This window comes from Pseudomonas sp. I8001 (assembly GCF_013385345.1).
Lineage (GTDB): Bacteria > Pseudomonadota > Gammaproteobacteria > Pseudomonadales > Pseudomonadaceae > Aquipseudomonas.
In genome coordinates this window covers 1-56,299 of the sequence record NZ_JACAQC010000013.1, presented here as the reverse complement: position 1 = coordinate 56,299, position 56,299 = coordinate 1, and the positions used below count along the sequence as shown (strand labels likewise).

Sequence of the window (56,299 nt, the reverse complement as noted above, 5' to 3'; positions counted from 1 at the left end):
GTCGCGCTCGGTGTTTGCGATGTACCTGCGCACCAACACCCGGACCCTGGAAAATTGGGAGCAAGGCCGGGCCACACCCAATGCTCAGGCGGCAACCTTGATTCGGCTGGTGTCGAAGTTTCCGGAGACGGTGGAACGTTTGGCGCTGTTGACCTGATCGATCAATCCAGCCAAGCCCGTCGGCAACGGGACGTTGCCGATGGCTCAAGCCTGCAATCAAATCCTGAACTGCCCCACCAACTGACCCAACCGCTGCCCCAGGTCCGCCAGGCTGCGGGAGGTCTGGGCACCCTGTTGGGTTTCATCGGCCACACTGTCAACCGCCACCGCGATCTGATGCACGCTGCGGTTGATCTCTTCGGCCACGGCGGTTTGTTCTTCCGCCGCGCTGGCGATCTGCGCGTTCATCGAGTTGATGGTGCCGATCAGCTGCGCCATGGTGTCCAGGGATGCTCCGGCTTCGTTGGCCTGGGCCGATGTGCCGTCACCGGCGTCACTGGAACGGCGCATGGACTCCACGGCGGCTTCGGTGCCTTTTTGCAGGCGGTCGATCATGCCCTGGATCTCCTGGGTGCTTTGCTGGGTGCGGCTGGCCAACGCCCGTACTTCGTCGGCGACCACGGCAAAACCACGACCGGCCTCCCCTGCCCGCGCGGCTTCAATGGCGGCGTTGAGGGCGAGCAAGTTGGTCTGTTCGGCAATCGAGCGGATCACGCCAAGCACGCTGACAATCGACGACACATCCTGCTGCAAGCTGTCCAGGGACACGCCGCTGCTGCGGATGTCGTTCACCAGCGCGTGAATCTGCGCGATGCTGCCATCCACGACTTTTTTCGCGGCCTGGCCTTCGGCGTCGGTTTGCTGCGCAGCGACGGCTGCGCCTTGGGCACTGCGCGCCACTTCATGGGCCGCGGAGGACATTTCGTTGATCGCGGTAGCCACTTGGTCGGTCTCGTGACGCTGGCGCTCCATGGCCTTTTCCGAGCGGTTGGCTTGCTCGGCGACCTGGCTCACCAGGCCGGTAAGCTGGGAGGTCATCTCGGTGATCTGGCGTACCAGGCTGTGGATCTTGTCGACAAAGCGGTTGAAAGAGCCTGCCAGTTCGCCAAGCTCGTCCTGGCTGGTGATGGCCAGGCGGCGGGTCAGGTCACCCTCACCGGCGGCGATGTCGTCGAGGTTGATCTTCATCAGGTGCAACGGCCGCAGGATGGTATTGGCCACCAGCATGCCCACGGCGGCAATCACCAACAGCACCACCACGGCAATGCCGATGATGCTCAGCAGCACACCTTCCATGCGTTTCTCCACCTTGGCCTGAACCTCGGCAACCTGGGCGTCGATGCCGTCCAGGTTCACCGAGGTACCGATCACCATGTCCCACTTGGGCAAGTATTCGGTGTAGCCAAGCTTGGGCACCAGCTCGGTCTGGCCGGGCTGCGTCGAGCTGTATTGCAAGTAGTGGGTGCCGTCCTTGCCGACTTTCACCAGGTCGCGGTTGACGTAGACGCCGTTCGGGTCGCGGTTGTCCTTGAAGCTTTTGCCGACGCCGTCCGGGCTGTTGCCCTTGAACAGGCGAATGGTCTCGGAGTCGTAGCCGAAGAAATAACCGTCCTTGCCATAGCTGATGTTGGACAGCAGCTTGACCACTTGCGCCCGTGCGGCCGTATCGCCTTGGGTGGCAGCGTCGTACAGCGGCTTGATGGTGGTCATCGCCACCTCGACGTAGCCGCGCAAGGTGGTCTTGGCGTCGTTGAGCAGGTTCTGACGGGTTTCTTCGACCTCGTTGCGGGCCTGCTCCCGAAGGATCCACACCGTGGTCAGGCTGATGATCACGGCAAACAACAACACGGGCAGGACAGCAAGGGACAGTACTTTGGCCTTTAGACTCAGACGCATGGCTCTTCTCTCTTGAGGGACAACTCAAGAGGTTAACGGCTAGTTACAATAAATCTGTAGGACAATCCCGTCAGAGCGTCATCGCGGCAAACCAGCCAAACGCCAGCAGCGGAATGTTGTAGTGCAGGAAGGTTGGTACCACGGTGTCCCAGATATGGTGGTGCTGGCCATCGATGTTCAAACCGGAAGTCGGGCCCAGGGTGGAGTCCGACGCAGGCGAGCCGGCATCACCCAATGCCCCGGCCGTGCCGACGATGCACACGATCGCCAGCGGGCTGAAGCCCAGCTGCACGCACAGCGGCACAAAGATCGCCGCCAGGATCGGCACCGTGGAAAACGACGAGCCGATGCCCATGGTCACCAGCAAGCCCACCAGCAGCATCAGCAGCGCGCCCACACCGCGGCTATGGCCGATAAACGCCGCGGAGGCTTGCACGAGTGTCTGCACTTCACCGGTGGCCTTGAGCACTTCGGCAAAGCCTGACGAGGCGATCATGATGAAGCCGATCATCGCCATCATCTTCATGCCTTCGGTGAACAGGTCATCGGTGTCGCGCCAGCGCACGATGCCCGACACCGAAAAGATCAGGAACCCGGCCAGGGCGCCAATGATCATCGAGTCCAGCCACAGCTGGATAATGAACGCCGCCGCAATGGCCAGGCCGGCCACCAGCAGGGTCAGCGGGTTGTAGTGCACCGCCACCTGCTCGACTCGCTCGATCTTCTCCAGGTCGTACACACGCTTCTTGCGGTAGCTGACAAACACCGCCACCAGCAAACCGACCACCATGCCCAGCGCCGGTAGGCCCATGGCATGGGTGACATTGACCTGGCTGATGTCGACACCGCTCTTGGCCACGTTGGCCAGCAGGATCTGATTCAGGAAGATGTTGCCGAAGCCCACCGGCAGAAACATGTAGGGCGTGATCAGGCCGAAGGTCATGACGCAGGCGATGAGACGGCGGTCCAGCTGCAGTTTGGTCAGCACATATAAAAGCGGCGGTACCAGCAGCGGTATAAACGCGATGTGGATCGGCAGGATGTTCTGCGAGGCGATGGCCACCACCCAGAGCAGACCGATCAGCAGCCATTTGACGTGACTGCCGCCCGTGGCTTCCTGCCGATCCACCAGCAGCAGGGCTTTATCGGCCAGCGCATGGGCCAGGCCGGATTTGGCAATCGCCACGGCGAACGCGCCGAGCAGCGCGTAGGACAACGCCACCGTCGCACCGCCACCCAGGCCGCTGTTGAACGCCTTGAGCGTCGCGTCGATACCCAGGCCGCCAGTCAGACCACCCACCAGGGCGCCGACAATGATCGCGATCACCACATGCACGCGGGACAAGCTAAGCACCAGCATGGTGCCGACTGCGGCGATTACTGCATTAATCATCGTTACCTCAAGACAGAAAACATGAAAAAAGCACGCACCTGCCCGGGCTGCTGTCGGGAACGGCTGCCGCAAACCAGGTTTTAAGGGAGTTTTATTAGAGGGCGCGCACTTTGCAGCACCCGGCCTGCCTTGTCAAAAAAGTGGGGAGAAGGTTTGTCAGTGGTTAGGGGATTTGTCTGTGGCGAGGGGCTTGTCCTGTGGCGAGGGGGCTTGTCCCCCGTTGGAGTGCGCAGCGCTCCCGCTTTTTTTAGGGCCGCTAAGCAGCCCAACGGGGGACAAGCCCCCTCGCCACACAAACAGCTTTAAATTGATCGTTTGAATAAAGAAAATTTCCGAGCCGCCGATACAGGCAGATCGTCTCTGTCGTATCGAAAGGTTAAGGAAGGCTCCATGTCGCTCAGACAGCTGTCCATTCAATGGAAAATTACCCTGCTGGCCGGTCTTTGCCTGCTGGGCATCGTGACCTTGCTGGTAGGTCTCTCGCTGTACCGCATGGCGCAGAGCTCCGACCTGGTCAAGGCTTCCAGTATGGAAATGCTCGACGAAGCCGCCCAGGCGCGCATCGAAGCCCAGGGTGAGGTCCAGGCCTTGGGCATTCGCCAGCAGTTCATGGACGCCTATCAATACGGCCACGGTTTTTCCCGGCAGGTGTTGTTCCTGCGCGAACAGGCCGAGAAACGCTTCCTGGATGCCTTCGACCTGCGCGAAGACCTGACCCGCCAGGTCAAGGCCGCGCTGCAGGCCAATCCGGAACTGCTGGGCCTGTCCCTGGTATTCGAGGCCAACGCACTGGATGGCAAGGACGAACTGTTCGCCAACCAGCAAGAACTGGGCAGCAACGACAAGGGCCGCTTTGCGCTGTACTGGTCCCAGCCGACTGCGGGCAAGCTGACTTCAATGTCGCTGCCCGAAAGCGACATGTCCGACACCAGCGTCGGACCCAGCGGCGAAAAAGCCAACGCCTGGTTCACCTGCCCGCGCACCACACTCAAGCCCTGCGTGATCGAGCCGTACTTCTATGTGATCGATGGGCAAAAGGTGCTGATGACCAGCATCGTCTTTCCGCTGATGGTCAACGGCAAAGTCATCGCCTCGCTGTCGGTGGACATCAACCTCAACAGCCTGCAAGCCGTCAGCCAGGGCGCCAGCCAGAAACTCTACGACGGCCAGACCAGCGTCAGCATCATCAGCCCGGTGGGCCTGCTGGCCGGCTACAGTCCGGACGCCGGCAAACTCAGCCAGCGCCTGGATGCCGTCGACACCGCCAACGGCGCGCAATTGATCAGTTCGCTTTCCACCAGCACCCAGACCCGCAGCGTGCGCACCGACCACCAACTCAAGGTGCTCGCGCCGTTCCAGCCGATCCCCGATGGCAAGCCGTGGGGCGTGTTGCTGGATGTTCCGGAAAAAGTCCTGGTGGCTCCGGCTGAAGCCCTGAAGTCTAAACTGGACGCCGATAACGCCAAGGGCACCCTGCTGGAACTGAGCCTGGGCCTGCTGGCAGCAATCGTCGGCCTGTTGCTGGTGTGGCTGATGGCCCGCAGCGTGACCCGGCCGATCCTCGGTGTGGCGCGCATGCTGGAAGACATTGCCAGTGGCGAAGGTGACCTGACCCGCCGCCTGGCCTACGACAAACACGACGAACTCGGCGAATTGGCCGGCTGGTTCAACCGCTTCCTCGACAAGCTGCAGCCGATCATTGCCCAGGTCAAACGCTCAGTGCAGGACGCCCGTGGCACCGCCGACCAGTCGGCCGCCATCGCCACTGAAACCAGTGCCGGCATGGAGCAGCAATACCGTCAGGTCGACCAGGTGGCCACCGCCTCCCACGAGATGAGCGCCACCGCCCAGGACGTCGCCCGCAGTGCCGCGCAAGCCGCCCAGGCTGCCCGCGATGCCGATCAGGCGACGCGTGAAGGTTTGACCGTGATCGACCGCACCACCACCAGCATCGGCCACCTGGCGGCGGATATGAGCACCGCGATGACCCAGGTTGAAGGACTGGCGGCCAACAGCGAGAAGATCGGTTCGGTACTGGAAGTGATTCGTGCAATCGCCGAGCAGACCAACCTGCTGGCACTGAACGCCGCTATCGAGGCCGCCCGCGCGGGTGAAGCCGGTCGTGGTTTTGCGGTGGTCGCCGATGAAGTGCGCAACCTGGCGCGACGTACCCAGGAGTCGGTGGAAGAAACCCGCCTGGTGATCGAGCAACTGCAAAGCGGTACCCAGGAAGTGGTCGGTTCCATGAGCAACAGCCATCGCCAGGCCCAGGGCAGCGTCGAACAAGTGGGCCAGGCCGTGACCGCCTTGCGCCAGATCGGCGATGCGGTAACGGTAATCAGCGACATGAACCTGCAGATCGCCAGCGCCGCCGAAGAGCAAAGTGCGGTGGCCGAGGAGATCAACAACAACGTGGCGACGATTCGAGATGTGACGGAGTCGTTGTCCGAGCAAGCGAATGAATCGGCGCGGGTCAGCCAGGCGTTGAACAGCCTGGCGAATCAGCAGCAGGGCCTGATGGATCAGTTCAGGGTTTGATGAGTTGCGGGATACTCCGGCAATCAGCCCGAGTATCCCGTAGCAGCTGTCGAGCCTTGGCGAGGCTCGACAGCTGCTACGTTTGTGTTCACTGGCGGCGTGGCAGGTCGATGATGACCTTTAACCCGCCCAGCTCGCTCTCCTGCAACAGAAGCACCCCGCCCCACACCTCGACAATATCCCGCACGATCCCCAGCCCCAGACCATGCCCGTCAGTCTGCTCATCCAACCGCGTGCCTCGGCTGAACACCTGATCACGCTGGCTCTCGGGAATCCCCGGCCCGTCATCTTCGACAGCCAACCGAAAGCCTTCCGGGGTTTCGCCGATGCTCAACACAATCTCCGCGTCCGCCCATTTACACGCGTTGTCCAGCAGGTTGCCCAACAGTTCCAGCAGGTCTTCGCGGTCCCACGGCAATTGCAAACCGGGCGGCACGCGGTAACTCAAATCCAGGTGTTCGCCATGGATCATGTTCAGGGTCGCAAGCAACCCCGGTAATTCGCCGTCGCAATCGAACAAGGCACCCGGCAGTGTCTCTCCGGCCAGGCGGGCACGATTGAGTTCACGATTAAGCCGTTGCTGCACCTGCTCCAACTGTTCCCGCAGCAGCTTGCTCAGTTGCGGATGGTCCTTGAGCTGTTCACTGGATGCCACGCTCAACAACACCGCCAACGGGGTTTTCAAGGCATGGCCGAGATTGCCCAGGGCATTGCGCGAGCGCTTGAGGCTGTCTTCGGTGTGGGCCAGCAGATGGTTGATCTGCGCCACCAGCGGCTCCAGCTCCACCGGCACTTGGGTATCCAGTTGCGAGCGCTGGCCCTGCTGCAGTTGGGCGATCTGGTTGCGTGCGGTCTCCAGCGGGCGCAAGGCGCGGCGCACGGTGACCCGTTGCAGAATCAGGATCAGCAACAGCGCCGCCAGCCCCAGCACCAGGCCGATCTGGCGCATCAGCCGAAAGCTTTCTCTGACGGGTGTGTAGTCCTGGGCCACGCTGATGGAAATCGACTGGCCAAACCGTTTGTAGTCCGAACGCAGTACCAGCAACTGCTGGCCTTCCGGCCCCAACTGCAGGTTGCCCTTGAGCCCGGCGTGGGGCAACTGCGGCAGTTCCTGGTCCCACAGCGAGCGGGAACGCCAATGGGTGTCGGCAAAGTCGATACGGAAATAGTGCCCGGAAAACGGACGCTGGTACGCGGGAGACAACCGCTGCTCATCCAGTTGCACCCCCGCCGGCCCGCGCACCAGCGCCACCAGCAGGTTCTCGCTGTCGTTGCGCAAGCCGGACTCCAGGTAACGTTGCAGGCCCATTTCGAACAGCCACAGGCTGGTCTGCGCCAGCACCAGGCCGACGATCACCATCACACTGATCAGCCCCAGGCTCAGGCGCCGCTGGATCGACTTCATGCCGGGCTGGCGCCAAACCGGTAACCCTGGCCGCGCCGGGTCTCGATCACGCTGCGGCCCAACTTGCGGCGCAGGTGGTTGACGTGGACCTCCAACACATTGGAGTCACGCTCGGTCTCGCCATCGTACAAATGTTCGGCCAGGTGACTTTTTGAAAGGATTTGCTCGGGGTGCAGCATGAAGTAACGCAGCAGCCGAAACTCGGCCGCGGTCAGCTGGATCTCCTCGCCATCACGCATCACACACTGGCGACCCTCATCCAGGTGCAAGCCGGCAGCCTGCAAGGTGGGCTGATTGGCGTGGCCATGGGAACGACGCAGCAAGGCCTGGATACGCAGGTGCAGCTCTTCGGGATGAAACGGCTTGCTGAGGTAGTCGTCGGCCCCGGCCTTGAGCCCTTCGATGCGCTCGGCCCAGGAGTCGCGGGCAGTGAGGATCAGCACCGGCGTGGCCAGGCCGGCGGCACGCCATTGCGTCAACACCTCAAGCCCGGGCAAACCCGGCAGGCCGAGGTCAAGGATGATCAGGTCGTAGGGTTCGCTGCGCCCCTGATACACCGCATCGCGCCCGTCCGCCAGCCAGTCGACGGCATAGCCCTGGCGATTGAGCCCGGCCATCAACTCATCGGCCAGGGGTACGTGGTCTTCCACCAGCAGCAGGCGCATCAGTCGTCTTCCTTGTCTTTGAGCAGTTGACCGGTGTTGGCATCGAGTTCGATCTCGCGCACTACGCCTTCCACCGTCAATAGTTCGATTTCATAGATATAGCGCACAGGGCGATCCTTGTGCTCTTCAAGCTCGGCGTCCAGCAGCTTGGCGCCCGGGTAGCGCTCGAAAGCCGGGCCCAGCAGATGCTCAAGCGGCGCGATCACACCCTCCTGGCGCAGGCGCAGCGCCTCGTCCTGGCCCAGGTCACGAGCGGCCAGGCCTGAGCAAAATGCCAGGAGCACCAGCGCCACTTGAACGCTGGTGCGTAGATTTACCTTCATTACGTATCCTGATGATCCTTGAGGACGGCGCCGGTGACAGCGTCCAATTCCAGGTCCCACTCGACGCCCTGGGCGTCGCGCAGTTCAACCTGATAAAGGTACTTGCCGTATTCCTCTTCAAGCTCGGTTTCATGCACGGTGGCGCCGGGATGTTTGGCCAACGCCGTGGCGTTGAGCTTCTCGAAAGACACAATGGTACCAGCGTCGCGCAACTTCAGTGCTTCGTCCGGCCCCAGGTCGCGAGCCTGGGCGACGCCTGCGGTGAGGGCGATGATACTGCTGGCGATCAAGGCTGTGAGGGTTTTCATGGTGAGTCTCCGTTTCGGGATATTTTGCCTACGGGGCTCACGGTACTGGATCCAACTTAACTGAAACTGAATTGCCACCATGGCAATTCTCTGCGAGACCTGTGCCTGCAACCGGCCAAGATTTTCTATACTGCCCTGCTCGCGGTAAATGAGACCGGTATGACTGCTATCCATATGAAGTTCCCCGCCTTGACCCTCAAGGCCGGTAAACGCGCTTTTGCACGCATTCGTGAGCAGGGGCTTGCGCCTGCGGACGTCGGCATCCTTCCCGGCGCTGCCGGCGGGCCCAAGGCGCTGGGCATCCAGGGTCTGGACCTGGCGCTGTTTGGTGACTGGCTGCCCCGGGCGACCCGCGAGCGTGCGCTGATCGGCGCCTCGATAGGCTCCTGGCGGTTTGCCAGTGCGTGCCTGCCCGACCCGGTGCAAGGCCTGCTCGACCTGGGCCGGCTGTACAACGCACAAAGCTTTGCCAAAGGCGTGACCATGGCCGAAGTCAGCCAGAGCTGCGTGCGCATGCTCGATGACTTGCTGGCCGGCCGCGATGCCCGCGTGCTCGACAACCCGCACTACCGGCTGAACATCATGGTGGTCAAAAGCCATGGCCTGCTCGCCGACGATCATCGCGGTCGGCTTGGTTTGGGGTTGTCCTCGGTGATCGCCGACAACCTGAGGGGCCGCGCGCGGTTGTCCCGGCACTTCGAACGGCTGATCGTCCACGACCCACGCCAGCCGCCACCGCTGCATGCGCTCAAGGATTTCCCGTCGCGCTTCCTTGATCTGGAACTGGGCAACCTGCGCCAGGCCTTGCTGGCGTCGGGCTCGATCCCCATGGTGATGCAAGGCGTACGCGACCTGCCGGGTGCAGGCCAAGGCACTTACCGCGATGGCGGCCTGCTGGACTATCACCTCGACCTGCCCTACCACGGCGATGACATCGTGCTGTACCCGCACTTCACCGACCGGGTCATTCCCGGCTGGTTCGACAAAGGCTTGCCGTGGCGCCGCGCCAATCAACAGGGTTTGCAGGATGTCCTGCTGCTGGCGCCGTCGAAGGAATACCTGGCGCGACTGCCCCACGGCAAACTGCCGGACCGCAGTGACTTCAAGCGCTTCATGGGGGATGACCCGGGCCGCAACAAGTACTGGCAAACCGCAATGAGCGAAAGCCAGCGGCTGGGGGATGAGTTTCTGCAACTGGCCGACAATGGCCAATTGGGCGAACGCCTGCTGGCTCTCTAGCGCCCTCTCCGTAGCAGCTGTCGAGCCCAAGCGAGGCTGCGTCGGCAGCACCTCGGTTTGCCAGACAAATCGCAAACGCAGCCTCGCCATGGCTCGACAGCTGCTACGCGGTATGCGCGCGGCCGCGACAAACTGTTAAACTCGCCGCCTGCCAGACACCTCACCGAGCTGAAAAACCCTGTGGAAATCTTCAAAGAGTTTACCTTCGAGTCCGCCCACCGCCTGCCCCATGTTCCGGAAGGCCACAAATGCGGGCGCCTGCATGGCCATTCGTTCAAGGTGGCGATCCACCTCAGCGGCGACCTCGACCCGCACATCGGCTGGATCCGTGACTTCTCGGAGATCAAGGCGATTTTCAAGCCGCTCTACGAACGCCTCGACCACAACTACCTCAACGACATCCCGGGCCTCGAAAACCCGACCAGCGAAGTGCTGGCCAAGTGGATCTGGAATGAACTGAAACCGCTGTTGCCGGAACTCAGCGCGATTCGCATCCATGAGACCTGCACCAGCGGCTGCATCTATCGCGGCGAATAAGCCGGCGATGTAAAAAACCACCCTTGCGGTGGTTTTTTTATGCCAGTGACTCCCTTACAGTCGTGGCCTCTTGTACAGGAAGCGCTGCGATGCCAACCCATATCCGCCCCGCTACCGTCGACGATATCGCCGCTATTGAAGCGATCGTCCACGCCGCCTACTCCCCTTACATCCAGCGAATCGGGCGCAAGCCAGGGCCGATGCTGGATGACTATCGCCAGCAGGTCGCTGCCGAACGGGTGCATGTGCTGGAGAGTGCGGGCCAGGTCCGCGGCTTTGTCGTACTGATTCATCACGATGAGTACCTGCTGCTGGATAACCTGGCCGTCGACCCCGGCGCCCAGGGCTTGGGTTACGGGCGCCTGTTGCTGGACTTCGCGGAACGCCAGGCCAGGCATGGCTCCATCCGTCTCTACACCAATGAAGCGATGACCGAAAACATCGCGCTGTACACCCGCAAAGGCTATGTGGAAACCCACCGGGCCGAGGAAAACGGCCAGCGTCGGGTCTACATGCAAAAAGACCTCACCGCCTCGCACTGAAGGAGCTCCCATGGAAAACACCTGGCTGGCCCAGGCCAAGCGCCTGCAAGCATTGGCCTCCACGGGGCTGCACTTCTGCACCGATGACTTCGAGCGCGAGCGCCTCGAGGAAATCGCCCAGATTGCCCACAGCATGCTGGCGCAATTGGGCGAAGTACCGCTGGAGCGCATCACCGGGCTGGTGCCGGATTTTGCCAAACGTTATTCGACGCCCATGATTGATGTGCGGGGCGCAGTGATTGACGGTGACCGGATCCTGTTGGTCCGCGAGCTCACGGATGGCTGCTGGGCATTGCCCGGCGGTTATGCGGATATTGGTTTGTCGGCGGCTGAAAACATCGTCAAGGAAATCCGCGAAGAGGCCGGGCTGACGGTCACGGCCAAGGCGCTGTACAGCGTCACCCACAAGGCCAAAGGCTTGTACCGGCCGGATATCCGGGACTTCTACAAACTCTACTTTCTGTGCGAACGGGTTGATCAACTGGCGCCGGCGGCCGGTTTCGAAACCACCGAAGTTGGCTTCTTCAGCCTGGACGATCTGCCGCCGCTGTCCCGTGGCCGCACCATTGAAAGCGACCTTGAGGCCGCTTTTGCCTTTCATCGCGGGCAGACCACTCACACCCTGTTCGATTGAATAACGGGTGATCCAATTTGTATCACCCTGCACCGCTTTCGCGCCTGAGTGGGCAGAAAGACCAATCCCGCCTGCGTGTTTCCCCTGTTTGGCTATAAATACTGTGCAACCTGCACAGTCCTGACCGTGCGCCCGTCACTGCCTCGCACTTGGCACGACGGGTGCAATAGGCCTGCGTCACTCATTCAGGGAGAACGGCACATGACGCAGAACGAACCGGGCAATGACTACCCTCTCAGCGAGGTGCCCATGCATGCCCGCAAAGGCCTGGCCTCCACCGCCATGGTGCTGCTGGGCTTTACCTTTTTTACCGCGACCATGTTCGCCGGCGGCAAGCTGGGGGTGGCCTTCAGCTTTACCCAGATGCTCGGCGTCGTGGCCCTGGGTAACCTGCTGTTGGGTATCTACGCCGCAGGCCTGGGTTACATCGCGTTCAAGAGCGGTTTGAATTCAGTATTGATGGGGCGTTTCTGCTTCGGTGAAGTGGGCAGCAAGCTGAGCGACTTGATTCTCGGTTTTACCCAGATCGGCTGGTACGCCTGGGGCACCGCCACCGCAGCCGTAGTACTGGGCAAGTATTTCGAGTTGAGCCAGGGCAGCGTACTCGGGCTGATGGTGCTGTTTGGCATGGTGTTCTGCGCGACGGCCTACGTGGGCTATCGCGGGTTGGAGATTCTGTCCTATATCGCCGTGCCGGCCATGGGTATTTTGTTGTTTCTGTCGATGTGGGTCGCCACCGTCAAGGTCGGCGGGCTCGATGGACTGCTGGCAGTGGTGCCGACCGGTGAGCTGGACATGTCCACGGCTATCACGCTGGTGTTCGGCACCTTTGTCAGCGGCGCGACCCAGGCTACCAACTGGACGCGGTTCTCACGCTCGGCCAGGGTCGCGGTGCTGGCCAGCCTGATCGGCTTCTTTATCGGCAACGGCTTGATGGTGTTGATCGGTGCCTATGGCGCCATCGTCTACCAGCAGCCCGACGTGGTCGAAGTGTTGCTGCTACAAGGCTTCGCCATGGCGGCCATGGCGATGCTGTTGCTGAATATCTGGAGCACCCAGGACAACACCATCTACAACTTCGCCGTCGCCGGCTGCAACCTGCTGCGCACCAAGCGCCGCAAAACGGTGACCCTGGCCGGTGCGGTGATCGGCACCCTGCTGGCGTTGCTGGGCATGTACGACATGCTGGTGCCCTACCTGATCCTGCTGGGCACGGTGATCCCACCGATTGGCGGGGTGATCATGGCGGATTTCTTCTATCGCTACCGCGGCCACTATCCGCGCCTGGCCGATACACGCCTGCCGGCCTTCAACTGGCCAGGGCTGATCGCCTATGCCGTGGGTACGGTGCTGGCCTTTCATTCACCCTGGGTGGCGCCGTTGGTGGGGATCGTGGCGGCGTCCCTGACCTACATCGTGCTGACCAGCGTATTGCGGGTGCGGGCACCTTTGGCTGACGTCCAGGCATGAGCCTGACAGTCGCCGATGTGCTGGCCTTGCCCGGCCTTGAATCGATGTGCCTGCGGGCCGGGGAAGCCGGCCTGGAGAACACGGTGCGCTGGCCCTATGTCGCAGAAAACAGCGGGATCGCCGAATGGGTGCTGGGGGGCGAACTGGTGTTCGTCACCGGCATCAATCATCCACGGGACGAGGCCAATCTGTTGGTGCTGCTGGACGAAGCCTGTCAGCGCCAGGTCGCCGGCCTGGTGATCCTCACGGGGCCGGACTATATCCAGGCGATTCCCCAGCGTTTGCTGGAAGCGGCGCAAGCGGCGGGCATGCCGCTGATCGAACAGCCTTACTCGTTGAAGATGGTACTGGTGACCCAGGCCATCGGTTCGGCGTTGATCCAGTCGCAGCAGTTGGGGCGCTCGCGACACGATGTGCTGGAGCGCCTGCTGGCCGGTGATTACCAATCCCTGGATTTGCTGCTGCACCGCGCTGCGCAGTTGGACATGCCGCTGGCCGGCCATTGGCAACTCGTCCAGTTGCAACTGGACGGCAGCGACGCGCTGTTTGCCCAAGGTGAGGCGCCAGTGGTCGAGGCGCAGCTTGCCCGACAACACGATGCGATTACCCGCCGTCTGCGCCAGTTTTCTGCGCAGCATCCGTCGCGCCCGCCCGTGCTGGGGCGTGCCGGACAATGGACGTTGCTGCTGCCTGCGATAGACGCGGGTGCGGCATTGGCCAACCGTCAGTTGTTGGCGGGTTGGTTGAAGGCACTGAATCTGCGCCTGGCACCGTTGAAACTGTTTATCGGCCTGAGTGCTGCCCCGCACCCACCCGCGCGCCTGGCCCAGGCCCTGGATGAGGCGCGCCAGGCATTGGCCGCTGCGCGACGGTTCAGTGAACGCGCCGGGCTGTGTGTCTACGATGAGTTGGGCGTGCTCAAGCTGCTCAGTGGCGTACGTGATCGCGCCCTGCTCGATCAGTTCCTCAACGAACGCCTGGGGCCGCTGCTGCGCCACGACCTGCACCATGGCCCAAGCCTGATGCCGACCCTGGAGGCCTGGTTCCACGAGAATGGTAACCTTGTGGCCGCAGCCCAACGGCTGGCGGTTCACCGCAACACCCTGACGCATCGCGTCCAGCGTATCGAAGCCCTGTGCGGGCTGACGCTGGACAATGCTTATGACCGCCTGGACATCGGCATCGCGCTGATGATCTGGCGGCTGTCTGCCTGACTGTTTTTTGCCAAGAGGAACTTGCCCATGCACATCATCAACGCCCGCCTGCGCAACCGTGAAGGCCTGCATGATCTGCACCTGGAACACGGCCGGATCGCCAGCATCACCCAACAAGGCGCTGCCCCCCTGGCAGGCCCCGACGACCTGGACGCCGCCGGCAACCTGGTGGTCCCGCCTTTCGTCGAGCCGCACATTCACCTCGATGCCACCCTGACCGCCGGCGAGCCGCGCTGGAACATGAGCGGCACCCTGTTTGAAGGCATCGAGTGCTGGGGCGAGCGCAAGGCCACCATCACCCTGGAAGACACCAAGACCCGCTCCAAAAAAACCATCCAGACCCTGGCCGCCCATGGCATCCAGCATGTGCGCACCCATGTCGACGTCACCGACCCGGACCTCACCGCGCTCAAGGCCATGCTTGAAGTACGCGAGGAAAGCGGCCACCTGATCGACCTGCAAATCGTCGCGTTCCCCCAGGAAGGCATCGAGTCCTACCGCAATGGCCGCGAGCTGATGGAAGAGGCCATTCGCCTGGGAGCCGACGTGATCGGCGGCATCCCGCACTTTGAATACACCCGTGACCAAGGGGTGAGTTCGGTGAAGTTCCTGATGGACCTGGCCGAACGCACCGGTTGCCTGGTCGATGTGCACTGCGACGAAACCGACGACCCACACTCGCGCTTTCTTGAAGTGCTGGCTGAAGAAGCCCGCAGCCGTGACATGGGCGCCCGCGTGACCGCCAGCCACACCACGGCCATGGGCTCCTACGACAATGCTTACTGCGCCAAACTCTTCCGCCTGCTGGGGCATTCGGGCATCAGCTTTGTCTCCTGCCCTACCGAAAGCATCCACTTGCAGGGCCGCTTCGACACCTTCCCCAAACGCCGCGGCGTGACCCGGGTCAACGAACTGCTGGAGGCTGGCATGAACGTCTGCTTCGGCCAGGACTCCATCGTCGACCCTTGGTATCCCTTGGGTAACGGCAACATTTTGCGGGTGCTGGAAGCCGGGTTGCATATCTGCCACATGCTTGGCTACCGCAACCTGCAAAGTGCCCTCGACCTGGTCACCGACAACAGCGCCCGGGCGATGGCCCTGGGGGATCGTTATGGCCTGGAACCGGGACGCCCGGCGAACCTGTTGATCCTGTCTGCAGACAGCGACTATGAAGTGATTCGCAGCCAGGGCTTGCCGTTGTATTCGATTCGCGCGGGCAAAGTGTTGATGAAACGCCGGCCGGCGCAGGTGGAGTTTTTGTAGGCTCATACGATTGAATCTATATCGAGGGTTTGTGGCTTTCCCCAGCCATCATCCGACTGTGGCGGGATGCTCGCCACTTGGGTGAGTACGCGATTTTGCGGGTGAGCGAACCAGCGTTTCAGGCTGGATTGCAGGGATGGGGATGAAGCGTGGCTGCCGTAGACGTCGCGGGCCTGGAGGCGGCGCCAGCGGAGGGTTGCCAGGCGGTCGCGACTACTTTGCAGACGATCAGCTTCGATGCTCAAGGCCTGGATATCTTCATAACCACGCTGATTGGTCGGTCGATAGCGGTCCAGTTCTCGTTTTTTCTCCCGCAGTTGTTGCCGCATGCTGATCAGCGCTTTTTCGATCAGCTCAAATTCACTCGCAGTCACCAGTGTTCCGTCGGCGTCCACGGTTTGCTGCCAGCGGCGTAACGTCGCCCAGGCTGCCGGGATGTAGCTTGCGGTCATAAAGTGCTGCTTGTATTGGACTAGCTGCTTGATCAGGTTGGCCCGGTCCGGCATATCACCGCTGAGTTGAATCGCGCGATTGCATGCAGCTTCTTCGATCGACTCACACCCGGGGTTCCACAATATTGAAGACTGTGTGCCGTCGGGCAAGGCAATCGGCATGAAATGCTGCTGGGAGCCGTGATGCTGATAGGCGTTCCCGCCCACCCGCACCAACCCAAGTGCGAACAGCAGGCCAGCAGGTGCAGGATTGCTGAACAGGGTAACAAGCCCGGGAATCCAGAGTTTGGCAGTTGTGTTCATCCAGGGTGCCGGGACGCTGGGTACCGGGTCGTTATGATTGACGATGCGGTGATGCACCAAAGATGAAGCACCGTCAGTGAACTCAGAGTCGGCAGCGCGGGGAGCGCCATAGGTGTAAAGAAGGATGTTGCGGTCGTAACCTGGAATTCGCCTAAGAGACTCTGCCAGCAGCAGTGCTATGGCGCCGCCGAGACTATGACCACAAATTATGATGCGCTGGCCTATGTAGAACCGGTCGAGGTAATGCAGCGCAAAATCACGCATCGCCCGATACGCGCCATAAAAGCCCTCATGAACCTTACCAACACCCTCGACAAAAGCGACCTGGTGAGCATTGGCATCCCTCAGCCCATCGGAACGGCTTGCAGTGCCCCGCACTGCGATCAGGATCACATGGTCGTGATGGCTGATAAACGCCTGAGTATCAGTGCCATTCTCCTCGTCATCAAAAAAATGCAGCTTCGCTGGGTGGGCCGGGGACTCTCCTTGCCCCGATCGATTTTGCTCATACAACTCAGGATCAAAAGGCAACACCTCGAATCGTTGCGAGTACGGCACGTCTTCATACACGGGATAAAAGTGTTCCACCTGGTTGGAATCGAACTTCCAAGCCTCCTGATAGCCCGACAGTTGTTCGGAAAAAAAATTGCCCACACTGGGCTCTATGGGAAAGCTGACCTGGTCCATCGGCGGAGTCGATGGTTCCTGCCCAAAATCGCAATAACTCAAGGTAGCCATAAGCGCCAACTGATAAAGGTTCAAGGCACAGAACTGGTCTTCAATCGACAACAACGGGCGTAACGCACGCAGCGGCCTTACCTCCAGCACAGTGTGCAGGTCAGGAAATAAAACCAGCCCTGTCAGCTTGGGCTGAGGGGGGCCAAACCCAAGTTCAGCCAGCATGCGGAGCGCATGCCGCGGTGGTCGATAGGTTCTGGGCGCCAAGGGAGGCAAGTGAGCAGTGTGCAAGACCAAGTCACTGACCTCGACTTGATAGAATTTGCCTGTTTCCCGCCGTGCCGGGTTTCGCTCGACGCGCTCCCCGTCTACACGTGAAAACCGCGTCTGTTCGGCTCGCACCTGAAGCTCGGTGATAGGCAGTGGGTAACAACCACGCGTTTGCAACGTTGCGTAGTAATCCCCGCTCATTTCATACGGCGCATCGAAGATCAGAACCACAGGCCCTCGATATGGGTTGTCCAACTTTGCGAAACCGTTTCCATCCAAACGACCTGCATATTGTTGACCTGTGCTGTCAAAAACCTTGTACGCAAGACCCCCATAAGCGTTTCCGTCACCTGATTCGTCCACCAGACAAAAACTCAGCCAACATCCACGCACTGCACAAGCCGGCATTTTCCCGCTGAAAAAGGGTTGTTTCCATTCTGTAAGCGCCATCGCTGAATATCCTTATTCAGTAAAAGTTAAAGATAAGTACGCTCCCCATCAGATTTCCCCAAACACGAGCCTCACCGTTTTACCGTTCAGCTCATCACGCTGCACACGGCCACCCGTTGCAGTCGTTGGCGGCAGTCCTCTTGCATCCACCAGGTTGCATTGAAATACGTTATCAGTCGCCTGCGTTGGCCCTGCCGGCCTGAGTAACCACTGACAGGCCCCCGGCACCTCCAAGGTACCTGCACCCGGCATTCGAGACATATGGGGTTCGACCCAATCATGCACACCGATAAACGCAAAATCCCCCCCACTGTCCGACAAGTGCTCAGCCGACTTCGCATAGACATCAAACGTCATGTAACGCAGCACTAACGGACACCCGTTCACCGTCTCCGTCAGAGGCAACTCGAAGCTCGCCCGATTCGCCACCGACTTCTCAAGAGCGTCGAATATCTTGATCTCTGGCAGATCACCTGGACGCCATCGTAAAGTGCAAGTCTCACCTGTTCCGGGGACGTAAGTTGCATCACCTCTGAGTCTGTAATTCGCCGGTAAATCGACCTCCAAAGTGAAACTATCAGCAGGCTTCATCACACAACCTGAAACACCCAGCACACTGCAAACGAACAGCCCTCGCCACACGCCCGACATAATTCCCCTACGCATCCTGCTGCTCCCGCTCCACCCGACGCCACTCCCCAACCACCCGCTGAAAATGATCCTCCGCCACTTCTCCCTGCATCGGTTGCCATCGAACAAGCACGTCCCCAGTGGCTTCCAACAGCCGCCGCACGACCAAAAACTCCAGCTGTTCCGGCCTGTCCCATTGCCAGGCCCGCGCTTGCTCCAGCACCTGCGCCAACCAGATTCTCGGGTCTTGAAATTCAACCAGTGCGCTCAACGCCTCGCTGTACTCGGCCAGCAGGTAACGCAGGATATTGGCTTGCAGAATCACTCCCGCCTGGGGATTCGGCACCTCCAGCCACGGCGCAGGATCGGGTACCGGATACGCCCCCGGAGCCGGGTTATCGACACAACTCCAACGCTCACCCTGCCAGTAACACACGCCGATCAGCGGCCCGAGAAAAACAGGCCAGTCCCGAGCAGGCAGGTGAACCAAGGCCCGCGCCAAGGTGCGGTTATCGTGGAAGCGGTACAGCGCCTGACTGCCCGCCGCTCCCACCACCAACCTGTCGCGCCAGTGCCGGGTAACACCCGACAAATCATCACCAGGCAGGCTGCCCAACCAGCCCCAATTACGCTGGGGGTTTTGCAGCAAACCCACCAATGCGGGCTCGCTGACATGGTCGAGCAACAGGAGCATCGGCCCATCCGCTGCCATTTCCGATGCGACGGTTTCACCATAGAGGCAGCGATACTCAGCGACCGTACGTGTCGCCAGCAGTACCCCACGCGCATCGCTTTCACCCTGTAGAACCAGGCACAGCCGGCGCCCTGCCTGCTGCTGTTCAGCCATCCACTGGCCAGGCGCGATCTCCATCAAGCCGCCCTCCCCGTGGATTCGCACAGGCCTTCACGGCAGCGCTCGCACACTGGACAGAAATCCGCATCCAGTCTTCTGGCCAGCTCCATGACTGCGCCTTGGATAACCGAAACCTTCGGCCCATCCGCTGCAAATGCGGACGAAGCAGCCACGTCACCCGGTCCAACTGGGTTGGCTGTGCGAATCACGGCAGGCGCACCTCCCAACGTGATCGGCCGACTGCTGAAAATCCCGCCGGCCTGAATCAGCAAATGCTCACCACCGGCCTTGAAGCTCAACTGCGCACCGGCATCGATAACCAGATTGGCCCCCGCCTTCAGATGGACCTGTTGCCCCGCTTCGATCACCAGGGTCTGGCCGACAAGGGTCTGGCTGTTGCCCTGCACGTGCAAGTGATCATCAGCCCCAAGCCGAACCTTGCGGTCGCCGGCGATGCTGCGGTGTTCCTCGTCTTCCAGGGTGGTGGCACTCAAGCCGTGGATGGTTTCCCAACGTTCGCCCACCACCTCCAGCCGACTGTCGTGGCCGACCTGCTGCTCCAGATCGCGTTGGGCGCGCAGGTAGATGAGTTCCTGGCCGCTGCGGTCCTCGAGGTGCAGCTCGTTGGCACCCGCCCCGCCCGGCGAACTGCGGCTGCGTAGCACACTGCGGGTCTTGTGTTGGGGCAACGGATAGGCAACAGGCTGCAAGGTATTGGGCAGGCAACCATTGATCACTGGCCGGTCTGGATCACCTTCCAGGAACGTCACCAGTACCTCCATGCCCACACGCGGGATCATCACCGCGCCATAGCTGTCACCCGCCCATCCGGACGCCACACGCACCCAGCAGCTGCTCTTGTCGTCGTGCTGGTCCAGGCGGTCCCAATGAAAGCGAATTTTCACCCGGCCGTGAGCGTCGCAATGCACGTCTTCACCCTCGGGCCCGGTGACGGTTGCGGTCTGGCTGCCGCTGATACGCGGTTTGACGTGCTTGAGCGGCGGGCGGTAAGCGGCGCGCCAGGGCGTTGCGGTAAATCGATTGCGATAGCCGTGGAATGCCTCGACATCCACCACCGCCTCCTCCAGCACCTGCGGTTGATAGCCTTCGTGACGCACGCCGGTGATCAGCCACAAGTCGTTACAGGTGCGGTCCGGATGGCCGCGCAGTTCCAGGAAATGCCCGCTGCGCAAAGCCGGCTGGTCACTGCGGCCCAGGGCCCGATGACGGTCGCGTTGATGACGTTCCAGGCCACGCCGGGCCAACTGCGAACCTCGCAGATGCCCCGTGAATCCCGCAGGGTATTGATAGTCTTCAAGTGCCGGGAAAGATCCGGCCTGCTCCTGTAAGCGCAGCGACGGATGTTCGAAGTCGTAGTCACGCAGAACAACCTGAGCACTGCGCGTGGCCAGGCGCACATCGAAACGCTGGATCACCAGCGTCTCGGCAGCCGGGCCTCCGGCCGGGCAGTAGCGTTGCGCCGGCAAACGACGAAACACCGTCTGGTCATCACCCAACACCAGTACATGGGCGTCTGCACTGTGGCGAAAGTGGTAGTGAATGCCCTCTTCCTCGCACAGCCGCTGGATAAAGTGCAGGTCGGTTTCCGCGTATTGCACACAGAACGTACGCGGTGGGTAAACCACCGGCCCCAGTTCGAAGGTATAGGCATCAGCAAGGATGCCGTGCTGCTCAAGCACTGCCGCGATAATTTGCGGCACGCTGCGCTGCTGGAAAATCCGCTGGTCGCAACGATGGGCCAGGTACGCCACGCGCGGCGCAAGGGTGAGGTGGTAGCGGGTCAGCCGCTGCCCCGGGCCTTCCCGGCCAATGCTGTAGATTTGCCCGTGCAGGCCTTCACCGGGCTCGCCAAAATCCAGATAGGCCGGTTGGTGAAGTAACTTCTCCAGATCCAGGCTGGGGTTTTCACTGACCCACTGCACTTCAATGAAAAAAGGCTGGTCAATCGTTTCGCTGCCTTTAAAAGCCAGCACCTGAAATGCCTGGTTCATTCCTGCAACGACCAGTTTGAAACGTGACGAAACAAGCGTATTGAACATCCGTTGTTACCCGCCATTCATTGTCGAGCTGAAATAACTTCTCCCGTAAAACGCAGATAAAGCCACTCAATTCGAAGCCGATAAAAAGTGCCTGAAGCCCAGGAATACTAGCGATTTCAGGCGAAATTCGGCCGCCTCAAAATAAAAAAGAAGAGTCGTACATTGATATTGGAAGGGTCTTTTATAAATACAGAAATGCAGTTAAACAGCCAGTACTGACCAACGGGAATACTCTTACACCACCATTCACCAGAGCTGCTTATTAATAGAGAAACAGCTGACAAAGATGATTAAGCCCGCCACTGCCTTTTTCAAACTTCCTGCAGCCGCGCAGTCCCGAACAGGCTAACGCTCGGCAACTCACCCGGCCCTGCTTGCAACCGTACGGGTGCGGTACCGCCCGGCATCACCACCGCCACCTGACCCGCCGTCACCCATCCTACAGACCAGGCGGCGCATGCCACCGCACTGGCGCTGGTCCCGGAGGACGCCGTGGGCCCCTCACCACGCTCAAACACCCGCGCGATCACGCGATTGCCTGAATCCCGGGCGACCCATTGCAGGTTGACCCCGGAAATACAAGGTTGGCCGGCCCCGGCAGGTGGTGCGAAAGCAATCGCCCTCAGCGGATCGAACCAGGCTGATCGATGCAGCTGGGCGTTGTCCGGCAACGCTGACGCGTCCTGTACCAGCGTCACACAATGCGGGTTGCCCACACGCACAAACTGGCTGTGATTCCACTCGGGGTTGAGCGCAGCCAGTGGCGAAACATGGCTCACCTCAGTTCCCTCAAGCGAGACCGCGCCCACACCAACAGCCCCTACCGTCAAAGGCCCGAACTCGGGACGCCCCAGCGCCAGCCAAAAGCCCTGCACCTGTTCGTACTCCGCCGGCTCAACCCGCGTAACCACCGGCGACAGTGCGTCTGTCTTGTCGTGATGCACCCGCAACTCACAGCCTTGCGCCATCAATCCCTGGTCGGTCAACGACTGGGCAAAGATCGTCAGGCCATTGCCACTGCGTTCGGCCAGGGAACCGTCGGTGTTGACGATCAACAGGTCAAAAGGCGGCGCGGCCTGGAACGGCCCCACCAACAAACCGTCACAACGATGCGCCTTGGCCTCGGCCGGGCGCGGCAACTCGTCCCAACCGCACTCGGCGGCAATCGCCGCCAATGCCCAAACACCTCGGGTGCCAGCGGCCAAGTCGGCACGGTCCGGCACGTCGATACCCTTGCTGCGTAACTGCGCCGGGCTTACCACCCCGTAGATATTCCCGCGGGCGTCGTAGAACAGGGTCATTGCGCAGTCCGCATAAAGATTCGTACCACCTCTTCCAGGTGCTTGCGCATCGCCTGTCGCGCACCCTCCACGTCTCGCTGTTCCAGTGCATCGAGGATCTTGCGATGCTCGTCTTCCGAGCGATGGGGCATGTCGTCCGAGGTGTAATGCGCCTGCAACCGCTGGAACATGCTGCCGTAACGATGCCCCAGCAAGTGCGCAATCATCAACGCATACGCCGGATTGCCCGAGGCCTGGGCGATGCGAATGTGAAACAGGCGATCGCCCGGATGGGTATGGGAGCCGTCGCGGTTGTCCTGCACATTACGCTCGAAGGCCTCGCGGATCCCCGCCAGCTCTTCGTCGGTGGCATGTTTGGCGGCCAGGGCGGCGGCTTCCGGCTCAATCAGGCGACGGGCCTGGAGCAGGGAAAACGGTGGAATCTCGGCATTGAAGTCGACGTGCAGGTTGAGTTCCGGATCGAACTCTTTCCATTGATCCCGGGTGGCCTGGGCCATCACCGGTTCCTGGCTGACTGTCGGTTGCACGGGTTCACATACCAGCACGCCGTTGCCCACCCGCACGTCTACCAGGCCGATCACCTCCAGGGCAATCATCGCCTCACGCACCGAAGCGCGACTCACGCCCAGCAGTTTGGCGAGTTCACGCTCAGCGGGAAGTCGACTGCCCGGCGGAAATTCTCCGCTGTCGATCAACGCTCGCAACTGGTCGGCAATCTGTCGATAAAGACGTTGGTTATCAATTACTTGAAATGGCATCTAGGCTCAGCTCGATTCATGCACAGCACGGTCAAAGCGATCAACCCGCAAAAAAGCCGCTTGTTGACCGGGATGACCCATGCTAAAAATTGGATCAATGGCCTGACCATTGGATCGTTTCCAGTGTGCTGATCATAGCAAACCCACCAGGGTTCGCTATGCCGCAGATGCAGGTGTTTCACGCCCTCAATGGCCTGACCATTGAGCCAATAACAATAATCAAGGGAGTCTGTCATGGACCTCACCGGTAAACGCGTGCTGATCACCGCCGCCGCCCAGGGCATTGGCCGCGCCAGCGTCGAAGCCTATCTGGCGGCAGGGGCCAAAGTGATTGCAGCCGACATCAATCAACAGGCGCTCGCCGGCTTGCCGGGTGCGCAAACGGTGGTGCTGGATGTCACCGACGCCAGCGCCATCCAACGCCTTGCCGCCGAGATCGGCCCTCTGGACGTGCTGTTCAACTGCGCAGGCGTGGTGCATGCCGGCAATATTCTCGAATGCCCGGAAAGCGACTGGACGTTTGCCCTGGACCTGAACGTCACCGCCATGTACCGCATGATCCGCGCGTTTCTGCCGGGGATGCTGGCGGCGGGCGGCGGCTCGATCATCAACATGTCGTCGGTGGCCTCCAGCCTCAAGGGCGTGCCCAACCGCTTTGCCTATTGCGCCAGCAAGGCGGCCGTCATCGGCCTGACCAAATCCGTCGCGGCCGACTTTGTCACCCAGCGCATCCGCTGCAACGCTATCTGCCCGGGCACCGTGGAGTCGCCTTCGCTGCAGCAACGCATCGTCGAACAAGCCCGCCATGAAGGCCGTCAACAGGACGAGGTATACGCCGCATTCACCGCCCGCCAGCCGATGGGACGCCTGGGCACGCCCCAGGAAATTGCCCAGCTGGCGCTGTACCTTGGCTCCGATGCCAGCGCGTTTACCACCGGCACCACCCAGATCATTGACGGCGGCTGGAGCAACTGACCGCCCACTTCCAATAAGAGGATTGCTCATGAAATTGCTGCGCTATGGTGAAAAAGGTCAGGAACGCCCGGCCCTGCTGGACGCTGATGGACGTCTGCGTGACTTGTCCGCTCACATCAGTGATATCGCCGGTGACGCCCTGCTCCCGCAAAACCTCGCTCGCCTGCAAGAACTCGACCCCGCGAGCCTGCCCCTGGTACCGGGCAATCCGCGTTTGGGCGCCTGTGTCGGCCAGGTAGGAAAATTCATCTGCATCGGCCTGAACTACGCCGATCACGCTGCCGAAACCGGCGCCCCCATCCCTGACGAACCGATCATCTTCAACAAGTGGACCAGCGCCATCGTCGGCCCCAACGACAACATCGAAATCCCCCGCCACTCCACCAAGACCGACTGGGAAGTGGAGTTGGGGGTGGTGATCGGCCAGGGTGGCCGCTACATCGAGGAAAGCCAGGCCATGCAGCACGTGGCCGGCTACTGCGTGATCAACGATGTCTCCGAGCGCGAGTTCCAGCTGGAACGCGGCGGCACCTGGGACAAGGGCAAGGGCTGCGACACCTTCGGCCCGCTCGGCCCCTGGCTGGTCAGCCGCGATGAGATCGCCGACCCGCACCAACTGTCGATCTGGCTGGAAGTCGACGGCCACCGCTACCAGAACGGCAACACCCGCACGATGATTTTCCAGATCCCCAAACTGATCAGCTACCTCAGCCAGTTCATGAGCCTGCAACCGGGGGATGTGATTTCCACCGGCACCCCGCCCGGTGTCGGCCTGGGGGTCAAGCCCACGCCGGTCTACCTCAAGCCCGGGCAAAAAATCCGCCTGGGTATCGAAGGCCTCGGCGAACAGAACCAGACCACGGTCGACGCCTGACAAGAGACTAGGAGCCGTTCATGACTACCATTACCGCGATTCGCGTCGAAGATATCCGCTTTCCTACGTCCCAGTCCCTGGACGGCTCCGACGCCATGAACCCGGACCCGGACTACTCGGCCGCCTATGTGATTTTGCAGACCGACAACCCGGCCCTTGAAGGCCATGGCCTGACCTTCACCATCGGCCGTGGCAACGAGATTTGCTGCGCGGCGATCCAGGCCATGCAGCCGCTGCTGGTGGGCTTGACCCTGGAATGGATCGCCGAAGACATGGGCCGCTTCTGGCGGCATGTCACCAGTGACAGCCAGTTGCGCTGGATCGGCCCGGACAAGGGCGCAATCCACCTGGCCACCGGCGCGATCGTCAATGCCGCGTGGGACTTGTGGGCCAAGGCCGAAGGCAAACCCCTGTGGCGCCTGGTCGCCGACATGAGCCCGGAACAGCTGGTGCGCTGCATCGATTTCCGCTACATCACCGACTGCATCACCTCCAGCGAAGCCCTGGCCTTGCTGCGCCAACGCGCCGAAGGCAAGGCTGAACGCCTGGCCGACCTGCAAGCCAATGGCTACCCCTGCTACACCACCTCCGCCGGTTGGCTCGGTTACGGCGACGAAAAGCTGCGCAGGCTGTGCCAGGAAGCGGTGGATGCCGGCTTCAACCACGTAAAGCTCAAGGTCGGCCACGACTTGCAGGATGACCTGCGGCGCGTACGCATCGCCCGCGAAGTATTGGGCCCGGACCGCCAATTGATGATTGACGCCAACCAGGTGTGGGAAGTCGACACCGCCATCGATTGGGTGCGCGAATTGGCGTTTGCCAAGCCGTGGTTCATCGAGGAACCCACCAGCCCCGACGATATCGAGGGCCATCGCAAGATTCGCCTGGGCGTGGCGCCGGTCAAGGTCGCCACCGGCGAGATGTGCCAGAACCGGATCATCTTCAAGCAATTGATCATGCGCGAAGCCATTGATGTGGTGCAGATTGACGCCTGCCGCCTGGGTGGGGTGAACGAGGTGCTGGCAGTGATGCTGATGGCGGCCAAATATGGCCTGCCCGTGTGCCCGCATGCCGGCGGTGTCGGGCTTTGCGAGTACGTGCAGCACCTGTCGATGATCGACTACCTGTGCATTGCCGGCACCCACGAAGGCCGGGTGATCGAGTATGTCGACCATTTGCACGAGCATTTCGAGGAACCTTGCGTGGTGCGCGGTGCGGCCTATCTGCCGCCGAAGGCGCCGGGCTTTTCGATCCAGATGAAAGCCGCGTCCCGGGAGCAATACCGCCACCGGCCGTGAGCTGAACCGCAATTTGAATGGACGGAGCACAATAACAATGTCGTCCCCATCACCTTTGAGGCTCGATGCGCACCAGCATTTCTGGCGCTACCGGGCCGCTGATTATCCGTGGATCGGTACGGCTGAGGCTGACCTGCGGCGGGACTTTCTCCCACAGGACTTGCGGCCGTTGCTCGACGCTGCCGACCTGGATGGCTGCATTGCCGTGCAAGCCCGCGCCGGTGAGCAGGAAACCGACGCGCTGCTGGAAATGGCGCGGCAGCACCCATGGATACTCGGCGTCGTCGGCTGGGTCGACCTGTGCGACCCACGCCTGGAACAGCACCTGGAACAGTGGCGCGACGCACCGGGACTCAAGGGCTTTCGGCATCAGATTCAGGATGAGCCTACGCCTGCCAGCTTTATGGCCGACGCCAGGTTCTCCCGTGGCCTGCAGCACCTGCAGCAACAAGGCTACGTCTACGAGGTGCTGATCCGCTGCGCCGACCTCGACGCCGCGACAGCCCTGTGCCAGCGCCACGACCGGCATCATCTGGTGCTGGACCACCTGGGCAAACCGGACATCGCCAACGGCCCCGTCGGTTGGGCCGAACACCTGGCGCCACTGGCCGCCCTGCCCCATGTCAGTTGCAAGCTGTCGGGCCTGCTCACCGAAGCCGGGCCCGAGCAACGCAACGCCCGAGCCCTGCGCCCCTACATCGAACTGGCGCTGGAATTGTTCGGCGCCGAGCGCCTGATGTTCGGTTCGGACTGGCCGGTGTGCCTGCTGGCCGGGGAATACCAGGGCACCTGCCAATTGCTGCAACAGACCCTCGGCCCACTGTCGCCCGATGAACAGCAGGCCATCTGGGGCGGCACGGCCCAGCGGGTCTATCACCTTGAAGGAAATTGCCCATGAATCTGCATTTGCAGGACCGCGTGATCATCGTCACCGGCGGCGGCTCGGGGATTGGCGCCGCCATTTCCCTGGGGTTGATTGCCGAAGGCGCAATCCCGGTGATTTTCGGTCATCAACCGTTGTCCGCGGCGTTCGCGGCCGAGCTTGAGCAGCACGGTCAAAGCCACTTCATCCGTGTCGAGTTGCGCGATGAGGACGCCTGCCGCGCAGCCGTCAACGAAGTGTTGCGACATTTCGGACGCATCGACGGCCTGGTGAACAACGCCGGGGTCAACGACGGCGTGGGCCTGGATGCGGGCCGTGCAGCCTTCGTCGAATCCCTGGAAAAGAACCTGATTCATTACTACCTGATGACCCACCTGTGCCTCGATGCCCTCAAGGCCAGCCGCGGGGCAATCGTGAATATCAGCTCCAAGACGGCCCTCACCGGCCAGGGCGGTACCAGCGGTTATACCGCCGCAAAAGGTGCGCAGCTGTCACTGACCCGGGAATGGGCCGCCTCCTTGCTGGAGTTCGGCATCCGGGTCAATGCCGTGGTGCCCGCCGAGGTGCTGACGCCGCTGTATCAACGCTGGATCGACGGCTTCGACAACCCCGAGGCCAAGCTCGCCGCCATCGTCGAAAAAATCCCCTTGGGCAAACGGATGACCACTCCCGAGGAAATTGCCGACAGCGTGCTGTTCCTGCTCTCACCCCGCGCCTCCCACACCACCGGACAGTGGCTGGTGGTGGATGGAGGCTACACCCACCTCGACCGGGCGCTGACATGAGCGGCCAACGTTACTGCCTGGCCCTGGACCTGATCGACGATGCGGCATTGATCGCCGAGTACCAGCAGCTGCATCGACGCATCTGGCCTGCCGTGGCAGAGCATCTGCGCAGCCAGCAAATCCTGGAAATGCAGATCTGGCGCCTGGGCACGCGGCTGTTCATGGTCATGGACACCGCGGCCGGGTTCAGCTTCGAAGGGCTGGACCACGCTGCACGCGCCAACCCCGACGTGCAAGCCTGGGAAACCCTGATGTGGCGCTTCCAGGCCCCCACGCCGTGGACTGACCCCGGCGGCAAATGGCAGCCCCTGGAGCAGATTTTCTGCCTTACCGACCAACCCTGATACCCGCTGCATCGCACGCCTTGATCCCATAAAAACAACAGGAGAAGCGTCATGTTAAGCAAAGATACACACCTGCCAGGCACCCGTGCCGTGCCGACCTATCGCTGGGCGCTGATGCTGGTGACCAGTCTGTTTTTCCTCTGGGGCTTGTCCTACGGTTTGCTCGACGTACTGAACAAGCACTTCCAGGAAGTCCTGCACGTCAGCAAGGCCCAGTCCGGGCTGTTGCAAAGCGCCTATTTCGGCGCGTACTTCCTGATCGCCTTGCCGGCCGGGTTGTTGATGGACCGCCACGGCTACAAGGCCGGGATCCTGCTGGGCCTGTGCCTGTATGCGACGGGCGCGCTGCTGTTCATGCCGGCGGCTGCGGCGGCGAGCTTTCCGTTTTTCCTGTTCGCGCTGTTTGTCATCGCCTGCGGCCTGGGCTGCCTGGAGACCGCTGCCAACCCCTATGCCACCGTGCTGGGCGAACCCCAGGGCGCCGAGCGGCGGTTGAACCTGGCGCAATCATTCAATGGCCTTGGCCAGTTCTTCGGCCCGCTGATTGGCGGCGCGATGTTCTTCAGCGCCGGCAGCACACCGGCCTCGGACATGAGTTCGTTGCAGACCACCTACGTGGTGATCGCGGTTCTGGTACTGCTGGTGGCGCTGCTGATCGCCCGCACGCCGCTGCCGGATTTGCGCGCCCAGGAACAGGCACTGCAACCGACGGCCGGCAAAGGTCTGTGGCAGCACCGGGAGTTTGTCGGTGGGGTGATCACGCAGTTTTTCTATGTGGCGGCCCAGGTCGGAGTCGGCGCATTTTTCATCAACTACGTCACCGAGCATTGGGCACAGATGGGCAATCAGCAAGCCGCCTACCTGCTGTCGATCGCAATGCTGGCCTTCATGTTCGGGCGCTTTTTCAGTACCTGGCTGATGGGCCGGGTCAGCGCGCGGAAGCTGCTGCTGATTTATGCGCTGATCAATATCGCGTTGTGCGGCCTGGTGGTGATCGGCCTGGAAGGTATCTCGGTGATCGCGCTGATCGCAGTGTTCTTCTTCATGTCGATCATGTTCCCGACGCTGTTCGCCATGGGCGTGAAGAACCTCGGGCCGCACACCAAGCGCGGCAGTTCGTTCATGATCATGGCGATCGTCGGCGGCGCCCTGATGCCTTACTTGATGGGCAAGGTGGCGGACAACAGCACGGTGGCGCTGGCTTACCTGTTGCCTATGGGGTGTTTCGTGATTGTGGCGGTGTATGCCCGTAGTCGCTTGCGCCATCCGTGAAGTACCGCCCCGGCGTCGTCCCGAACGTACGCCGGAACATCGCAATAAAGGCACTGACGTTTTCATAACCCAGGTCCAGCGCAACCCGGGTCACGGGTGCATGCGCCGCCAGCAACTCCAGGGCGCGCAACAATCGCGCGCGCTGGCGCCACTGGCTGAAGGTGAAACCGGTCTCGGCAACAAACCGCCGGGCCAGGGTGCGCGGCGAGACACCGGCCCACTGCGCCCAGTGTTCCAGCAGGCGGTTGTCGTCGGGACTGTCGGCCAGCGCCTGGGCGATGCGCAACAGGCGCGGGTCCCGGGGCAGCGGCAAGCCGAATGGCTCCTGGGGCAACCCGGCGATTTCATCAAGGATCACCTGGGCGATCCGTGACTGAGGCGGCTCGAGCAGCGCCTGGCTCCAGGTTGCCGCGCGCCTGACGGCTTCCAGCAACAAGGCCGACGTGGCGATAACGCACGTCTGTCGGGGCAGCCCTGCGCATGCCTGGGGTTCGACATACACGCTCCAGCCATCAAACGGCCCGTGGGAACGCAAGGCGTGGGAACAATCGGGGGCAATCCACACCGCGTGGGTGGCCGGTACTACCCAATGCTGGTGCGCCGCCTGCACCGACAACAACCCGCGCTGGGCTCCGAGCAATTGCCCGCGGGCATGCTGATGAAGGGCCGTGGTGCGTGCTACCGGACTGCTGCGCAACGTCGCCACCAGCAACGGACCGCCGGTCGCATTGGCGAGCTGGGCTGAAACGAGTGTTGACGGCATATGGCAGCTTTACCGTATTGAATGACCTGGATAAGGCAGTGTAGCCATTTGCGCACGCCCAGACTGCGGATTCATTCATTGAGGGCTCCGCCATGCGTGCAGAAGACGTGCTTCCCGACCATCTCGACCAAGGCCAATTCAATGGCGTGACCGTGCGCAAGGGCACGGTGGGCGCATTCCTCGCCAACGCCAGAACCTGGTGCGATCTGGCCACCCCGGACGAGCAGCGCTTGCTGGCCGAACAGGACATCCTGCAAGCCCTCCCCGCCCTGCAGGCCCTGGGCTTGTTTGAAGTGTTGCAGGTGCGGGATGCGAAACTGGCGCGGCTGCTGAAGTGAGAGGATCGGCCTGGAAGGTGGTAATCCGTCGCTGGAAGCCCGGGGTTCACCAGTTCTCGCGGGGATTACGCACCTTCCAGGCCACCTCGCACCTCAAGTGGTTACTTGTCCTACGAACTGATAGTGGTTGGAAAGGCCCGTCGCGTTCCATGATCCTGGAAAAAATGTTTGGCCCTGTGTTCAGGCATGCCAAGGGAACCCGGCTCGCTCGATACGGCCTGATGTGCAAGGATGTTGCGCTGCACATCGTTCGTTGAACGCAAAACCAAGGATTTTTCATGACCGCCATCAGCACCCCAGCGCCCGTGGTACCCGGGCGGCTGGAACAAATGTCGACCCGCATCGCGTTTTTCATCGCCGGCTTCGGCATCGCCGCCTGGGCACCACTGGTGCCTTATGCCAAGGTCCGCGCCCAACTCAATGAGGGCACCCTCGGCCTTTTGCTGTTGTGCCTGGGGGTGGGCTCGATGATCGCGATGCCGGTCGCCGGGGCCCTGGCGTCGCGCTACGGTATCCGGCGAGTGGCCACCGGCGGCACCCTCCTGATCTGCCTGGGCCTGCCGATGCTGGCCACCGTCACCTCGATTCCGTTGCTGATGGCCGCGCTGTTTGTGTTTGGTGCCGGCCTGGGCACGGTGGACTCCACGGTCAACCTGCAAGCGGTGATGGTCGAACGGGCCAGCGGCAAGACCATGATGTCGGGCTTCCACGGGCTGTTCAGCCTGGGCGGGATCGTCGGGGCGGCAGGTGTCAGCGGGCTGCTGGGGTTGGGCTGGTCGCCGTTGCAGGCCACCCTCGCCGTGATCGTCGTCATCGTAGTGGCCTTGCTCAAGGCCGGGCCACACCTGCTGCCTTACGGCAGTGAAAGCTCCGGGCCGGCCTTTGCCGTGCCCCACGGCGTGGTGCTGTTTATCGGCTGCCTGTGCTGCATCGTGTTTCTTGCCGAAGGCGCCGTGCTGGACTGGAGCGCGGTGTTCCTGAGCGCCGAGCGCGGCCTTGACGAAGCCTATGCGGGCCTTGGCTACGCAGCCTTTGCCTTGACCATGACCGTCGGGCGCCTTACCGGCGACAGGATAGTTCGCCGCCTGGGCGCAACCCGGGTGATTGTATTCGGTGGCGCGCTCGCCGCCGGCGGCATGCTGTTGGCGACGCTATTCCCTGCGTGGGAAACCGCCCTGCTGGGGTATGCTTTGGTCGGTGCCGGGTGTTCGAACATCGTACCGGTGCTGTACACCGCCGTCGGCAAGCAGACCGTCATGCCGGAACACATTGCGGTGCCCGCCATCACCACCCTGGGCTACACCGGCATTCTCGCCGGCCCTGCGGTGATCGGCTTCATCGCCCATGGCAGCAGCTTGAGCACTGCCTTTGTGCTGATTGCCGTACTGCTGATCGGTGTGGCGATCAGCGGGAAAATACTGCGGGTCTGACCACCCAGCCCCATCACGCCTCGTATATTGAGGCGTCAACCCGGGGTCATTTGGCTTTCTGGAGTTCCAGCCAGCGATCAAGGGTTTTGTTGCTGAGCCAGCCCGCCTGGTGATGACTGCCGAAAATTCGCCGACCGCTGTCGGCGGTGTTTTCCAGCGACCGCAACAAGCCCGGCCGGTCCACAAGGTTTTTCGCCATGTACACCTGCTGTTCGTCGTACTTCTTCTTCGGTAGCCCCGTGGCCGGGTCCAGTACAACTTGGCCATGGCTGTCGAGCTCATCCGGGTCTTTGCTCATCATCGCCAGCACCTCGATATTGACGTAGCAGATCTGCTCGAAAAACCCCATGCGGTCCCGCGACCGGTCCCGTAACTCGGTGAACATTTCCTTGAACAGGCGGACGAGATCGGCATTGTTTTTTGTGTGGAAAGGGTCCGGGCTGAAGGCACTGGGATCGCTGTTGCCGAACACGACGTTCTCGGCCTGTGCCAGGCTTTCGCGGGTGATGTAGCCGTCCTGGTCGAGGATCGCATCGATCAGGCGCGGACGCTGGATGATCGCCTTGGCAAGCAGGATAGCGCTGTCGGCCTCTCGGCTGGCACCGAGCTTTTTACTGGCGATTCGTTGCAGTGAAGACAGCTTCAGTCCGTCAGTTCTCATGGAGTTTTTTCAGCATGGCAAATTGGGCGTTCGCCGCGCTCACCAAATCGCTGTCCGGCAAACGAATGTAGGGATTGGGCCCGCGGAGGCGGCTGGCCACTTCGTTCTGAAGCCCCAGGTGTTGCAGCAGACTCCTGCAGTGACTCTCCCCCCGCAAAGGAGGCCGATAGCCTGATGAGCGGACAGGCGCCCCGCCGGATTGATGGCTGTGCTTTCGCGCAGCCTCACCGGGTTCACTTGAAGCGGCGTGAATTGCCCGTGTACCGCCGTCCAGTGCCGGGGCAATACAGGGTGTAGCACCGAGGTGCTGGCAGACCGACCCGCCGTTGATTGTCATGATTCATCTCCACCAATTTCCGGTTCCACATTGACCTGGTCATCATCCCGGCAATCGCCGTATCGCTCAGGTGAAAACAGGCCAAAGGTGTGTGGTGTGCCGGTGGCAATGGTTCCGAGATAGAGCAGCGCTCCAATGACAACATGTAAAAACCGAAGAATCAGTCGGCTTTTCGAGACCCTGGCGAGGTCGGTTTTGTCTCCTGCCAAAGGTCTTTGATCGCTGCGACCATAGCGCCCATCACCGCGCGCAACGGGCGTAACCCAGGCGCGTGGGAGGCAGGCAACTGCCCGTGCGGCAACATGCCTTTGATGAAGTCGTCAGCCGCCGGCGCCTGGAACGTGTGCTGCCCGGTGAAGTTCTTCACTCGCCGGGCTTCGGCGCCCTCTTCGCACCGTTTGCCCGGTGCGGCAACGGGGGGCGGTTGCAGGGTATCGCTGCCCGTCGGCGCAAGACAGGCTGGCTGATAGCCAGGATTGTGCGATCCACACGAAGGTGTAGCCATGTCTGAGCCCTGGCTGAGAGTTTGAAAGCAGCGGATTGATCAAGGCAGGTCATCACGCCGCGAGAGGGTCGCGGCGTGATCGAGCTAAAACAGGTTCAGAGAGAGGTGGCGCAGGGCGGCTCTGCCGATCTTGCCGTCATACCGGTCAAGAGAGTCCATCAGCGTTAACAGGCTTGAGCGCTGAGTGACTTCCTTGGCCAACTCGATGAGCCGCTGTTGCTTTGGGTCGCTCGACGACGATGCGGCCAATTTTTTCAAATCTTTGATACTGATGGAGCGGCTCCAGATACCCTTCAGGGCGTCGAAGTCCTTCAACATCTGTTCGGCGAGCTGTTTGTCGGTCTTGTACTTCAAGGCGTTGCCGGAGTCGAGCACGGCGTTGAGGTCCCGCCGGGAGATTCGACCATCCAGATCACCGGTCCTGCCGGCTCGGTCAAAGGCTTGTATTACGTCTGGGCGTCGCAGCAGTTCCCGGGCCAACAGAATGTTCTCATTACGGTCCTGGTCGTTGGTCAACCGTCTGCCCGCCATCTCCTCCAGGCTTTGTTTTGTGATGAAGGGCTGGCCCGGCACCGTGAACGCATCAAATTTGTTCTTGAGGAGGTTCCCCAGTTGATCGGGGGTTTGCCTCGAAAAGTGTGGGTCCGGGCGACCGTATCCCGGGTCAGGCTTGCAGGGGGTCGGACGGCAGTGTCCGGGAAGAGGCCTGAGTGGAATGGAAGGATCAGGACGACCATAACCGGGGTGAGGCCGGAACGGATTGAACAGCTTGTGCAGAAAGTCCTGAAGCTGTCCGATCAGCCCGCCCAGGAACGAGTTTGCATAGGACGCCCGGAATGAGTTGTTGGCGGCACCATGGCGATCCATCGTGCTCTGCGTCGTCGTCCAATTCGAATATCCCGGGCCGATCCCATTCTGTGGCAAGTTGAAGCTGATGTGGATCGACCCCTGCCCGGAGCGTGAGCGTGACTGCGTCGATGTGGCGGCATCAGTATGCGGCTGCGCGGCGTTATCAGAGGGGTTGGCAACAGTTGAGTTGGATAAGGTTACCGACATAGGCATCTCCAGTTCGGCGTATTGACACGATTCACTCCCGGCTCAAAGACACCTCGGCGATACAAGGTATCCCATGGAAAGTGGGCACCTCCTTGTGTGGTAGACCTGTCGGATTCAGTTCCTGCGGACGCAGAAAATCGTTAGAAAAAGAGTAGGAAGAAGGGCTATGGCGAGGGGGCTTGCGCCCCCTCGTCACTGTCGATACCTGGGATCAGGCACGCATCAGAAGCCGACGCTGGCCTGCACGAAGAACGTGCGCGGTTCACCCAGGTAGATCCCGGAGTTGTTGTCGCTGGAGCGGGTGTAGTGTTCCTGGTTGAACACGTTTTTTACCCCGACGCCCAGCTTCAGGTTCGACAGTTGCGCACCGAAGTCATAACCGCTGCGCACGTTGACCGAGACGTAGCCGGGAATATCCCCGTACTGGCCATCAGCAGTCGGCTGGGTGATGTAGGTGGTACCGGTGCCCGGCGCACGCTGGCCGGACTGGGCATAGACGTCCAGGTTGTGGGTCCAGTGGTTGATGTCGTAACGCAGCCCCAGGGTGGCCACTTCACGGGAGTACAGCGGCAAGTCGCGGCCCTTGAAGGCAACGTCGCCTTCGGAGGTGGCCCTGGTGTAGGTGAAGCCGGCGTTGGCGGTCAGGCCGTCCAGGCGCGGGTCGAGGTTCGACAGGTCGTAATGGGCCGACGCTTCGATGCCCTCGTGCTTGGTAGCGCCGAGGTTGGTCCAGCCCACATCGTTGCTGACGTATTGCAACTCGTCCGAGAAGTCGATGTAGAACAACGTCACTTCGCCGCCCCAGACGCTGTCGTTGTAGCGGGTACCGATTTCGTAGGTCTTGGCTTTTTCCGGGTTCAGGCCGTTCGCGGTCTGGTCGCCGTTACCGCCCTGGCCCAGCTGGAAGTATTGCAGGCTGCCGAAGGAGGTTTCGTAGTTGGCAAACAGCTTCCAGGCATCGGAGACGTGGTACATCACGCTCAAGGCCGGCAGCGGTTCGTTGTTGTGGATCTCGCGACGTTTCTCCTGAACCGTGGCGCCATTGAGGCCTACCACCGGACGGTCGTGCCATTCGGTGCGAATCTGCTCAAAGCGAATGCCCGGGGTGACGGTCCATTTGCCGATATCAATCTTGTTGTCGATATAGAACGAGTTGGCCTCGGTGCCACCGGTACGGTCCTGGTACACGTGGCCGTCACTCTGGCCCACGGGCGTCGGCACGTTGTTGACCAGCGCCAGGCTGGTGGCCTGCTCGTGCATGCCTTCCTTGAGGTAGCGATAACCGACGCTGACTTCCTGGGTGCTCGGCCCCAGGTCAAATACCTGGGACACACGCGGCTCGATGCCGAAGGTGTAGTAGGTGCGCGGGTAGGAACCCAGGGTCTTCAGGTCGCGGTTGGCGATGTTGCTGCCGCGGAAACTGTCGGAGTAGTAGGTCAGCACTTCAGCCTGGGTGCGGTCGTCGATCTGCCGGATGTACTTGAAGGACATATCCTTGCGCCGGCCATTGAAGTTGTCCCAGTCACGTACCGATTGATACGGGTTGGCGTCGTACTGCTTCTGGGTCAGGCCGCCGGGCATGTCGGCGCTGGCGTCGTAGTAGTGGAAATTCAGCGAGAAATCGTCTTGATCGGTCGGCGCCCAGTGCGTCTTGAAGATCACGTCGTCGATGTCGTTGGAGTTGTTGCGGTCGCGGTAACCATCGCCCTTGGTCCCGGAATACAGCAACGCAGCACCGATACCGTTGTCGGCGGTGCCGCCGATGAAGGCGTTTTCAATGTGTTTCCAGCCGCCGTGGGCCGCGGTTTCCAGGGTGGTGCCGACTTCGCCGGAGAATTTTTCCGGGATGGCCCGGGTGACGAAGTTGATCACGCCGCCGACGTTCTGTGGTCCATAACGTACGGAGCCTGCGCCACGCACCACGTCGATGCTGTCGAGGTTGCCGGAGGAAATCGGCGCCATCGACAACTGCGGCTGGCCGTAGGGTGCAAACGCTGCCGGTACGCCGTCGATCAATACCGTGGAGCGTGGCGACAGACGCGAGGTCAGGCCGCGTACCCCGACGTTGAGGGAAATATCACTGCCACCGGTGCCGTTGGCCTCCTGTACCTGCACCCCGGGAATGCGCCGCAGCACGTCACCGACGTTCATCGCGCCCTGCTCCACCATGGCTTCACGGCGCACCACGGTGCGCGCGCCCGGGTGGTTCTGCACCACTTCGGCATTCGCGTCGCCGAGCCAGTCGCCAACCACCTTGATGTCGGTGGCACCCAACTCCAGCGGCGAACCGGCTTCGCCGGTGCCCTTGCCCAGCGGGCGCAGGGTCACGGAGCCCGCATCGATCTGGTAATCCAGGCCGCTGCCCTGCAGCAACTGGCGCAGCGCTTGTTCGGGCGACAGGTTGCCGTCGACGGCCGGGGCTTGTTTGCCGGCCACCATGTCGGGGCTGAAGAACACTTGCAGCGACGTCTGCTGACCCAATTGGCTCAAGGCCGAACCCAGGGACTGGGCCTGGATATGAATGCCATCGTCAGCATAGGCCGCCGGCAGTGCGGCGCTGACGGCCAGCGCCAGGGCGAGGGGTGCCCAGCGGGATGATTTATTGTTTTTCATGGCGAGTTTTTTCACGTCGAACGTAGTCCTGTGATCGCAAGAGAGTGCGGCTGTTAATGCAAACCAGTTGCAGTTGCACAAGAAGACGAAGAACTCGAAAAAAACCTGAATCTATCGCGAAATTATTTCCTGGCTACCGTCCGGCAAGGTGCGCAAGGCCACCGGAAGAATGTGCGGCAAGGCCTTGAGCAAAGCGTCGGTGTCGGTGGATTTGAACACGCTGGTCAAGCGCAGGTTGCTCACCGCGGGCGCGCTGACCCGCAAAGGTTGCTCGCGGTAACGTGAGACCTCCCGAGCCACTTCGCCGAGAGTGGCGTTGTTGAACACCAGCTTGCCGGTGCGCCAGGCCGTGAGCTCTTCAGGGTTGACGGCGTAGGCAGCCGCCACCTGGCCCCGGGTATCCACATGGGTGCCCCGACCGGCCGTGAGCATCACGATGTCATCGGATGAGCGCCCTTGCACTTTGACCGTACCGGCCTCGACCACCACGCGGGTCTGGTCGTCATCGCGGCGCACGTCGAAACGCGTACCGGTGACCGTCACCTGCCCTGCCCCGGCGTCCACCACGAAGGGCCGGCTGGTGTCGTGCTCGACGCTGAACATGGCCTCGCCCTGCTTGAGCTCGATGCCGCGCTGGCCTTTTACATAGTGCACGGCCACCACGCTGCGGCTGTTCAAGTCCATCAGCGAGCCGTCGGGCAACGCCACCTGCCGGTGCTCCCCCAATGCAGTGCGGAACTCGGCGTTATACGTCGCCGGATGATCCAGGCCACTGAACAACCCCAGGCCCAGGGCCACCGCCAGCACACTTGCAGCCACTGCATAACGCAGCACGGGCCGGCGCTTCGCACGCGGCTGCGGGGCATCGCACAACGCCTGCAAGCGCGCCTTGGGCACCAGGTCGGTGGCACTCCACAAGCCTTGCAGCACATCAAATTCGTACTGGTGCTCGGCATGCTCTGCACGCCAGGCATCAAAACGCTCGCGTTCTTCTGCGCTCAATGGGCTGTCCTGCACACGCACAAACCATTGCGCCGCCTCGTCGCGGGCCGTCGCGCTGCCGCAGGCACACTCACGGGTATCCATCATGGAAGATCCTGTTTCATAGCGGGCATTGGTCATGGTGCCATCGCATCCAGGCGGTCACGTAGATGCCGCAGGGTGCGGATCATATACTTTTCCACCATGTTTTTAGACAGGCCCAGGCGTTCGGCGATTTCCTGCTGGGTCAGGCCCTCGATTTTCTGCCAGATAAAAATCTTGCGGCAATTGAGCGGCAGCTCGGCCAGGGCTTGCTCGATGGAATCCGCCAGCTGGATCGCGTGCATGAAATGCTCCGGGTCGCCACTGTGGGGCGAACTCTGGTCAAAGGCTTCCAGGGCCATCGCCTCCCGCCGGTCCTCGCGGCGATAGGCGTCAACGGCGATATTGCGCGCCGTTTGATGCAGATAGGCGCGAGGTTGCTCAACCTTGGTGGCGTTGGACTCAAGCACCCGCACAAAAGTGTCGTGGGCCAGGTCTTCGGCCTGCTGACGGTTTCTCAGGCGGCGCGTCCAGGTCCCGATCAACTCTTCGTAGTGCTCGAAAAAGCCTGTTCTGCGGGGCGGCTGAGGAGTCATCAAGGAAGCACTGGGGAGGCGGGGTGTGAATAGTAATGCTTCCTATTAAGTGGAGCAATGCTACCCGTCAGCTATCAATCACCCGCTGCAAATGAATCGCCAATTCCGTGGCAAACCGCCGTTCCGGCGTTTCCACATCAATCCCGAACAACTCCTGGATCCGCGCCAGCCGGTAGCGCAGCGTCGTCACATGCACTCCCATCGCGTCCGCGCATGCCTGGCTGCGGCAGCTCTCCCGCAGATACGCCGTCAGGGTTTCCAGGTACGGCGTCTGGTGCTTGCGGTCATGGGCGAGCATGGCGCCAACGCTGTCGTTGACGAAGGTGCGGATGTCTTCTCCGCCCACGGCCGCGACGAAGATCGGGATCGGCCCGAAATCCTGATCGGAGATCGGCCCGCTGCGGCCGAACGAGCGGGCAATCTCGATCAGCCGCCGGCAGCGCTCCCACGCGGCAGGATAATCCGCCAGCGCCCGGCACACCCCGCTGGCCAGCAGGATCGGCTCGGCACCCAGGTAGTGCGCCAGGTCATCGGTAATCTGCCGTTTGATTTTGCTCAAGCGCTCGCCTTCCGCCGGCACCAGGCACACCAAACCGTTGTCGACGATGATCACCGTGGCCTGCATCCCTGCACGCTGCAGGATGCGCGCGACGTTGTGGTGCAGGTTCTTCGCCTCCCGGGCCTTGGCGCCGTAGTCGACGATGATCATCTGCTGCGCGGTGCTGAAGCTGATGCCCAGCCGCTGGGCGCGCTGCTGGATGTCATCGGCATCGCGCCAGCGGCCCTCGAGCACTTCGAGCAGCAGCTCGGTCTGGGTCCGGGTTTCAAAACGAAAGCGGATAAAACTGCGCATCATCTGCACGCTCAAGGCGAACTTGGCGCTTTCCAGCATCAGCAGGTCCAGCTCGTTGACCGGCGCCGCCACCGGGAACAGCACCAGCGCGCCCACCAGTTCGTGGTCGACCATCAACGGTTCGATCTGCGCCCGCAGGGTGAACTGGCGCTGGCCATCGTCGAGGAACAGGTTGACCGTACTGCGCAGGGCGCTGCGCAAACTTTCCTGGGCGGCCTTGGTGATCTGCACGCTGAGCACCCCGGCGACTGCGGCCTGCCAGGAATTGTCGTCAAACAATGCGGGATCCGGCGAACGCCCCGCCACCACTTGGTTGGCGGTGAAGTCCACGGCGATCACCGGGTTGGGCAACTGGTCGCCGACCATCAGCGACAACGATGTCACCGAACCGCCGCCCAATACGTGTTCAAGCATCGTGGTATGCACATGCAACGCCTGCTGCAGGCGCTCGGCGGCGCGGCGTTCGGCTTCCAGCTGGCGCTGGCGCTCCACGGCAATGGCGCCCAGGTGGATGATCATGCCGAGGAACACCCGGTCTTCTTCCGAAACGTCCATCAGCGTGCGGGAAATCACACTGAGCACCATGGGCCGGCCGTCGAAGTCGGTGCAGTTCATCGGCATCACCATCACCGTGCGGTAATCGCGCTCCAGGGATTCGCGGCGGTAGCCGGGGTACTCGCATTCGCGCACGTCGCGGATGAACACCGCCTCGTTGCGTTGCAGGGCGGTCATCACCGGGCTGGAAGACAGCTCCCAGCAATCCACCAGCGGGCGCTGCACCAGGGTCGGGTCATGGCGGGCGATCACGTGGCCGAAGCCGGCGTCCATGTCGATGGCCATGATCGAACTCATGGTCCAGTGGGTGTGGCGGCAACTGGCGTACACCAACTGGTGCAGCATCGACTGCAGGTCACCGCCGGAGTTGATCTGACTGGCCACATCGCGCAACGACAGTATCTGCATTTCTCGATTCAAGGCGCTCACCCGAACATGGAGGTCACGGCAGCCACGTTGCCTGCCAGGCCCGCCTGATACTTGCTCCGGTTCAGAGCAATGTCCAGTGGATTTGCACTGCGTAACCACGGAAGACGCTGCTGCCCAACGCTCCTAGCCTAAGGCCACAACCAACAGCCAAAAGGGCGACGTGTGATCATGAATCTGGAAAATCTGGGCGTCAGGAAGTACTGCACCTTTATCGAAGAAACCTTTATCGAAGGCGGCAAGGACGCCGGCAAACCGATCACCCTGATCGTGGTGGCAGCCGTGTTGAAAAACCCTTGGGCCGGCCAGGGCTTCGTCGAAAACCTGCGTCCGGAAATCCTGCGCCTGGCCCCCGGCCTGGGCCATGAGATGACCCGTCGCCTGATCGCCCTGATGCCCGGGGGCAAGGTCGAAGCCTTCGGCAAGGCGGCGGCTGTCGGGGTCAACGGCGAAATCGAACACGCCTCGGGCCTGATCCACACCCTGCGCTTCGGCAACCTGTTCCGCGAAGCCGTGGAAGGCACCGCCTACTTGAGCTTCACCAACACCCGCAATGCACCGGGCGCCCTGCTTTCGCTGCCGATGGTGCACAAAAGCGAAACCGGCAAGCGCTCGCACTTTCTCACCGCCAACTTCCAGGTCGCCGATGCCCCGGGCCCCGACGAAGTGCTGATCGCCATCGGCGCCAGCGACGGCTCCCGTGCCCACCCACGGATTGCCGACCGCTACCAGGACATGGCCGAGATGGAAGCGGAACAACCCAAGGACTGACGTCTGGCTGAAGAACGACGCTCAATTGTGGCGAGGCAGCTTGCTCCCGCTGGGTCGCGGAGCGGCCCCATGAGCCTCGCCATGGTCCGCCTGAAAGAACCCGGTTGCCGTTGTGGGGCTGCTTCGCAGCCCTGCGGGAGCAAGCTCCCTCGCCACAGGGTTGATGTTTGCCACAGAAATGCCGGAGCACTGCGAAACGAAGCAAAACTTTCGTCTTCGCTACCATTTTTCGACGCAAGCCCACGGTTTCCCTTGCTCGTAGGCTTGCTTCACACCACAAGAACAAAGGAGTACCCCGATGCCGAGCACCGCGATCAGCGCCAACGTTGCAGCCGTCGATCCGGGCGCCTTGCGCCAGGCCTTCGGCACCTTCGTCACCGGCGTCACCGTCATCACCACCCATGACACCGATGGCAACCCGCGCGGCATGACCGCCAATTCGTTTACCTCGGTGTCCCTCGACCCGCCGCTGCTGCTGGTGTGCGTGGGCAAGTCGGCCGCCAGCTACACCGCGTTTGCCAGCACCGAACAGTTTGCCGTGAACCTGTTGCACGAAGGCCAGGTGGACGTCTCCGGGACCTTCGCCTCCAAGTCGCCAGACAAATTCCACACCGTCAACCACGACACCGTGCACACCGGCGCACCGATCCTCACCGACAGCCTGACCTGGTTCGACTGCAGCGTGCACCAGCGCATCGAAGCCGGCGACCACCTGGTGCTGATCGGCCAGGTCCGCGCCTTCGGCACCAGCCCCAAGCTGCCGCTGTGCTTCTGCCGGGGCCGCTACGCGAACATCCAGGACCCGCTGCCGGCCAGTTGGCTGGACTCCCACAAGATGATCATCGGCTACCTGATCGAAGCCGGCGACGCGATCCTGTTTCGCGCCGATGGCCAGGGCGGCTGGACGCTGCCGGTGGCCGGCAAGCGCAAGGGTTTTATCGACGCCGGCGACAGCTCGCTGCCGGTGGAACTGGAATCGACCTTCCTGTACTCGGCGTTCGATGTCGACGACACCGACCCCGGCTACCTGATCTACCGCGCCCAGCTCGGCCCGTTCGACGCCGAGCTGCCCGACACCCTGCGCTTCTTCCCGCTGGACGCGTTGCCCATCGAGCAGATGCCGGTCAACGAACTGCGCTCGGTGGTGCGCCGCTATGCCCGCGAGCGCCAGAACCAGCAGTTCGGCATCTATACCGGCTCTGCCGCCAGCGGCCGCATCGCGATGCTCGAAAACGCGCCCCTTTGACACGCACCTACAGGACTCCTGCATGAAAACCACGGTCAGCGCCCTTGAGGGCAACCGCCTCAACCTGTTTATCGACGGTCGCTTTGTCGCTCCCGACAGCGGCAGCTATGTCGACAGTTTCGACCCCACCACCGGCCAGTCCTGGTACCAGTTCGCCCAGGCCGATGCCGGCGACGTGGCCCGCGCCGTCGCTTCCGCCCACAAGACCTTCAACGACCCGCAGTGGCGCAACATGACGCCCACCGCACGCGGCAAATTGTTGTATCGCCTGGCCCAGCTGGTGGCCGAGCACGCCGAAGAACTGGCGTTGCTGGAAACCCGCGACAACGGCAAGCTGCTGCGGGAAATGCGCGCGCAAATGAGCGCCCTGCCCGATGCCTACGTGTACTTCGCCGGCATGGCCGACAAGCTGCAAGGCGAGGTGATCCCGGTCAACAAGCTCAACCAGCTCAACTACAGCAGCCGCGAGCCGTTGGGCGTGGTCGGCATGATCACCCCGTGGAACTCGCCGCTGATGCTGCTCACCGGCACCCTCGCACCGTGCCTGGCCATCGGCAACACGGTGGTGATCAAGCCCTCGGAACACGCCAGCGCCTCCACACTGGCGCTGGCCGAACTGATCATCGAAGCCGGCTTCCCGGCGGGTGTGGTCAACGTAGTCACCGGCAACGGCGCCGTCACCGGCGAGGCCCTGACCCGCCATCCCGACATCGCCAAATACGTGTTCACCGGCAGCACCGAAACCGGTCGGCGTATCGCTGGCAACGCCGCCAATAACCTGGTGCCGTGCCAGATGGAACTGGGCGGCAAATCGCCCCACGTGGTGTTTGCCGATGTGGATATCGAGAAGGCCGTGAACGGCGTGGTCTCCGGGATCTTCGCCGCCGCCGGGCAAAGTTGCGTGGCCGGTTCGCGCTGCTTTGTCGAAGCGCCGATCTACGACAAGTTCGTCGAGGCCCTGGTGGCCCGCACCCAACAGATCAGCGTCGGCCACCCGATGGAAGAACACACCGACATCGGCCCGCTGGCTCTGCAAGCCCAACTGCCAAAGCTCGAAGGCTACATCGCCAGCGGCGCCCAACAAGGCGCGCAGATCGCCGTCGGCGGCAAGCGCCCCAGCGCCGCGCACCTGTCCGAAGGCTGGTACTTCGAGCCCACGGTGATGGCCAACGCCACCAACGACATGCCGTTCATGCGCGACGAATTGTTCGGCCCGGTAGTGGGTGTGATGCCCTTCACCTCCGAAGAGCAAATGCTCAGCCTGGCCAACGACACCCACTACGGCCTGGCGTCCGGAATCTGGACCCAGAACATCGACCGCGCGATGCGCTTTGCCAACCGCATCGACGCCGGCACGGTGTGGATCAACACCTACCGCAGCTCGGCCTACATGTCCGCCAACGGCGGCTTCAAGCACAGCGGATATGGCCGTCGCGGCGGCTTTGACGTGATGCGCGAGTTTTCCCGGGCCAAGAACGTGGTCATCGATTACTCCGGCGAAATGCAGGACCCCTTCGTCATTCGCCTGCGCTGATTATTCAAGGAGCATCTTATGAAATTCGCCGTATCCCTGAGCATGGAACGCTTCTCGCCAGACGTGCCGATGCAGACCGTCATGGCCAACCTGCTGGAGTTGGCAAAGATCGCCGATGCCGGCGGCTTTGAAACCCTGTGGACCTCCGAACACCACACCCTGGAATGCACCATCGCGCCCAACCCGTTCCAGACCCTGACCTGGCTCGGCCAGCACACCGAGCGTATCCGCCTGGGCACCGCGACCCTCGCTGCCGCCTATTGGCATCCGATCCGCCTTGCCGGTGAAGCCGCGCTGTGTGATCACCTGACCCACGGCCGCCTGGAATTCGGCATCGCCCGCGGTTCCTACCAGTACGAGTTCGACCGCATGACCCCCGGCCTGCAACAGCAGGAAGGTGTGGGCTACATGAAGGAACTGGTGCCGGCGGTGCAAAAGCTCTGGACCGGCGACTACGCCCACGACGGCCACTACTGGAAATTCCCGCAGACCGCCGCCGTACCGAAGCCGCTGCAAAAAGGCCACCCGCCGATCTGGGTCGCCGCACGGGACCCGGGCACCTTCGACTGGGCAGTGAGCATTGGCGCCAACATCCTGTCCACCCCGCTCTCGCTGCCGGCGGCCGAAATCGCGGTGCTCGGCGAAAAATTCAACAAGGCCGTGGCCGACAACCCCCACGTGCCGCGCCCGCGCTTCATGATGCAGCGCCGCACCTGCGTGTACGCCAACGCCAACGACTGGGAACTGCCGGTCAAGCACAGCATGGATTTTGGCCGCGCCTTCGAGAACCTGATGCAGAACATCGGCACCGTGCACAACGGTTTCCCCGAGCCGGTGCCGTTTGAAAGCGTGCGCGGCAAAGACAACTACAACCCGGAAAACCTGCGACGCAACTTGATGTTCGGCACCCCGGAAGAAATCATCGAAAAGCTGCTCGACTACGAAGCCGCCGGTGTCGACCAGTATTGCCTGGGCCTGACCTTCAACCTGCCGTTCGAACTGCAGAAGCAGACCCTGCGCCTGTTCATCGATGAAGTGATGCCATTCTTCGCCGAGCGCGAACGCGCCAGACAACGCGACCAGGTCAGCGCGTGATGGGCCAGGCACAACGTTTCAGCGTGGCCAACGTCACGCTCAATTATCGCCTGGACGGGCATGGACCGCGCCCGCTGGTGTGCATCCATGGCGTGGGTTCCAGCCTTGAGGCGTGGGCTGAAACGGTGGCGGGTCTGCAGGAGCAATTCACCGTGCTGACCTTCGACCTGCGCGGCCACGGCCAGTCGTCCCGCACGCCCGGGCGTTATGAGATTGATCATTTGGTGGGTGAGGCGCTGGCCCTGGCGGATCACGTAGGTTTCAAGCAGTTCGACCTGGCCGGGTTCTCGTTGGGCGGGCTGATCGCCCAGCGCGTGGCCCTGACTCATCCGTCGCGGGTTCACCGGTTGGTGCTGCTGTCGACCGTCGCCGGGCGTAACGCCGAGGAGCGCGAGCGGGTACACGCGCGCCTCGCCGCCTTGCAGGCCGGGGAGCCGGTGGCTCACTACGAGGCATCGCTGTCGCGTTGGCTGACCGAGGATTTTCAGGCGCGCAATCCCGAGGCCGTTACCCGTCTGCGCCAACTGAATGCCGACAACGACCCGGGCTGTTATGCCGCGGCGTATCGCATCCTGGCCGAGTCGGATTTCGGCGAACAGCTGTCACGGATCCGCTGCCCCACGCTGATTGCCACCGGTGCCGAAGACGCCGGCTCCAACCCACGGATGGCGGCGTTCATGCACGATCGCATCGAGGGTTCGCAACTGCGGATTCTGCCTGGGCTGCGCCATTGCATCCTGATCGAGGCGCCGCAACAGGTGGCCGCCCTGATACGCGACTTTCTAACCGACTCGGAGACTCATCATGGATAAATCACTGCAGGCCCAAGGCGAAAGCGTTCGCCGCCAAGTCCTCGGGGATAGCTACGTCGACCAGGCCCTGGGCCGCGCCGACGACTTTTCCCGGCCCTTCCAGGCGGTGCTCAACGAGTATTGCTGGGGCATGGTCTGGACCGACGACAGCCTGGACCTCAAGCAACGCAGTCTGCTCAACCTGGGAATGCTCGCGGCGCTGGGGCGCATGGACGAATTCGGCACGCATTTCTGCGGCGCCCTGCGCAACGGACTGAGCGACGACGAACTGCGCGCCGCCCTGGTGCAGATCGCGGTGTACTGCGGCGTGCCGGCGGGTGTCGAGGCGTTTCGTGTGGCCCGCAAAGCCCGGGAAAGCATGGCTCCATCGGATTCAACGACCGGTTGACGCCCACCCCTTGCACTCGCCACACCGCTCATGCTGTAAGTGCCTTGGCACCACAACAAGAAATTTTTGCGACTGCGCCTTGCGTCGCCTTAGCTCGAAGATTTTTAACTGCCAGTAGCCCAAAAATTTCTATTGATGAAGTTTTCCGCAGATTGCAAAACAACAATTGGAGGCAATTGGTGAGCGAACGACTAAAGATTGAGAACCTCTACAAGGTCTTTTCCTCAACCCCGGACAGGGCCATGCAGCTCTTGACCGCCGGGGCCAGCAAAGACCGGATCCTGGCCGAGACCGCCACCGTGGTCGGCCTCAACAACGTATCGCTGTCGATCCCCAGCGGGGCGATCTACATGATCATGGGCCTCTCGGGCTCGGGCAAATCCACCCTGGCGCGCTGTATCAACCGCCTGAATGAACCGACCGCGGGCAAGATCCTGCTGGACGGCGAAGACCTGCTGAGCCTCGACGAAAACCAACTGCGGGAAGTGCGCCGCACGCGTATCTCCATGGTGTTCCAGCACTTCGCGCTGCTGCCGAATAAAACCGTGATCGAGAACACCGAGTTCGGCCTCAAGCTGCGCGGTGTCTCGGCGGCCGAGCGGCGCAAGCGGGCCCTGGAAGTACTGGCGATTGTCGGCCTGGCCAAGTGGGCCGACCACCATCCCCACGAGCTGTCCGGCGGCATGCGCCAGCGCGTCGGCCTGGCCCGCGCACTGGCCACCGACGCCGACGTGCTGATCATGGACGAGGCCTTCAGTGCCCTCGACCCATTGATCCGCACCGAGATGCAGGACGAGTTGCTGCGCCTGCAACGCACCCTGAAAAAAACCATCCTGTTCATCACCCACGACTTCCAGGAAGCCCTGAAGCTGGGCACACGCATCGCGATCATGGCCGACGGCCAAGTGGTGCGCGAGGGCACGCCCCAGGAAATCGTGATGGACCCGGGCAGCGATTACGTCGCGGCGTTCACCCGGGAGGTGGACCGTTCGCGGCTGTTCGATGCGCGCTCGATCATGGAAAAAGCCCACACGCTGCTGGTGCAGGGTGACACCCGGGTGGTGGGCAATGACGGCACGGCTGCATTCGTACTGAACACCAGCGGCAAGGCGGTCGGCGTGCTGGACTCGGCAGCGCTGCTGGCCGTGGGCGGCGGCGCCGACGCACTGCAACGGCTGTCGAGCCAGTTCGTTTGCGTGCCGGCCAGCGCCAAGCTGGTGGAAGCCGCGCGCCTGCTCAAACCGGGTTTGCCGGTGGCGGTGGTGGATGGCGACGGGCAGTTCGTCGGCACCCTCAACAGCGCGCACATTCTTGATTGCATAGCCAGCGTCCCGGCCCCGCGCCCTGCCGCTGCGGAGGTTGCACAGCATGCTTAGTTCAGAAGACCTCGCGGTTTTACCCGTAGACCAGTGGATCAGCCAGGGTGTGGAGTGGCTGGGGATTCACCTGCGGCCAATGTTCCAGGCGATTCGCTGGCCGGTGGAGCATTTGCTGGGGCTGAGTGACACGGTGATCCACGCGATCCCGTTCCCGGTCATGGTGTTGCTGATGTTCCTGATCGCCTACCGTGCGGCGAGCCTGGGGGTGGCGGTGTTCAGCGCCGTGGCCCTGGTGGTGATCGCCGCGTTGGGGGTGTGGGACGAGGCCATGACCACCTTGTCGCTGATCACCACGGCGATTGTGATCTGCATGGTGGTGGGCATTCCGGTGGGCATCTGGTGCGCCCGCAGCGAGCGGGTGTGGGGCGTGATGCGGCCGATCCTCGACATCATGCAAACCACCCCGACCTTCGTGTACCTGGTGCCGGTGGTGATGCTGTTTGGCGTCGGCACGGTGTCGGGTGAAGTGGCGGTGGTGATCTCCGCCTGCCCGCCGCTGATTCGCTTTACCTACCTGGGCATCCGCATGGTCGACACCGAACTGGTGGAAGCCGGCCACGCCTTTGGTGCGGACAAGCGCCAATTGCTCTGGGAAATCCAGCTGCCCCTGGCGATCCCGACGATCCTCGGCGGCCTCAACCAGACCGTGCTCACGGCCATGGTGATGTCGGTGGTGGTGGCGATGATCGGCGCCGAAGGCCTCGGCCTGGTGGTGCTGCAAGGCCTGGGCCGGATGGACGTGGGCCGCGCGGCGGTGGGCGGGATTGCCATTGTGCTGCTGGCGATGATGCTCGACCGGATCACCCAGAACCTGGCGCAACCGACCATGCGCAAGCGCAAGTCGCTGTTCAAGCGACTGCTCAATCCGAACCCGGTAAACGCATAACAAAAAGAACCTCATGAATGCCCGTTGTTGACTGCCAACCCTAACCATAACGAGAAAAAAAAGAGGAAATCATGATGCATCCATTCAAAGCCTTGCTTGGATTTGCAGCAGTGTTGTACCTGGCAAGTACGCAGGTGTGGGCCGAGGATTTGCCGGGCACCGGCAAGACCATCCGCTTCGTGCAATCGGAAAGCACCGGCGGCAACTACGTACTGACCAAAATCGCGATCGAGGCCACCAAGCGCCTGGGCTACGCGAGCAAGTTGAGCACCGTCAACACCACCCTGTTCTTCCCCGCCGCGGCCCAGGGCGACCTGGACCTGTCGATGGACGTGACCTTGCCGATGCTGCAACCGAGCTTTGACAAGGTGAAGGACCGTACCGAAGTGGTGGGCTCGGGCTTCATTACGGGCGCTGGCTATAACGGCTACATGATCGACAAGAAAACCGCCGACGCGTACGGCATCACCAGCCTGGAACAAATGAAGGACCCGAAAATCGCCGGGCTGTTCGGCAAGGACGGCAAGGCCAACCTGATCAGTTGTGATCCGGGCTGGGGCTGTGGCGATGTGGTGGATTACCAGCTCGACAAGTTCGGTCTCAAGGACACGGTTAACCCGGTACGCGGCAAATACGAAGCACTGATGTTCGAAAACGTCGCCCGGCTGAAACGTGGCGAGCCGGTGTTTTTCTATGCGTGGGCACCGTCGTGGATGACCAACACCATGGTGCCGGGCAAGGACGTGGTGTGGCTGCCGACGCCGTTTGATGCGTTGCCGGGCAATGTGCCGAGCACCACTTCGGCACTGACGCCCGGGGTTGCCGGGTGCGCCGGCGGGGCTGATCCATGCCGCATGGCGATGGCGGCGTGGAACTGGTATGCGATTGGCAACAAGCAATTCATCGCGGCGAATCCGGCGATCAAGAAGTTGGTGGAGCAGATGACGTTTTCCCAGGCAACCTGGAGTTATTGGGAAAAAACCATCAGCGCCGACGGCTCCAGCGAACGCAACATTCGCAAGCTGGCGGAGGACTGGATGAAGGAAAACAAAGCGACGTTTGACGGCTGGGTGGCCACCGCAAAAACCGCCAAGTAGCACCGATTCAATGTGGGAGCTGGCTTGCCTGCGATAGCGATGTTGAATTCACCGTCGCCATCGCAGGCAAGCCAGCTCCCACAGTCGATTTTCACCCGCCGCAAAAATAACTGTTTTGGCGGGCGCAATCAGAAAAAACCCACTGCCCCACCCCCACCAAACCACCAATCCCGCGCCTGCCCCTGCCCTAGCATTGCACCCACTCAGCCCATCCGGAGTGACCCCGATGACCTACAAACACCCGCTGCTGTTCAAAGCCCTGTGCTACGTCGACGGCCATTGGGTCCACAGCGCCAGTGCCAGCACCATCGCCGTACATGACCCGGCGAACCAACAGTTGATCGGCCACGTGCCGATGCTGGAAAAACCGCAAATTGTCGCCGCAATCGACGCCGCCCACCGCGCGTTTTCCGCCTGGCGTGAACAGAACCTCGATGCCCGCGCCACGATCCTGCGGCGCTGGGCGGCACTGATCCTCGAACACCAGGAGGACCTCGCCCGCATCCTCAGCCAGGAACAAGGCAAACCGCTGGCCGAAGCCCGCGGCGAAATCGCCTATGCCGCAAGCTTCATCCCGTGGTTCGCCGAAGAAGCCCGCCGCCTGTACGGCCAGAATATCCCCAGCCATATCCCCGGTGCACACCTGGGCACAGTCAAGGAACCCGTAGGCGTCTGCGCCCTGCTGACCCCATGGAACTTCCCCTCGGCCATGATCACCCGCAAGGCCGCCGCCGCCCTCGCCGCCGGGTGCACGGTGGTGGTCAAGCCGGCCCATGAAACGCCCTACTCGGCGTTGGCCCTCGCGCAACTGGCCGAAGAAGCCGGCTTCCCGCCGGGCGTGTTCAACGTGGTGCTGGGCGAGCCACAGATGGCCATGCAAACCCTGGTGCAGGACACCCGCGTGCGCTCGGTAAGCTTCACCGGCTCGACCCGGGTCGGCAAGCTGGTACTGCAGGCGGCGGCCCAGGACGTGAAGAAGGTCTCGCTGGAACTGGGCGGCAATGCGCCATTTATTGTCTGCGCCGACGCCAACCTTGAGCTGGCAGTGAGAGTCGCGGTCGAGGCCAAGTTCCAGACCTCCGGCCAGGACTGCTGCGCGGCCAACCGGATCATGGTCGACCGTTCGATCTACTCCGAATTCCTCAGCCGCTTCGCTGCCGCCGTGCGTGAGTTACGGGTCGGCCCGGCATTGGTCGACGGGCAAGAGCAAAGCGTCGACATCGGCCCGTTGATGCACCAGGCCGCCTTCGACGTCACCGCCGAACGCGTGGCCGACGCCCTGGAGCTGGGCGCGCAACGCCTGGTGGGCTGCGAAGGCCACGCCCTGGGCGGGCTGTTTTACCAGCCAACGGTACTCGCCGACGTGACCCCACAAATGCGCATCTACCGCGAAGAAAACTTCGCGCCGATTGCCGGGGTGCTGCCGTTCGACTCGATTGACCAGGCCATCGAAATGGCCAACGACACCGAGTACGGCCTGGCCGCCTACATTTGTTCCAACCGCCTGGACCTGATCTACCCGCTGATCCGCCGCCTCGACCACGCCATGATCGCGGTCAACGGGGTGAAATTCACCGGTCACCCGATTCCCTTCGGCGGCATGAAAGCCTCGGGCCTGGGCCGTGAAGGCGCCGCCGAGGGCTTCGAAGCCTTTGTCGAAACCAAATACTTTTGCCTGCATCACCAAGGCCAATTCCAAGGAGAGCAACCATGAGCCAAGCATTCAACAGCCTGTTCGAACAAGACCGCGCGCACTTCATGCACCCGTCCACCCACGCCCATGATCACGCCAGCGGCGCACTCAAGGGCCGCATCATCAAGAGCGCCTCGGGCATCCGCATTCGCGACCAGGAAGGCCGCGAATTCATCGATGCGTTTGCCGGCCTGTACTGTGTAAACATCGGCTATGGCCGCACCGAAGTTGCCGACGCCATCTATAAGCAAGCCAAGGAGCTGGCCTACTACCACACCTATGTCGGTCACTCGACCGAGGCAATCATCGAGCTGTCGAGCCGCATCATGGACTGGGCGCCCAAAGGCATGAAAAAGGTCTACTACGGCCTGTCCGGCTCAGACGCCAACGAAACCCAGATCAAGCTGGTGCGTTACTACAACAACGTACTGGGCCGTCCGCAGAAGAAGAAAATCATCTCCCGCGATCGCGGCTATCACGGCTCAGGCATCATGACCGGCAGCCTCACGGGCCTCGCCGCCTTCCATCAGCATTTCGACCTGCCGGAAAAAGGCATCCAGCACACCATTTGCCCGCACTGGTACCGCAAGGCACCGGCGGGCATGGACGAGGCTGCGTTCGTGCGTTACTGCGCCGATGAGCTGGAAAAAATGATCCTCGCCGAAGGCCCGGACACGGTCGCGGCGTTCATTGGCGAACCGGTGATGGGCACCGGTGGCATCGTGGTGCCCCCGGCCGGTTACTGGGCGGCGATCCAGGCGGTACTGAACAAGTACGATGTGTTGTTGATCGCTGACGAAGTGGTCTGCGCGTTCGGCCGGCTGGGCTCGAAAATGGGCAGCCAGCGCTACGGCATGCGCCCGGACCTGATCACCACGGCCAAGGGCCTGACCAGCGCCTATGCCCCGCTGTCAGCGGTGATCATCGGTGAGAAGGTGTGGGACGTGATTGAAAAGGCCTCGACCCACGAAGGCGCCATGGGCCACGGCTGGACCTACTCCGGGCACCCGATCTGCGCCGCGGCGGCGCTGGCAAACCTGGATATCCTGGAACGGGAGAACCTCACGGCGAACGCCGACGAAGTCGGTGGGTACCTGAACCGTCGCCTGCGGGAAACCCTCGAAGGTCACCCGCTGGTGGGCGAAGTACGCGGCGACGGCCTGCTCGCCGCCGTGGAATTCATGGCCGACCGTGAGCAACGCACGCCGTTTGATCCTGCGCTCAAGGTCGGCCCCAAAGTCTCGGCGGCCTGCCTGGAACGCGGGATGATCGCCCGGGCCATGCCACACGGCGACATCCTCGGCTTTGCGCCGCCGCTGATTTTGACCAGGGCGGAGGCAGACCTGATCGTCGACATCACCAAAGGCGCGATCGACCAGGTGGCCGGGGAAGTGTTGGGCTGATGAGTTTCCCTTAGGAGCAAGCTTGCTCGCGATGGTCGTGAACGATAACGTGCTAATCCTGAATTAACGCGTCGTCCTCAGGCTCATCGCGAGCAAGCTCGCTCCTACAGGGTCCGTGCGCCTTTGGAGTTCGTTGCCGATGCACAAGCTTGACCGCTACGACCTGAAAATCCTGCGTATCCTCTCCGAGGACGGGCGCATCACCAAATCGAGCCTGGCCGAGGCCATCAACCTTTCGGTAACGCCCGCCTGGGAGCGCGTGCGCAAGCTGGAAAGTGCCGGCCTGGTCAAGGGCTACCGCGCGGTGATCGACTGGAATCAGGTGTTCAAGAGTCAGCAACTGCTGGTGGAAATCACCCTCGCCCGGCACACCGCCCAGGACATGCGCCGCTTCGAACAACGCATGAGCGACGCCCCCGACGTGGAGTTCTGCTACGCCACCGGCGGCGGCGTGGACTACATCGCAATGATCCGCGCAGCCGACATCGACCAGTACCAGCGTTTCATCGATCAACTGCTGATGGAAGACCTGGCCATCGAGCGCTACTTCACCTATATCGTCACCAAAACCATCAAGACCACCGGCGCGCTGCCGGCCCAGGCGCTGGACGATACGGCCTGTTCCTGATGCTTGTATAACGCCCGTAATCCCGGCAGGATTGCGCCCGTGATCTTCACGGACGAGCACATGATGACCCTGCCCTTTTTCGCCCCCGTACTTCTCACCACCGAACGCCTGGGCCTGCGCCCTCCCCATCAGGATGACTGGCGCGCGCTGTTTGCCATTTGGTCCGACCCCGAGGCCATGCGCTACTTTTCCTTTCCCACCATGACCCGCGCCGAGCAAGCCGTTGAACGCTTCGGCCAACTGATGGAGGCATCGATTGCCGGTGAAGACCTGGTGTGCATGGTGGAGTTGCTGGCCACCGGCGAGGTGATCGGCAGTTGCGACCTGTTCAATGTCGACGAGCAATGCCGCCGCGCTGAAATCGGCTTTACCCTGGGCCGCCAGCATTGGGGCAAGGGCTACATGAGCGAAGCCGCCCGCGCCGTGATCGACCATGGGTTCAACACCGCCGGGCTGCGCCGCCTTGAAGCCGACATTGACCCACGCAACCTGGGCTCCGCGAAGCTGCTTGAGCGCCTGGGTTTCGTCCGCGAAGGCTTGCTGCGCGAGCGCTGGGTGGTCGGCGACGAGATCTCGGACAGCGCGCTGTATGGCCTGCTCAAGCGTGACCGTCCTGCCTGACCCACAACGGGCGCCCCTTCTTCAGGCCGACGATCAGGGCCAAGAGGATCAAGCCCATGGCCTGCCACTGCGAAACCCCGGGGCGCTCACCCAGGATCAGCATTGAGCTGACGATGCCGAACACCGGGATCAGCAGTGACAGGGGCGCCACCCGGGAAACCGGGTACTCGCGCAACAGCAGGTTCCAGCCCCAGTAACAAAAGTGCGTCGCGCCATACACCTGGAACGCCAGCGAGAACAACGCCACGCCGTTCAACTGCCCGGGCAACGCAGCAAAGGCCTGCGGGCCGTCCAGCAGCCACGTCAACAGCACCAGCGGCAGCGGTGCAAACAGGCTGGCCCAGACCACGAACCCAAAGATCTCCCTCACCCGGGAAACCTTGATGATGATATTGCCGATGCTCCAAGCCAGGGCACTGAACAGCACCAGGGCAAACCCCAGCATCGTGGCCGCGCCCTGCACACTCAACAGCATGCCCACCAGGCCCATGGCCGCCAGCGCCACGCTGATCAATTGCGGCACGGACAGGCTTTCACGAAACAGCAGCACGCCCCAGCCCATGGTGAAAAATGCGCTGAACTGGATCAGCAACGACGCGCTGCCGGGCGGCACGCCCATGGCGATCCCGAGGTTGATCAAGGCCCACATCGCCACCCCGAATATCAAGCCATAGGCCGCCAGCCACTTCACCGCGACCTGGGGCCGGCGCACCAGAAACACCCAGGGCAACGCCGCCAGGGTGAACCGCAGGGCCGTCAGCAACAGCGGGTTGATCTCGGCCAGGCCGAGTTTGGTAATGGGGAAATTGAGTCCCCACACAGCCGTCACCAGGACGGCCAGTAACAGGTGTTTTTGCTTCATCGTGACGGGTCCATTGACTCGGTGGCACGACAGGAGGCCGTGCATCCGACAGATTTTTTCGTAAACCGCGATGGCCCGCCTGCGATTGTGGGTCAACAAAGGCTAGAATCAGGCCATGCCCGATATTCATCCCTACGAAAACACCCCGCGCGACGTGGTCGTGACCGCCATCGACTATGCCGACGGCGAGCTGTTCCCCGCCCACGCGCACCCGCGAGGCCAGTTGGCCTATGCCAGCCAGGGTGTCATTACCGTCTACAGCGCCACCGGTAACTGGGTGGTGCCGCCTCGCCGCGCGATCTGGGTGCCGCCGCATGTGTCCCACGCCATGCTGATGCGCGGGCCGGTGACGATGCTCAACACCTACATTCGCCCGCAGGCGGCGCGGCGGCTGGAGTTGCCGCAACAGTGCCAGGTGCTGGATGTGTCGCCGCTGCTTGGGCAGTTGCTGGAGAAGGCCGTCGAGGTACCTGCGCGTTACGCGATGGGTGGCCGCGACAGCTATTTGATGGGCTTGCTGCTGCACGAGATCGCCCGGATGCCGGTGCTACCGCTGTGTGCGCCGTTGCCGGCCGAGCCTCGATTGGCGAAGGCCTGCGAAGAGTTCCTGGCCGGGCCTTCGTTGGAAATCGGCATTGATGCCATGGCCCTCGGCGCGGGTACGAGCCGCCGGACTTTTACCCGCCAGTTCCGCCAGGCCACGGGGATCAGTTACCTGCAATGGCGCCAGCAAGCCTGTTTGCTGGCGGCGATTGTGCGGCTGGGCAATGGGGAACCGGTGACCAGGGTGGCGCTGGATCTGGGGTATAGCAGCCCGAGTGCGTTTGCCACGGTGTTCAAGCGTGTGTTGGGTGAGGTACCGAGCCGTTATTTCACCAGGGAGTTGCGGGGGGTGGGTCGCGGTACATATCCGTTATTTAGGTAACGACCACCTAGGATTCCGCTCTTACAGCGGCTCACTTTTGAACAGCCGGAATGCGGCCCAGTCAAAAGCAAGCAAAACGCTCTTGCCCCACCACTCGGCACCTCGCCTAGGCTCGGTGTGCCCTCACTCCGGCTTTGGACCGTGGGCCGCCGTCATGGGCCATCCTTGGCCCAGGACGGCTAACCCGGCG

Annotated in this window: 53 protein-coding genes and 2 pseudogenes (1 of these 55 cut by a window edge); 33 read left to right on the top strand and 22 right to left on the bottom strand. The window is 62.1% G+C overall.

What is annotated here, in order from left to right; genetic code table 11:
* Positions 1-157, top strand: partial view of a DNA-binding transcriptional regulator gene (locus tag HX839_RS13225; protein WP_003219555.1) — the 3' end only. 158 nt of this gene lie to the left of the window's left edge; 157 of the gene's 315 nt are visible here — the last part of the coding sequence; its start codon lies beyond the left edge, outside the window; its stop codon occupies positions 155-157.
* 59 nt (positions 158-216) lie between these two features.
* Here HX839_RS13225 and HX839_RS31870 read toward each other — a convergent pair whose 3' ends face one another.
* From HX839_RS31870 to HX839_RS13215, 3 genes and pseudogenes are all read right to left on the bottom strand, one after another.
* Positions 217-972 carry a methyl-accepting chemotaxis protein gene (locus HX839_RS31870; protein WP_371136008.1) on the bottom strand — a complete coding sequence of 252 codons (756 nt, stop codon included), beginning with the start codon at positions 970-972 and terminating at the stop codon, positions 217-219.
* A gap of 102 nt (positions 973-1,074) precedes the next feature.
* Positions 1,075-1,896 (bottom strand): annotated as a pseudogene (locus tag HX839_RS31865) (cache domain-containing protein); the annotation flags it as partial.
* A 70-nt stretch (positions 1,897-1,966) separates the two neighbouring features.
* Complete coding sequence (locus HX839_RS13215; RefSeq protein WP_161635727.1) at positions 1,967-3,286, bottom strand: Na+/H+ antiporter family protein; 1,320 nt, start codon at positions 3,284-3,286, stop codon at positions 1,967-1,969.
* Between the two features lie 393 nt (positions 3,287-3,679).
* On the opposite strand from HX839_RS13215, the pseudogene HX839_RS31860 reads away from it, so the two are divergent.
* A pseudogene (locus HX839_RS31860) lies at positions 3,680-4,969 on the top strand (HAMP domain-containing protein); the annotation flags it as partial.
* Positions 4,970-5,071: 102 nt separating this feature from the next.
* On the top strand, positions 5,072-5,827 hold the full coding sequence (locus HX839_RS31855; RefSeq protein WP_371132963.1) for a methyl-accepting chemotaxis protein: 756 nt from the start codon (positions 5,072-5,074) through the stop codon (positions 5,825-5,827).
* A gap of 88 nt (positions 5,828-5,915) precedes the next feature.
* Here HX839_RS31855 and HX839_RS13205 read toward each other — a convergent pair whose 3' ends face one another.
* From HX839_RS13205 to HX839_RS13190, 4 genes are read right to left on the bottom strand one after another with little or no spacing between them, the layout of a single operon-like run.
* The gene (locus HX839_RS13205; protein ID WP_177048423.1) at positions 5,916-7,232 is read right to left on the bottom strand and encodes a sensor histidine kinase; all 1,317 of its coding nucleotides are present in this window, start codon (positions 7,230-7,232) and stop codon (positions 5,916-5,918) included.
* The gene (locus tag HX839_RS13200; RefSeq protein WP_003219550.1) at positions 7,229-7,897 is read right to left on the bottom strand and encodes a response regulator transcription factor; all 669 of its coding nucleotides are present in this window, start codon (positions 7,895-7,897) and stop codon (positions 7,229-7,231) included. Before HX839_RS13200 ends, HX839_RS13205 begins: the two co-directional genes overlap by 4 nt.
* Complete coding sequence (locus tag HX839_RS13195) at positions 7,897-8,220, bottom strand: PepSY domain-containing protein (RefSeq protein ID WP_008432790.1); 324 nt, start codon at positions 8,218-8,220, stop codon at positions 7,897-7,899. The genes HX839_RS13200 and HX839_RS13195 overlap by 1 nt, the downstream gene beginning before the upstream one ends.
* Positions 8,220-8,528: a PepSY domain-containing protein gene (locus tag HX839_RS13190; RefSeq protein ID WP_003219548.1), complete on the bottom strand. Its 309-nt coding sequence runs from the start codon at positions 8,526-8,528 to the stop codon at positions 8,220-8,222. The genes HX839_RS13195 and HX839_RS13190 overlap by 1 nt, the downstream gene beginning before the upstream one ends.
* A gap of 159 nt (positions 8,529-8,687) precedes the next feature.
* Here HX839_RS13190 and HX839_RS13185 point away from each other — a divergent pair, with 159 nt between their 5' ends.
* From HX839_RS13185 to codA, 7 genes are all read left to right on the top strand, one after another.
* Positions 8,688-9,767, top strand: a complete 1,080-nt coding sequence (locus HX839_RS13185) for a patatin-like phospholipase family protein (RefSeq protein WP_177067157.1) — start codon at positions 8,688-8,690, stop codon at positions 9,765-9,767.
* Positions 9,768-9,947: 180 nt separating this feature from the next.
* The gene (gene queD / locus HX839_RS13180) at positions 9,948-10,304 is read left to right on the top strand and encodes a 6-carboxytetrahydropterin synthase QueD (protein ID WP_177067156.1); all 357 of its coding nucleotides are present in this window, start codon (positions 9,948-9,950) and stop codon (positions 10,302-10,304) included.
* Positions 10,305-10,393: 89 nt separating this feature from the next.
* A complete protein-coding gene (locus tag HX839_RS13175; RefSeq protein WP_177067155.1) occupies positions 10,394-10,846 on the top strand; it encodes a GNAT family N-acetyltransferase in 453 nt (150 codons plus the stop codon).
* A gap of 10 nt (positions 10,847-10,856) precedes the next feature.
* Positions 10,857-11,480, top strand: coding sequence for an NUDIX hydrolase (locus HX839_RS13170; protein ID WP_008432778.1), 624 nt, complete (start codon positions 10,857-10,859; stop codon positions 11,478-11,480).
* A 201-nt stretch (positions 11,481-11,681) separates the two neighbouring features.
* The gene (gene codB / locus HX839_RS13165) at positions 11,682-12,950 is read left to right on the top strand and encodes a cytosine permease (protein ID WP_003219542.1); all 1,269 of its coding nucleotides are present in this window, start codon (positions 11,682-11,684) and stop codon (positions 12,948-12,950) included.
* Entirely contained in the window at positions 12,947-14,164 is a 1,218-nt protein-coding gene (locus HX839_RS13160) for a PucR family transcriptional regulator (protein WP_177067154.1), read from the top strand. Before codB ends, HX839_RS13160 begins: the two co-directional genes overlap by 4 nt.
* A 27-nt stretch (positions 14,165-14,191) precedes the next feature.
* The gene (codA, locus tag HX839_RS13155) at positions 14,192-15,427 is read left to right on the top strand and encodes a cytosine deaminase (RefSeq protein WP_003219538.1); all 1,236 of its coding nucleotides are present in this window, start codon (positions 14,192-14,194) and stop codon (positions 15,425-15,427) included.
* A gap of 2 nt (positions 15,428-15,429) precedes the next feature.
* Here codA and HX839_RS13150 read toward each other — a convergent pair whose 3' ends face one another.
* The 6 genes from HX839_RS13150 to HX839_RS13125 form a co-directional block, all read right to left on the bottom strand.
* The gene (locus HX839_RS13150) at positions 15,430-17,580 is read right to left on the bottom strand and encodes a lipase family protein (RefSeq protein ID WP_177067153.1); all 2,151 of its coding nucleotides are present in this window, start codon (positions 17,578-17,580) and stop codon (positions 15,430-15,432) included.
* A 48-nt stretch (positions 17,581-17,628) separates the two neighbouring features.
* Positions 17,629-18,171, bottom strand: coding sequence for a hypothetical protein (locus HX839_RS13145; RefSeq protein ID WP_134326940.1), 543 nt, complete (start codon positions 18,169-18,171; stop codon positions 17,629-17,631).
* Positions 18,172-18,238: 67 nt separating this feature from the next.
* The gene (locus HX839_RS13140) at positions 18,239-19,081 is read right to left on the bottom strand and encodes a DUF4123 domain-containing protein (RefSeq protein WP_177067152.1); all 843 of its coding nucleotides are present in this window, start codon (positions 19,079-19,081) and stop codon (positions 18,239-18,241) included.
* A complete protein-coding gene (locus HX839_RS13135; protein WP_177067151.1) occupies positions 19,081-21,123 on the bottom strand; it encodes a type VI secretion system tip protein VgrG in 2,043 nt (680 codons plus the stop codon). Before HX839_RS13135 ends, HX839_RS13140 begins: the two co-directional genes overlap by 1 nt.
* A 311-nt stretch (positions 21,124-21,434) precedes the next feature.
* Entirely contained in the window at positions 21,435-22,424 is a 990-nt protein-coding gene (locus HX839_RS13130; RefSeq protein ID WP_177067150.1) for a diaminopimelate epimerase, read from the bottom strand.
* Positions 22,421-23,182 carry a FadR/GntR family transcriptional regulator gene (locus HX839_RS13125; protein ID WP_087693068.1) on the bottom strand — a complete coding sequence of 254 codons (762 nt, stop codon included), beginning with the start codon at positions 23,180-23,182 and terminating at the stop codon, positions 22,421-22,423. The genes HX839_RS13130 and HX839_RS13125 overlap by 4 nt, the downstream gene beginning before the upstream one ends.
* A 234-nt stretch (positions 23,183-23,416) precedes the next feature.
* On the opposite strand from HX839_RS13125, the gene HX839_RS13120 reads away from it, so the two are divergent.
* From HX839_RS13120 to HX839_RS13090, 7 genes are read left to right on the top strand one after another with little or no spacing between them, the layout of a single operon-like run.
* Positions 23,417-24,157: an SDR family oxidoreductase gene (locus HX839_RS13120; protein ID WP_177029070.1), complete on the top strand. Its 741-nt coding sequence runs from the start codon at positions 23,417-23,419 to the stop codon at positions 24,155-24,157.
* A gap of 28 nt (positions 24,158-24,185) precedes the next feature.
* Positions 24,186-25,031 (top strand): fumarylacetoacetate hydrolase family protein, encoded by an 846-nt coding sequence (locus HX839_RS13115; RefSeq protein WP_177067149.1) that lies wholly within the window; start codon positions 24,186-24,188, stop codon positions 25,029-25,031.
* A 20-nt stretch (positions 25,032-25,051) separates the two neighbouring features.
* Positions 25,052-26,329, top strand: a complete 1,278-nt coding sequence (locus HX839_RS13110; RefSeq protein ID WP_008432761.1) for an L-fuconate dehydratase — start codon at positions 25,052-25,054, stop codon at positions 26,327-26,329.
* 37 nt (positions 26,330-26,366) lie between these two features.
* Entirely contained in the window at positions 26,367-27,227 is an 861-nt protein-coding gene (locus tag HX839_RS13105; RefSeq protein ID WP_023658957.1) for an amidohydrolase, read from the top strand.
* Positions 27,224-27,997, top strand: coding sequence for an SDR family oxidoreductase (locus HX839_RS13100; RefSeq protein ID WP_177041751.1), 774 nt, complete (start codon positions 27,224-27,226; stop codon positions 27,995-27,997). The genes HX839_RS13105 and HX839_RS13100 overlap by 4 nt, the downstream gene beginning before the upstream one ends.
* The gene (locus HX839_RS13095) at positions 27,994-28,341 is read left to right on the top strand and encodes an L-rhamnose mutarotase (RefSeq protein ID WP_003219515.1); all 348 of its coding nucleotides are present in this window, start codon (positions 27,994-27,996) and stop codon (positions 28,339-28,341) included. Before HX839_RS13100 ends, HX839_RS13095 begins: the two co-directional genes overlap by 4 nt.
* Before the next feature lie 51 nt (positions 28,342-28,392).
* On the top strand, positions 28,393-29,613 hold the full coding sequence (locus HX839_RS13090; protein WP_177067148.1) for a sugar MFS transporter: 1,221 nt from the start codon (positions 28,393-28,395) through the stop codon (positions 29,611-29,613).
* On the opposite strand, the gene HX839_RS13085 is transcribed toward HX839_RS13090, so the two are convergent.
* The gene (locus tag HX839_RS13085; protein ID WP_177048443.1) at positions 29,555-30,376 is read right to left on the bottom strand and encodes a helix-turn-helix domain-containing protein; all 822 of its coding nucleotides are present in this window, start codon (positions 30,374-30,376) and stop codon (positions 29,555-29,557) included. The genes HX839_RS13090 and HX839_RS13085 overlap by 59 nt on opposite strands.
* 92 nt (positions 30,377-30,468) lie before the next feature.
* Here HX839_RS13085 and HX839_RS13080 point away from each other — a divergent pair, with 92 nt between their 5' ends.
* Both HX839_RS13080 and HX839_RS13075 read left to right on the top strand, forming a co-directional pair.
* Positions 30,469-30,714 carry a hypothetical protein gene (locus tag HX839_RS13080; RefSeq protein WP_177067147.1) on the top strand — a complete coding sequence of 82 codons (246 nt, stop codon included), beginning with the start codon at positions 30,469-30,471 and terminating at the stop codon, positions 30,712-30,714.
* Positions 30,715-30,992: 278 nt separating this feature from the next.
* Positions 30,993-32,144: an MFS transporter gene (locus tag HX839_RS13075; RefSeq protein WP_177067146.1), complete on the top strand. Its 1,152-nt coding sequence runs from the start codon at positions 30,993-30,995 to the stop codon at positions 32,142-32,144.
* A gap of 46 nt (positions 32,145-32,190) precedes the next feature.
* Here HX839_RS13075 and HX839_RS13070 read toward each other — a convergent pair whose 3' ends face one another.
* From HX839_RS13070 to HX839_RS13040, 7 genes are all read right to left on the bottom strand, one after another.
* Positions 32,191-32,805 carry a hypothetical protein gene (locus HX839_RS13070; RefSeq protein WP_008432744.1) on the bottom strand — a complete coding sequence of 205 codons (615 nt, stop codon included), beginning with the start codon at positions 32,803-32,805 and terminating at the stop codon, positions 32,191-32,193.
* A gap of 497 nt (positions 32,806-33,302) precedes the next feature.
* A complete protein-coding gene (locus HX839_RS13065) occupies positions 33,303-33,647 on the bottom strand; it encodes a hypothetical protein (RefSeq protein WP_023658960.1) in 345 nt (114 codons plus the stop codon).
* An 84-nt stretch (positions 33,648-33,731) separates the two neighbouring features.
* Positions 33,732-34,703 carry a type III secretion protein gene (locus tag HX839_RS13060; protein WP_177023251.1) on the bottom strand — a complete coding sequence of 324 codons (972 nt, stop codon included), beginning with the start codon at positions 34,701-34,703 and terminating at the stop codon, positions 33,732-33,734.
* Positions 34,704-34,925: 222 nt separating this feature from the next.
* Positions 34,926-37,331 (bottom strand): TonB-dependent receptor, encoded by a 2,406-nt coding sequence (locus HX839_RS13055; protein WP_177067145.1) that lies wholly within the window; start codon positions 37,329-37,331, stop codon positions 34,926-34,928.
* Positions 37,332-37,427: 96 nt separating this feature from the next.
* Complete coding sequence (locus HX839_RS13050) at positions 37,428-38,402, bottom strand: FecR family protein (protein ID WP_087693093.1); 975 nt, start codon at positions 38,400-38,402, stop codon at positions 37,428-37,430.
* A 32-nt stretch (positions 38,403-38,434) separates the two neighbouring features.
* On the bottom strand, positions 38,435-38,935 hold the full coding sequence (locus tag HX839_RS13045) for a sigma-70 family RNA polymerase sigma factor (protein ID WP_177067144.1): 501 nt from the start codon (positions 38,933-38,935) through the stop codon (positions 38,435-38,437).
* Between the two features lie 67 nt (positions 38,936-39,002).
* Positions 39,003-40,751, bottom strand: a complete 1,749-nt coding sequence (locus tag HX839_RS13040; RefSeq protein ID WP_177067143.1) for a helix-turn-helix domain-containing protein — start codon at positions 40,749-40,751, stop codon at positions 39,003-39,005.
* 189 nt (positions 40,752-40,940) lie between these two features.
* Here HX839_RS13040 and HX839_RS13035 point away from each other — a divergent pair, with 189 nt between their 5' ends.
* From HX839_RS13035 to HX839_RS12975, 13 genes are all read left to right on the top strand, one after another.
* Positions 40,941-41,540, top strand: a complete 600-nt coding sequence (locus HX839_RS13035) for an amino acid synthesis family protein (RefSeq protein WP_003219487.1) — start codon at positions 40,941-40,943, stop codon at positions 41,538-41,540.
* Between the two features lie 298 nt (positions 41,541-41,838).
* Positions 41,839-42,786, top strand: a complete 948-nt coding sequence (locus HX839_RS13030; RefSeq protein ID WP_003219486.1) for a flavin reductase family protein — start codon at positions 41,839-41,841, stop codon at positions 42,784-42,786.
* Positions 42,787-42,808: 22 nt separating this feature from the next.
* Positions 42,809-44,320: an aldehyde dehydrogenase gene (locus HX839_RS13025; RefSeq protein ID WP_177067142.1), complete on the top strand. Its 1,512-nt coding sequence runs from the start codon at positions 42,809-42,811 to the stop codon at positions 44,318-44,320.
* Between the two features lie 18 nt (positions 44,321-44,338).
* Positions 44,339-45,415, top strand: coding sequence for an LLM class flavin-dependent oxidoreductase (locus HX839_RS13020; RefSeq protein WP_177067141.1), 1,077 nt, complete (start codon positions 44,339-44,341; stop codon positions 45,413-45,415).
* The gene (locus tag HX839_RS13015) at positions 45,415-46,227 is read left to right on the top strand and encodes an alpha/beta fold hydrolase (protein ID WP_177067140.1); all 813 of its coding nucleotides are present in this window, start codon (positions 45,415-45,417) and stop codon (positions 46,225-46,227) included. The genes HX839_RS13020 and HX839_RS13015 overlap by 1 nt, the downstream gene beginning before the upstream one ends.
* Positions 46,220-46,615: a carboxymuconolactone decarboxylase family protein gene (locus tag HX839_RS13010; RefSeq protein WP_003219479.1), complete on the top strand. Its 396-nt coding sequence runs from the start codon at positions 46,220-46,222 to the stop codon at positions 46,613-46,615. The genes HX839_RS13015 and HX839_RS13010 overlap by 8 nt, the downstream gene beginning before the upstream one ends.
* Before the next feature lie 242 nt (positions 46,616-46,857).
* A complete protein-coding gene (locus tag HX839_RS13005; protein ID WP_218173617.1) occupies positions 46,858-47,991 on the top strand; it encodes a glycine betaine/L-proline ABC transporter ATP-binding protein in 1,134 nt (377 codons plus the stop codon).
* On the top strand, positions 47,984-48,880 hold the full coding sequence (locus tag HX839_RS13000; protein ID WP_023658964.1) for a proline/glycine betaine ABC transporter permease: 897 nt from the start codon (positions 47,984-47,986) through the stop codon (positions 48,878-48,880). The genes HX839_RS13005 and HX839_RS13000 overlap by 8 nt, the downstream gene beginning before the upstream one ends.
* A gap of 71 nt (positions 48,881-48,951) precedes the next feature.
* A complete protein-coding gene (gene proX / locus HX839_RS12995; protein WP_023842851.1) occupies positions 48,952-49,977 on the top strand; it encodes a glycine betaine/L-proline ABC transporter substrate-binding protein ProX in 1,026 nt (341 codons plus the stop codon).
* A gap of 226 nt (positions 49,978-50,203) precedes the next feature.
* Positions 50,204-51,691, top strand: coding sequence for an NAD-dependent succinate-semialdehyde dehydrogenase (locus HX839_RS12990; protein ID WP_087693083.1), 1,488 nt, complete (start codon positions 50,204-50,206; stop codon positions 51,689-51,691).
* Complete coding sequence (locus tag HX839_RS12985; protein WP_177009182.1) at positions 51,688-53,073, top strand: aspartate aminotransferase family protein; 1,386 nt, start codon at positions 51,688-51,690, stop codon at positions 53,071-53,073. The genes HX839_RS12990 and HX839_RS12985 overlap by 4 nt, the downstream gene beginning before the upstream one ends.
* A gap of 139 nt (positions 53,074-53,212) precedes the next feature.
* Positions 53,213-53,701, top strand: coding sequence for an Lrp/AsnC family transcriptional regulator (locus tag HX839_RS12980; RefSeq protein WP_003219468.1), 489 nt, complete (start codon positions 53,213-53,215; stop codon positions 53,699-53,701).
* A 60-nt stretch (positions 53,702-53,761) separates the two neighbouring features.
* Positions 53,762-54,322, top strand: a complete 561-nt coding sequence (locus HX839_RS12975) for a GNAT family N-acetyltransferase (protein ID WP_236260826.1) — start codon at positions 53,762-53,764, stop codon at positions 54,320-54,322.
* On the opposite strand, the gene HX839_RS12970 is transcribed toward HX839_RS12975, so the two are convergent.
* Positions 54,300-55,184 (bottom strand): amino acid metabolite efflux pump, encoded by an 885-nt coding sequence (locus tag HX839_RS12970; protein ID WP_003219464.1) that lies wholly within the window; start codon positions 55,182-55,184, stop codon positions 54,300-54,302. The two genes, HX839_RS12975 and HX839_RS12970, sit on opposite strands and share 23 nt — an antisense overlap.
* 115 nt (positions 55,185-55,299) lie before the next feature.
* Between HX839_RS12970 and HX839_RS12965 the strand changes: the two genes are divergently transcribed.
* Positions 55,300-56,109, top strand: coding sequence for a helix-turn-helix transcriptional regulator (locus tag HX839_RS12965; RefSeq protein ID WP_177067138.1), 810 nt, complete (start codon positions 55,300-55,302; stop codon positions 56,107-56,109).
* Positions 56,110-56,299: the final 190 nt, after the last annotated feature.

What these genes read in the sequence shown, in the direction of transcription:
- HX839_RS13065 (WP_023658960.1), bottom strand. Translation starts at nt 33,647, where the DNA reads ATGGCTACACCTTCGTGTGGATCGCACAATCCTGGCTATCAGCCAGCC.
- HX839_RS13050 (WP_087693093.1), bottom strand. Translation starts at nt 38,402, where the DNA reads ATGGATACCCGTGAGTGTGCCTGCGGCAGCGCGACGGCCCGCGACGAG.
- HX839_RS13175 (WP_177067155.1), top strand. Translation starts at nt 10,394, where the DNA reads ATGCCAACCCATATCCGCCCCGCTACCGTCGACGATATCGCCGCTATT.
- HX839_RS13145 (WP_134326940.1), bottom strand. Translation starts at nt 18,171, where the DNA reads ATGAAGCCTGCTGATAGTTTCACTTTGGAGGTCGATTTACCGGCGAAT.
- HX839_RS13040 (WP_177067143.1), bottom strand. Translation starts at nt 40,751, where the DNA reads ATGCAGATACTGTCGTTGCGCGATGTGGCCAGTCAGATCAACTCCGGC.
- HX839_RS13030 (WP_003219486.1), top strand. Translation starts at nt 41,839, where the DNA reads ATGCCGAGCACCGCGATCAGCGCCAACGTTGCAGCCGTCGATCCGGGC.
- HX839_RS13130 (WP_177067150.1), bottom strand. Translation starts at nt 22,424, where the DNA reads ATGACCCTGTTCTACGACGCCCGCGGGAATATCTACGGGGTGGTAAGC.
- HX839_RS13185 (WP_177067157.1), top strand. Translation starts at nt 8,688, where the DNA reads ATGACTGCTATCCATATGAAGTTCCCCGCCTTGACCCTCAAGGCCGGT.
- HX839_RS31870 (WP_371136008.1), bottom strand. Translation starts at nt 972, where the DNA reads ATGGAGCGCCAGCGTCACGAGACCGACCAAGTGGCTACCGCGATCAAC.
- HX839_RS13115 (WP_177067149.1), top strand. Translation starts at nt 24,186, where the DNA reads ATGAAATTGCTGCGCTATGGTGAAAAAGGTCAGGAACGCCCGGCCCTG.
- HX839_RS13020 (WP_177067141.1), top strand. Translation starts at nt 44,339, where the DNA reads ATGAAATTCGCCGTATCCCTGAGCATGGAACGCTTCTCGCCAGACGTG.
- HX839_RS12965 (WP_177067138.1), top strand. Translation starts at nt 55,300, where the DNA reads ATGCCCGATATTCATCCCTACGAAAACACCCCGCGCGACGTGGTCGTG.
- HX839_RS13160 (WP_177067154.1), top strand. Translation starts at nt 12,947, where the DNA reads ATGAGCCTGACAGTCGCCGATGTGCTGGCCTTGCCCGGCCTTGAATCG.
- HX839_RS12970 (WP_003219464.1), bottom strand. Translation starts at nt 55,184, where the DNA reads ATGAAGCAAAAACACCTGTTACTGGCCGTCCTGGTGACGGCTGTGTGG.
- HX839_RS13195 (WP_008432790.1), bottom strand. Translation starts at nt 8,220, where the DNA reads ATGAAGGTAAATCTACGCACCAGCGTTCAAGTGGCGCTGGTGCTCCTG.
- HX839_RS13010 (WP_003219479.1), top strand. Translation starts at nt 46,220, where the DNA reads ATGGATAAATCACTGCAGGCCCAAGGCGAAAGCGTTCGCCGCCAAGTC.
- HX839_RS13140 (WP_177067152.1), bottom strand. Translation starts at nt 19,081, where the DNA reads ATGGAGATCGCGCCTGGCCAGTGGATGGCTGAACAGCAGCAGGCAGGG.
- HX839_RS13120 (WP_177029070.1), top strand. Translation starts at nt 23,417, where the DNA reads ATGGACCTCACCGGTAAACGCGTGCTGATCACCGCCGCCGCCCAGGGC.
- HX839_RS13000 (WP_023658964.1), top strand. Translation starts at nt 47,984, where the DNA reads ATGCTTAGTTCAGAAGACCTCGCGGTTTTACCCGTAGACCAGTGGATC.
- proX (WP_023842851.1), top strand. Translation starts at nt 48,952, where the DNA reads ATGATGCATCCATTCAAAGCCTTGCTTGGATTTGCAGCAGTGTTGTAC.
- HX839_RS13005 (WP_218173617.1), top strand. Translation starts at nt 46,858, where the DNA reads ATGCAGCTCTTGACCGCCGGGGCCAGCAAAGACCGGATCCTGGCCGAG.
- HX839_RS13060 (WP_177023251.1), bottom strand. Translation starts at nt 34,703, where the DNA reads ATGTCGGTAACCTTATCCAACTCAACTGTTGCCAACCCCTCTGATAAC.
- HX839_RS12975 (WP_236260826.1), top strand. Translation starts at nt 53,762, where the DNA reads ATGATGACCCTGCCCTTTTTCGCCCCCGTACTTCTCACCACCGAACGC.
- HX839_RS12980 (WP_003219468.1), top strand. Translation starts at nt 53,213, where the DNA reads ATGCACAAGCTTGACCGCTACGACCTGAAAATCCTGCGTATCCTCTCC.
- HX839_RS13080 (WP_177067147.1), top strand. Translation starts at nt 30,469, where the DNA reads ATGCGTGCAGAAGACGTGCTTCCCGACCATCTCGACCAAGGCCAATTC.
- HX839_RS13105 (WP_023658957.1), top strand. Translation starts at nt 26,367, where the DNA reads ATGTCGTCCCCATCACCTTTGAGGCTCGATGCGCACCAGCATTTCTGG.
- HX839_RS12990 (WP_087693083.1), top strand. Translation starts at nt 50,204, where the DNA reads ATGACCTACAAACACCCGCTGCTGTTCAAAGCCCTGTGCTACGTCGAC.
- HX839_RS31855 (WP_371132963.1), top strand. Translation starts at nt 5,072, where the DNA reads ATGGAGCAGCAATACCGTCAGGTCGACCAGGTGGCCACCGCCTCCCAC.
- codB (WP_003219542.1), top strand. Translation starts at nt 11,682, where the DNA reads ATGACGCAGAACGAACCGGGCAATGACTACCCTCTCAGCGAGGTGCCC.
- HX839_RS13035 (WP_003219487.1), top strand. Translation starts at nt 40,941, where the DNA reads ATGAATCTGGAAAATCTGGGCGTCAGGAAGTACTGCACCTTTATCGAA.
- HX839_RS13205 (WP_177048423.1), bottom strand. Translation starts at nt 7,232, where the DNA reads ATGAAGTCGATCCAGCGGCGCCTGAGCCTGGGGCTGATCAGTGTGATG.
- HX839_RS13110 (WP_008432761.1), top strand. Translation starts at nt 25,052, where the DNA reads ATGACTACCATTACCGCGATTCGCGTCGAAGATATCCGCTTTCCTACG.
- HX839_RS13085 (WP_177048443.1), bottom strand. Translation starts at nt 30,376, where the DNA reads ATGCCGTCAACACTCGTTTCAGCCCAGCTCGCCAATGCGACCGGCGGT.
- HX839_RS13095 (WP_003219515.1), top strand. Translation starts at nt 27,994, where the DNA reads ATGAGCGGCCAACGTTACTGCCTGGCCCTGGACCTGATCGACGATGCG.
- HX839_RS13200 (WP_003219550.1), bottom strand. Translation starts at nt 7,897, where the DNA reads ATGCGCCTGCTGCTGGTGGAAGACCACGTACCCCTGGCCGATGAGTTG.
- HX839_RS13015 (WP_177067140.1), top strand. Translation starts at nt 45,415, where the DNA reads ATGGGCCAGGCACAACGTTTCAGCGTGGCCAACGTCACGCTCAATTAT.
- HX839_RS13070 (WP_008432744.1), bottom strand. Translation starts at nt 32,805, where the DNA reads ATGAGAACTGACGGACTGAAGCTGTCTTCACTGCAACGAATCGCCAGT.
- HX839_RS13190 (WP_003219548.1), bottom strand. Translation starts at nt 8,528, where the DNA reads ATGAAAACCCTCACAGCCTTGATCGCCAGCAGTATCATCGCCCTCACC.
- codA (WP_003219538.1), top strand. Translation starts at nt 14,192, where the DNA reads ATGCACATCATCAACGCCCGCCTGCGCAACCGTGAAGGCCTGCATGAT.
- HX839_RS13025 (WP_177067142.1), top strand. Translation starts at nt 42,809, where the DNA reads ATGAAAACCACGGTCAGCGCCCTTGAGGGCAACCGCCTCAACCTGTTT.
- HX839_RS12985 (WP_177009182.1), top strand. Translation starts at nt 51,688, where the DNA reads ATGAGCCAAGCATTCAACAGCCTGTTCGAACAAGACCGCGCGCACTTC.
- HX839_RS13045 (WP_177067144.1), bottom strand. Translation starts at nt 38,935, where the DNA reads ATGACTCCTCAGCCGCCCCGCAGAACAGGCTTTTTCGAGCACTACGAA.
- HX839_RS13090 (WP_177067148.1), top strand. Translation starts at nt 28,393, where the DNA reads ATGTTAAGCAAAGATACACACCTGCCAGGCACCCGTGCCGTGCCGACC.
- HX839_RS13075 (WP_177067146.1), top strand. Translation starts at nt 30,993, where the DNA reads ATGACCGCCATCAGCACCCCAGCGCCCGTGGTACCCGGGCGGCTGGAA.
- HX839_RS13170 (WP_008432778.1), top strand. Translation starts at nt 10,857, where the DNA reads ATGGAAAACACCTGGCTGGCCCAGGCCAAGCGCCTGCAAGCATTGGCC.
- HX839_RS13125 (WP_087693068.1), bottom strand. Translation starts at nt 23,182, where the DNA reads ATGCCATTTCAAGTAATTGATAACCAACGTCTTTATCGACAGATTGCC.
- HX839_RS13150 (WP_177067153.1), bottom strand. Translation starts at nt 17,580, where the DNA reads ATGGCGCTTACAGAATGGAAACAACCCTTTTTCAGCGGGAAAATGCCG.
- HX839_RS13135 (WP_177067151.1), bottom strand. Translation starts at nt 21,123, where the DNA reads ATGTTCAATACGCTTGTTTCGTCACGTTTCAAACTGGTCGTTGCAGGA.
- HX839_RS13100 (WP_177041751.1), top strand. Translation starts at nt 27,224, where the DNA reads ATGAATCTGCATTTGCAGGACCGCGTGATCATCGTCACCGGCGGCGGC.